We start from the raw sequence: 57,671 nt of genomic DNA, 5'->3' as shown, positions 1-57,671 counted from the left end.
GGATCCGAAGAAAGTGCAAAAATGTTGAAGCGAAAGAGTGACGAATTTGTTAAGTTTTCTTGGGAAGAAAACGATGATGACACCTTTTTTGAGATGAAGATTATTGTAGATGAGATTACTAAAGATGTTTCTTTGTTCATAACCGACTTTGCCGAAGAAGACGAAGTGGATGAAGCTAAAATGCTATGGGAAAACCAAGTATCGGATTTAAAACAAGTACTTGGCTCTAAATAGCAGTATTCTCAACTAAAACGTATATTTGGCCTTGATTTTTCAAGGCTTTTTTTATGGTCAATTTTAATGGTAGACTCCTTTCCAAGGACAAGGATATTTTAAACTACGATAATAGGGGATTAAAGTATGGGGATGCTCTTTTTGAGACGGTTCGTTGTGTTAACGGTACCGTTTTCTTTTGGGAGGACCACTATTTTAGATTGATGTCTTCCATGCGTATCCTAAGGATGGAAATACCCATGGAGTTTACATTGGAATTCTTGGAAGAACAGATTCTAAAAACTGTTGGTGAAAATGGATTGGATACCAATTCGGCCAGAGTGCGGTTAACCGTTTTTAGAAATGGTGGTGGGCTATATAGTCCTAAAACCAAGGAAGTTTCTTATATTATTGAAACAAGTGAATTAAAATCGCCGTTTTATCTTGTTAATGAAGAACATTACGAAGTAGAGCTTTTTAAAGACTATTACGTCAACAAAGACATGTTGTCCAATCTAAAGACGACCAATAAAATTTTAAATGTTGTAGCCAGTGTTTATGCCAAAGAGAACGGATATGAAAACTGCATTCTCATCAATAACAACAAACAGGTCGTCGAGGTTATCAATGGCAATCTTTTTTTGGTCAAGGATAAGGTCATTAAAACACCCCCTCTGGGCGATGGTAGTTTGGATGGTATCATTAGGAAAAAACTACTGGAGATTATAGCGGCAACACAAGATTTTGAGCTGTTGGAAGAATCCATTTCACCGTTTGAGCTTCAAAAAGCAGATGAACTTTTTATAACCAATAGTATTGATGGTATACGACCTATAAGTAAGTATCGGAAAAAAGAATATTCCAATAGTGTCAGTAAAAGTCTAATAGGGAAACTGAATGCAAAGGCCAGGATTGGTTAGCCTAATTTAAAGAAGGGTTTTCAGGGGCATTGGACCACAATAGATAGTCTCCGCCAAGTTCCACCATTTTTTCCTTCCAAAAAGCATTGGAAGACTTTTCTAGGATTCCGCTTTCATATTCATTCCGCACCACGATCCACGATTTTGAAGAAAGTTCTTGGTCCAGCTGACTTGAATCCCAACCAGAATATCCTAAAAAAAATCGTATGTCCTGGGCGGTAATGGTCTTATTATTGATGAGCTCTACGGTTTTTTCAAAATCACCACCCCAGAATATACCATCAGAAATTTCAATACTATCCTGGATAAGATGGGGTACCTTATGTATGAAATAAAGATTGTCCTGTTCTACGGGGCCTCCGTTAAAAACTTTGAAGGGTACCGTAATTTCCGAAATAAGGTCGTTTATGGTATAATCCAAAGGCTTGTTTAGAATAAAACCTACAGACCCCTCATTGTTATGTTCAGCAAGCAAAACTACCGATCTGTTAAAAGAAACATCACCTGTTAATGTTGGTTCGGCAACCAGTAGTTTTCCTTTTTTAGGTTTAAGGCTAACCATAGTAATTTTAGATTCTTATTCTTAAATGTAACATAATATATCATAATTACAAAAAACACTGGAAGATGCAGAAAATAAAAAAGCACTTCTCTATAAAGAAGTGCCTTGATATATTTCAAATTGAAATTGATTAGTTTACTGCACCGCTCAATTCTGCTCCCGCTTTGAACTTTACTACGTTCTTAGCTGCGATTTTGATAGTTGCCCCAGTTTGTGGATTTCTACCTTCTCTTGCATTTCTCTTGGATACTGACCAAGAGCCAAAACCTACTAAAGAAACCCTGTTTCCTTTTTTAAGAGATCCTTCTACGTTTCCTAAGAAAGATTCCAATGCCTTTTTAGCTGCTGCCTTAGTGATGCCAGCATCAGCTGCCATGGCATCGATTAATTCTGTTTTGTTCATAATGGAATTAAATTAATTGTTGTTAAAATAATTTTAATGCTGAACAAATTTATATGGATTTGCTTTTAACGCAAGTAAAACCAAGGGAAATAGGGTTTTTTGTTGATAACTTGAAACGTTTGTTGATAAAGTAGAAAAAAAAATCGACCAATTGCAAGCCTAGTCATAGTAAGGCTTCAGCGAAGACATGCGTTTTTATGTAGATTTAGGCCGTTTAGAATTTCAGAAACGTTCATTTTTCGCTTTCCCGAAAGTTGTATTTCCAGAAGTTGTAAATATCCTTCTTTGGTGGCAACCCTTAGTGTCTTTTTATCCGCAAGAAGCTTTCCTACTTTGAAATCATGCTTTTCTGGCTCCATACGGGTTTTATAAATCTTGATACTTTCCTCTTTTTCTCCATTCAAAAAACAACACCATGCAGAAGGGTAGGGGCTTAAACCTCGAACAAGGTTATGGATGTTTTCCAGAGAAGCTTCCCAATTTATTTTACAATTCTCTTTGTGGAGTTTAGGAGCAGGTTTTAAATCCCCAAAATGTTTCTGCGTCGTACTGGAAACTTTACCTTCGGAAATCTGTTGGCATGTAGCCACAACAAGTTCAGCACCTAATATCATTAGCTTATCATGAAGTGTACCTGCGGTATCCTCTGATCGGATTTCTTCTTCCTTTTGAAGTATAATGTTGCCTGTATCGATTTTTTCATCAATAAAAAAAGTAGTTACACCTGTTTTGGTCTCTCCATTGATTACGGCCCAATTAATGGGAGCAGCTCCTCGATATTGGGGAAGTAAAGAAGCATGAAGGTTAAACGTGCCAAATTTGGGCATCTGCCAAACGGCCTTGGGTAGCATTCTAAAGGCGACAACAACATGAAGGTTTGCCCCCAGATTTTTAAGTTCCCCTAAAAATTCTTCACTTTTTAAATTTGTGGGTTGTAATATCTTTAAGTTTTGTGCTGTTGCGAATTGTTTTACCGCAGATTCCTGAATCTTTCTTCCTCTACCTGCTGGTCTATCTGGTGCGGTAATTACACTCACCACTTTAAAGCCTGCATCCAAAATCTCCTTTAGGCTTCCAACAGCAAAATCTGGTGTTCCCATAAACACAATTCGAAGGGAATTTTTATGTATTGATGACATACTCATTTTTATGATTTAATAGTACCACTTCGTCTTCAAGGAGTATTGTTAGTGTTTTTAAAATTATCTTTTCATCAACTGCTAATACTTCCGCAAGTTTTCTAGAGGTTTTTGGACTCACCTTTAACAATCGGACTATTTCTGATTTGATATCAAAAGAACTATGGCCATTCGTTTCCGTGCAAATATCGCAAGTCCCACATTTTTCTTTTACTATCTCTCCAAAATATTTTAATATAAAGTTGCTGCGGCATAAGCTGTTGTTATTTATGTAGCCCAACATGGCATCCATATTGCTTTGTTTGACCTTGTTAAAGTCTCTGATTTTGTTTGCAAAGGTATTTATGGTCCGTTCATCTTCTCTTGGAATCAGAAAATTGATTTCCAAGTCGCTAGCTGTATTCCTATATTCCGCAATACCGTCGGTTTGCAACTGTTCCAATATTTTCTTTATTGATTTCTCATGTTCTCCTGTTTTTTTTGAAATCAAGTTGATGTTTATGCTGGTGTCATAATCCGTGATTCCACCATATGTGCGCAGAATCGTTTGTATCACAGGAGCAGTCTTACGGTTATTGTTCAGATACTCAAAAATACCCGTTTTGGAAGCAATGAATTTAAGCGTGGTCTTCTCGCTATAGGTATCGGACAGGTCAATGACGGAATTTTGGTCAAGAATGCGCAGGCCATGGTATGCCATGTTTGGGTTAAAATCGTAACGCTTGCAAAACGAATTAAACTTTAAAGGAAATGTTTCCAATGTTGATTCTCCGTATGAAATTTGAAAATAACTGTTCAACCTTGCATAAAGATTTTTAACGAAATCAACGTTAGGTAAGGAAGCAACGAACTGTTTTCTTGCCAATGCTTCATCTTCTCTTGTATTTAACAGAACTGCTGTGGCTGTTCTCCCATCTCTCCCTGCACGGCCCGCTTCTTGAAAATAGCTTTCCAAACTATCCGGAATCTGATAATGCACTACGAGTCGAACATCTGGTTTGTCCACACCCATTCCAAAGGCATTGGTGGCTACCATGATTTCTACATTATCATCAAGCCATAAACCCAACTTTTCTTTTTTCTCTTCCCTGGAAATTCCTCCATGGAAAAAGGAAGCTTTACATCCATTTTTATTTAAGAATTCAGCAAGAAATAAAGACATTTTACGTGACCTAACGTAAACAATGGCACTACCGGGGATAGTATTCACAAGCTTTTTTAGCTGGTATAGCTTGTCTTCCGTTTTTTTAACCTTAAAAATGATGTTGGACCTGGAAAATGAATCTTTAACAATTTTAGGATTTTTCAATTCAAGATTTTCCAAGATATCTTCTATGACTTTTGGCGTTGCAGTTGCCGTAAGTGCGATCATTTGTGAATTTGGCGCAAGTTCTCTCAAGACTGCACATTCCAGATAAGCTGGTCTAAAGTCATTGCCCCATTGCGATATGCAATGCGCTTCGTCTATGGCAATAAGGTTTACGTTCATCTCTTGAATTCTTTGTTGGACGATGGATTGCTGTAAACGCTCTGGCGATAGATACAGGAATTTATAATTGCCGTAAAGACAGTTGTCCAAAAGATTGTTGAGCTCTTCAAAAGTTATGCCTCCGGTAAGTGCAACCGCTTTAATACCTTTTGATTTTAAACGATTTACTTGGTCTTGAATCAAAGCGACCAGTGGCGAAACAACGATACAGATACCTTCGTTGACCAAGGCAGGAACTTGATAACAAATGGATTTTCCCCCTCCAGTAGGTAGTAATGCTAAAACATCTTTTCCAGCGATAACAGCATCGATGATTTTTTTTTGAGAGCCCCTAAAAACATCAAAACCCCAAACTTCTTTTAAAACTACTATGGCTTTTTTCTGCACTAATTGCTTTTAAGAGTTTCTAGGACAAATGCCGTTCGTTGTGAAACAGGTTTTTTTGGTACAATTATGGGCTCATACTCGAACCGAGTGTAGGTTTTCATGAGGGCATCATGAATTTTTTCAGCTTCTTCAAAGGTTTCCAAACGTTCATTATCCGAAATATAGATTTCCTTCCATGGCGGGACAATGAAAATAGCATCGTAACGATGCTTTTTACATACGGCAACAAAATCTTCCCTATAGGCCTGTTCAAAAAAATCCATATAGGCCAGAACATCTGGAACGCCACGGTCAAAAAAACTCAAAGTAACGTTTAGGCGCTGTGATTCTTCATGGTGTTTGGCTCTTCCGTATAATAAGTCCTTGTTAAACTGCATGGCATCATCAACAAACAACAATGGATTGGATATGAATTCATTGGATTCACCGTTCATTTTCGCTTCAGAAGTCATATCTCGTATAATCTCATGGAAGCAGTGAAAACCCTTACTTTCCAAATCATTGATTATTGAGGTTTTTCCGGTTCCGGGCGCTCCCGTAATTACTACTTTTTTTGTGCTCAACCGTTAATATTTATCAACACAAAGTAATGAAATACACAGAAGGAAAAAAAATTGTACGCTAACCCATATATTTGTACAAAACAAACGTATGGAGAAGGAAGAATCCGATGCATTTTATGCTAGGCTTAAAGAACAGTTATTAGAGAATACAAAATGGCCTTCCAATTATCTGTACAAGTTTATCGTGCCAACGGATAAAGAGAAAATTGACCAAATCACCAACATATTTAATATGGCCGGAGCGGTCATAGAATCAAAACAATCCAAAAAAGGTACGTACACGAGTGTTTCGATTACGGTACTTCTAAATAGTCCAGATGAGGTTATTGCCAAGTACAAAGAAGTTTCCGGTGTTGAAGGAGTAATTTCCTTATAAAACCTACAATTGCCATAATTTTAGTATTTTGCACGCGTTAGTGGAAAGACTTCCCATTAATTTAATTTCAATAAACCCTTTTTAATTTGAATCTAGTAGAAAATTTAGAATATAATACGGAGCGGCCCAAGCTTATAATTCCTGAATACGGACGCCATTTCCAGAAAATGGTAGACCATGCTGTTTCCATAGCCGATAAAGAAGAACGAAACAAAGTTGCGCAATCCATTATCAGTGTAATGGGCAATCTACAGCCCCATTTGCGTGATGTTGCGGATTTTCAGCACAAGTTGTGGGATCAACTTTTTATTATGTCCGATTTTAAATTGGATGTTGATTCACCATTCCCTATTACACCACAAGAAGTTTTACAGCAGCGACCTGAACCTTTGGAATATCCGCAAAACCATCCAAAGTATCGGTTTTATGGAAACAACATCAAACGAATGATAGATGTTGCCATTAAATGGGAAAAAGGAGATATGCGCTCTGGATTGGAATATGCCATTGCCAACCACATGAAAAAGTGTTACCTGAATTGGAACAAGGACACAGTTGAAGATTCAGCGATTTTTGCGCACTTAAAAGAATTGAGCGACGGGGAAATAGACCTTGCCCCAAAAGGCGAGAGTTTGACCGATAGTGGACAATTTCTTAAGAATCGCCTCGCTAAATCCAATAGAAGTGGTGGTGGTAGTCATAATAAAAAGGGACAACGTAACAACAGAGGTAAAAAAAGGTATTAAATTCCAAAGGAATACATGGGAACATTTCGGATAGAGGGTGGTCACCAGTTACACGGTGAAATTACACCTCAGGGAGCAAAGAACGAAGCACTACAGATTCTTTGTGCCGTATTACTTTCAAGCGAAGAGATTACGATCAATAATATTCCAGATATCATAGATGTGAATAAATTGATTGCCCTATTGGAAGATTTGGGGGTCAAAATTCAAAAGAAAGGAAAAGGTTCCTATACTTTCAAAGCGGATGATGTCAATTTGGACTATTTACAATCTGACCAGTTTAAACAAGATGGTCGAGGACTTAGAGGTTCCATTATGTTGGTAGGCCCTCTGTTAGCTCGATTTGGGAAAGGCTACATTCCAAAACCGGGTGGCGATAAAATAGGCCGAAGGCGTTTAGATACCCATTTTGAAGGTTTTATAAAACTTGGGGCAAAGTTTAGATACAATAGGGAAGAATACTTTTATGGTGTAGAAGCGGAAAAGCTGAAAGGTACTTATATGCTTTTGGACGAAGCTTCGGTCACGGGAACGGCGAACATACTAATGGCAGCTGTATTGGCAGAGGGAACAACGACAATTTATAACGCCGCCTGTGAACCTTATCTGCAACAACTATGTAAGATGTTGAATAGGATGGGGGCAAAAATCACTGGAATCGGTTCTAACCTCTTGACCATTGAAGGAGTGGAATCATTAGGTGGGACAACCCATACCATGTTACCGGATATGATTGAAATCGGTAGCTGGATCGGGTTGGCGGCAATGACCCGAAGCGAACTGACCATTAAAAACGCAAGTTGGGACGATTTGGGACAAATACCCAATGCGTTTCAAAAACTGGGAATACAAATAGAGCGAAAGGGAGACGATATTTATATCCCCATGCATGAGAAAGGATATGAGGTGCAGAATTATATAGATGGTTCTATACTCACTATTGCAGATGCGCCTTGGCCTGGATTAACACCGGACTTATTGAGTATTTTGCTAGTTGTGGCCATTCAAGCTAAAGGAGAAGTCGTCATTCACCAAAAAATGTTCGAAAGCCGACTCTTTTTTGTAGATAAGTTGATAGACATGGGCGCAAAGATTATTTTATGCGATCCCCACCGTGCTACAGTGATAGGCCATAATTTTAAGTCTACCTTGAAGGCGACCACAATGGTATCGCCAGATATTAGGGCAGGGGTTTCCCTTTTAATAGCAGCACTTTCTGCGAAGGGTGTCTCCACCATTCATAATATTGAGCAGATTGACCGAGGTTATGAGAATATAGATGAACGTTTAAGAGCGATTGGGGCAGATATTACGCGTGTATAAAAACTTCTATTGCGGTCCAGAAGAAAACGCAAGACCATAGTGCCGTTCGCAACCAATTCCAATTTTTAAGACGTTGTAAAAGCTTCTCATCGAATTTTGCTGATGAGATTTTGTTATGCATTGGCACAAACTGCGTAAATGTGGAAATCCATGCAAAAATTATTAAAGCAAAACTCCCAAAGGTGTATATGGACGCAAACGTATAAATCTGCCATAGGCTAACAAACAATTGCCCAAATAGTAAGGGAATCACTACATACGAAATACGTTTAACATAGACTTGATGCCATTTAATCAAGTCCGTTTTCTCATAAAAAATGAAACTAGGATAGATAATGAGCTGTACCATCCAAATGAGTACGAGCAAACCAAAATCGAATAATAGACGTATCAATTCAAATTTCATTATGTAGTTTTAATTGAGAAATCCACCAGGCCCAAAATAGGAGCAAGGGATGTATTATTAATAATCTCGACCATGAAATCCAAGGTGAAACGCACAAACTGTTATCAGCACAGGAACCTGTTTGTATGAAATAAATGTGTGAAGGTATAAATAGCAAAAGAAGTAGTATAATTACATAACCCCCAATTTTTCTTGTTTTGGAAAACAGGACTAAAACTCCAAAGGTTATTTCTGAAAGGCCACTTACAGCATTCAACAACTTGGGAAAAGGAAGATAATCTGGAATAAGGCTGTAATAAAATTCAGGATTTACAAAATGATAGATACCTGCGAGGAAATAGAAAACAACAAATGCATAGAAGAAAATCCTTTTCATTACGTTAGCTTCCACTTGTAATCTGTATGAACTTTTTTCAAAATTAGAAAGAAAGGAATCCACCAGATAAAATCATTGGTTATGAGGGTATAAATGAACTCAAAAGGGACGATGTCTTGGATATAGTTGAACAGAAATCCCAAAGGCCCGAATATTTTACCAAGAAATCCAACAGCTACGATAGGCCAATGTCGCATAAGATCATAGGAAGCCCACCAATAGCCTAATCCGTAAACCCCTATTACCATGCCCATGCCTTGCCACACCATAGGATGATTAAGTGGTTCCATGCCTACGAGCTCAAAGAAATGATTCGGGAATAAAACGACCCAAGCACCCCAAATCACATTATAGATTGCAGCCAATTTTAGCGTAAGTTTCATTTATTTTTCAACTAATGTTCCATCTGGATATTTAGCAAAACGTCCTTTTTCTTTATCATGAACATTGTCAGCATGGGGCCATGGCCATCCACCAAATTGGGTAAGTTGGTATTCTTCCATAGCTTGTTGTATCTCTGCTTGTGTATTCATTACAAAAGGTCCGTATTTGGCAACAGGCTCATCGATTGGCTTTCCCTGTAACATAAGAAAATGAGCCTTCTTTTCCCCAATTTTAATGGTAACATCCTGTGATGCATTCAATAGAATCCCAAAATTAGGGTTGATTTTTCGGTCACCAAAGTAGATTTCGGAACCTTCATAAAAATAGAGTGTCCTGCTTACTTCCGAATTTGCTTTTGGTACTTTAAATTCACTATTGGCGTCTACATGAATGTTCCAAATGGCGACTTCATTTTCTGGATTGGTCGCCCATGAATTAGGTGCAGGTTCATTGGCTTGGGTTCCTCTGTAATTTCCCGCTATCACCTTTATCTGAGCATTACCTTCATCGATTACAGGGATGTCTTCGTGCCATAACATTTTAAAGTGAGGCTCTACAAATTTATCAGCTTTGGGAAGGTTGAGCCAAATCTGAAAAAGCTCTAAAGGATTGTCATTATCCGTGTTAAGTAATGGAAACATTTCAGAGTGTTGAACACCTCTTCCCGCTGTCATCCATTGGGTATCGCCTTCACCAAACCTTCCTGCAGCACCTAGGGAATCCGAATGGTCGCAGTATCCCTTGTTTACAATGGTAATGGTTTCAAAACCACGATGTGGGTGGTATGGAAATCCAGGTATGGTCTGGCCGTGGTACATGCGCCAACCATCCTTTATGGTAAAATCATTGCCCAAGTTTCTACCTTCAAGAAGAATAGGGTCCGGCCCCATGTCTTCATTTCCTTTAGGATAATGATCCAGGTGATACACGCAAAACAGAAAAGGATCCTGCGTTTGCCAAGGAAAGCCCAAAGGAATGGTTTGAAGAATTGCGTTGCTCATAATCAATGTTTTGCTGTATTAATTTCAATCCAATACCCCTCTGGGTCTTGAATATAGATTTGTTTTACGCCATCTGCCCTGTCTGTCACAGAACCTTTGTTGCCGGGCCAATCATAAAAGTCTATATCATTGGTAATGAGATGGCCAATAAATTTTTCCAAATTCCCAACAGCAAGGCATAAGTGTATGCTTTTGTCTTTTTTAAATTCGATAGCGTCTTTTTTTATAAGGTGCAGTTGGGCATTTCCATACATATTGAACCATCTAAACCCTGGTTTTTTCTCTGGATGTGGTATTTCTTTGAATCCAAAGACTCTTTCATAAAAATCTCCCGTTTTCATTAGGTTGGTGACTACCAAAGATTGATGGTCAAAGGTAAAGGCGATATCGAGATCTTTAGCTGCCTTAAACCGTGTGTTCAAATAAATTTGTTTCCATCCACCATCCACATAATCACCAACGGTAAAATTGTAGGTGTCGGTATCTACATATTCCCAGTAATCGGTTACTGTAGTTTCACCATACGTGTAGGAATAGATGATATCTTTGCCCTTTGTGGTGACGCTACCTTCAGTAATTCCGCCAAAAACATCAAACTCCCAAAATCTTATCGTATCTGAATTTGCATCATATTTACGTATACCATGATTTCGATCTCCATAATTGGTCTGCTCTTTGTTGGTAAATCCTTTGGATTTGGCAAGAACCAAAGTACTGTCCAAGCTATATTGAAACTTGATTTCCTGTTTAAACTTTGAACCATCTGTCCAATTGCCTTCGGCCTGCCAATTCTTATTAATAAGGTTATCAAAAAAATCAAGCTTATTTTGTTGACCATGGGATATAGTAAATAATCCTAAAGCCAATAGTAATATAGTATTCTTCATCGTTTGATTAAGAGGATTGACAGTTATTATTTCTTTTATGATTTGTGTCAACCCGTGTGCTCAAAAAAGGTATTTATGATACTTGAATTTGTATATCTATATTTTGTTAATTCCCTCCAATAGGTGGTGGACCATCGATCATAGCTTCGTATTTCTCGTCACCTTTTCGGGTTTTGTATTCTTCTTTTACTTTTTCGACCAATTTCGGATTCTCAAAAAGATCTGTCATGGTCATTGCCATGGCTTTTGAAGCATAGACCATCCCTTTGTGACCAATACTCATGGCACCGCATGCAACCACTGCCCAAGAATGCCAAGGGGTATCTTTGGGTGCTACGGTTACTCCTAAATTGATATTAGGTACGTTCCAACTTACGTCTCCAACATCAGTTGAACCGCCACCAGGATTCTCTTCTGTTTCCCGCAAAGGTTTAATTCCACTATCCATACCAATTTCTGGTTTTCCAGTGGCTTTTTGTATGGCTTTTCCAAAAACTGTTTCTTCTTCGGTATAAGTAATCGGACCTAAAAGTTCCAAGTTTTTTTGCATGATCTCACCTCCGGAACGATTCACCAAAGTTTCATAAATTCCAGAAACCAACGATATCTTATAATCAACATTGGCCATAATTGCAGCACCTTCTGCCATTTTCTTGACCTGTTCATAGGTGGGAAGCATTATTTTTCGTTTTGGATCACGTACGCGTACCCATATTTTGGAATAATCGGGTACAACATTGACAACCTGACCTCCATCTTGAATGTGGTAATGAATACGCGAGGTAGGACGTATATGCTCACGGTAATAATTAATTCCTGTTGTATAGAGCTCCAAAGCATCCGATGCGCTACGTCCGTTCCAAGGGTCTGCTGAAGCGTGTGCCGCCTGACCTGTAAATTCAACTATAAAATCTATTAAAGAAAGTCCGCTCTGTACATCTGCCTCTATTTTAGAGCTTGGGTGCCAGCTAATGTTTACATCCACATCATCCCAAAGCCCTGCTTTTACCATCCAGACTTTTGCAAAATATTTTTCTTCCGCTGGCGTCCCTAAAAATTTAACCGTCCCTTTTAACTTTCCAGCTTCAATTTGTTCTTTAATGGCGATTGCAGCACCCAAACTGGCTGCACCGAACATGTTGTGACCACAGCCATGTCCTGGTGCTCCTTCGATACGCGGGTCTTTTGTAGGTACTGTGTTTTGCGACAATCCAGGTAAGGCATCAAATTCCCCCAAAATGCTGATTACAGGCTTTCCTGAACCATAGGTAGCCGTAAAAGCTGTTGGGATATCTGCGACACCACGCGTTACGGTCAGCCCGTTTTTTTCAGCGTATTTAGCCAATACTTCGGCAGATTTAGATTCATTGAATGCAGTTTCGGCAAATGTCCAAATAGAGTCACTTATTTTAATAAGATTCTCTTTGTGGTTTTCGACGGAGGCAATAACCGCTTTTTTGTTTTTGCTTATCTTCTGTGGATAAAGGCTTACCGAGAGTAAGCTTAAAATCAATAGGGTAATCAGTTTTTTCATTTTGAAGTTTGAAAGGTTAGTATGGATTAGTCTTAAGTTCGCAGCCCAAAAATATCTCAAGGGCAGATATAAATACTTTATTACTAAAATACTGAAAAAGAGTTAACTTACAGCCTCTTTGTATACCTTTAAACAACGTTCCCGTGCCATTTTATGGTCTACCATTTTATCTGGGTACGTAAATTCCTGAAGATCCGTGACCCATCTGTTGATGTATTCTTTTTGTTTATCGAACTTGTCTATTTGTGTCATGGGATTGAATATTCTAAAGTAGGGTGCTGCATCTACACCGCTGCCTGCTGCCCATTGCCAGTTACCAACATTGGAACTCATGTCGTAATCCAATAACTTTTCTGCAAAATAAGCTTCACCCCATCTCCAATCTATTAAAAGGTGCTTACAGAGGAAACTGGCCACCAGCATTCGAACCCTGTTGTGCATATATCCGGTTTGGTTCAATTCCCGCATTCCTGCATCAACCAATGCATAACCAGTTTCCCCATTTTTCCATTTTTCGAATTCATCTTCGTTGTTACGCCATTCGATTCGGTCATACTTTGGTCTAAAAGCGCTATCCTTAGTATGAGGGAAATGCCAGAGAATCTGCATGAAGAATTCACGCCAAATGAGTTCGCTCCAAAACACCTCATTTTGTTCTGCTATCGCTTTTTTGATCATGTTTCGGATGGAGACTGTACCAAAACGCAAGTGCGGTCCTAAGCGAGAAGTTCCGTTTTCCTTAGCGGGAAAGTTTCGGGTGTCCTCATAATTCTGAATCAGCGACGGGGTTACGGTATAATCGGGCACTTTTATGGAAGCAGCCTTAAAACCCATTTCCGAAAGTGAAAGATTGGGCAATTCCGGATTTTGTACTAGATTGCCTAAATGCTCATTTGTATCATGGGGCTTTACATATTCTTCCTTAAAGATGGATTTCCATCTATTTTTATACGGCGTATATACTACATAAGGGTCACCATCGTCCTTTACCACCTCATCCTTTTCAAAGATGACTTGGTCTTTAAAGGTCTTAAACGCTATATCTTTTTCGGAAAGTAGTTGTTTTATCTGTTCATCACGTTCTCTGGCATACGGTTCATAATCATGGTTGGTGTATACTTGTTTTATATTGAAATCTTTACTTAGTTTCCCAAAAACAGCTTCGGGTTTGCCGTGGTACATTGCAATGGAACTGCCATGATTTTCCTGAAGCTCAGTTCGCATTTTTTGCAGCGTTTCATGTAAAAAGGTCACACGCGCATCATCTGTTGGAAGTTTATCCAAAATATCAGAATCAAAAATGAAAATGGGCAATATGGGATAATCGCCTTTCAGCGCTTCTAAAAAACCGACATTATCGTCTAAGCGCAAATCTCTTCTAAACCAAAAAACCGAAACTTCTTTGTTCATTCTAGCTTATGTTCAATGTAGACATTCCACCATCAACACCTACAATTTGTCCCGTCATCCAGGTACTGTCGTCACTGAGTAAGAACAGGGCAATGCTGGCAATATCATTTACAGTCCCCACTCTTTTTAAGGGATGCCGTTGCGACATCATTTCCATTTTTCTATCATTGCTGAGCAGTCGTTTTGCCAAGGGAGTATCAACCAAAGATGGTGCTACAACGTTCACTCTTATTTTTGGCGCATACTCGGCAGCCATAGATTTTGCAAACCCTTCTATGGCCCCCTTCGCAGCAGCAACACTGGTATGAAAGGGCATTCCCGTGCCAACGGCAACAGTACTGAAAAATACCATACTACTGCCTTCGACCATTTTGCCTATGACTTCTTTTACCGTTTTCACCAATCCAAAGAAGTTAAGCTGCATATCTTCCTGGAATGTATCCGTACTCATCATTTTAAAAGGTTTTAGATTGATGCTCCCCGGGCAGTATGCAAATCCGTGTATTTCATCGGGTAATACCGAAGTATCAAGCTTGTCCGTAGTGGCATCAAACGGAATGTGCGTTACATTTAAACTGCCCAACTCCTCACTTGTACGCGAAGCGATAAAGACATTGTGGTCTTTTTGCAATTGTTCAGCCATTGCTAAACCAATGCCATGTGAACCCCCTATTAAAAGAATATTCTTGCTCATAATTTAAAACGATTTAAAATGTATTTCTGTTTGGGAGCCTTCAATAGAACCAAATAATTCTGTTAATTTTTGCTCTCTAAATTTAAAAATTGATGCTAATTGACCTTTTACCAATATAGGGTGTGCTATTTGTCCCAAAATACCAAAAGGAATTTTATAGTCTATGATATCCTCCATCTCCACACCACCTTCAATTTCTGAAATAAAATGCTTGTGATGCCATAGTTCATAAGGACCGAATAACTGGGCATCTACGAAATACTCTCCTTGCTTAACATGAGTGATTTCTGACACCCATTTTGTTTTAAAACCTGGAAATGGAGATACTTTGTATTGGATAATTTGACCAGGAAACATTGGTCTTTCAGCTCCTGAAACTATCTGAAACCCCATCTTTTCCGGTGTAATTACCTTAAGATTTTTTGGGTTGGATAAGAAATCCCATGCATCAGATTTGGATATAGGTAATTGTTGCTTTGCATGTAGTTGGTATAACTTCATAAAACTGTTTTTACAAATATACCTTCAATTTGTTTAACAAAAAACTTTAAAGGTTAAACATAATTGATTTTTGCAATGTAATGATGAATAGAGTTACATGTTTTATTACTATTTTGAGCATCATGTTTAAGATTATCAATAACATAGCTCATAAAAGCATATGGTTTTTATGTTTTTTCTTGGGCTCATCAATTTTTGCGCAGACCGAAGCTATCGAAATTGGTAATTTGGAGGAACGGATAGGAGAGACATCTGGGCTCATTTATTTTGATGATAAATTGATAACCCATAATGACTCTGGAAATACCCCAGAACTTTTTGAAATTGATCCAACTAACGGAGAAATTTTAAGAATCGTTCAAATAACAAATGCGTTGAATACGGATTGGGAAGACCTGGCCCAAGATGAAGACCATATTTATATTGGGGATTTTGGAAATTTTAATGGAAACAGGACAGATTTACGCATCTATAAAATATCTAAAGAAGCGTATTTGGTCTCGGATGCTATCACGGCAGAGGTCATTGAATTTACTTATGAAGACCAATCGGATTTTGCAGCTGGACCCAATAGTGATTGGGATGCGGAAGCGCTTTTTGCTTATAAAGATGAGTTGGTGGTCTTGACAAAGCAGTGGAAAAGTGCGGGAACGGTTGCATATAAGCTTCCCAAACTGTCGGGAAACCATATTGCTCAGCGACTGGATAGTTATCAAGTTGAAGGTCTGATTACCGGTGCAACGTATAATGAATCAAAACAACAGTTGGTATTGGTTGGCTATTCCCGTTTATTATTACCTTTTTTCGTTGAAGTATCGGGTATGAACGATACATCCATCTTTTCAGGTACGATTTCTAAAGCACCTTTGAATACGGGCATAGCACAAGTAGAATCCATTGCACATTCAGAAAACAGATACTTTTTTACATGTGAAAATTATACCAATACCTCATTTCAGATTGTATCTCTGTCCCGCTTATTTTTTTTTGAACTCGAACCAAAAATAGCTCCCCAAAGTATAAAAACTGAAAGTGGATTATTGTTGTTTCAGCCCAATGGGTCCACTTCATTAAGTTATCAATTGACTACAGAAGATACAGGTTTTGAACAAGCCATCTTTGATATGACGGGCAAGCGAATTTTTTACAACTCCAATGTTGCGCTTAAAGATGGGGAAGTGGACACTTCTTCATTGCGACCCTCAGTTTATTTTTTATCGTTTTACTTAAAAAGGGGGATACTTTCAAGACCGTTTGTTATTCGCTGACCGTCGTTTTCTTTTAAGAATCCCTTAACAAATCTGATATGGCTTTATCTTTAGTTTTGCTTCACTAACAATCTAAAACACTTTCAAAATGAAAAAATTACTCATTTTCTTATGCGTTGTTTCGGTTTCCTTTGCTATGCAATCGCAGATTACAACACCTGCACCTAGTCCTGCTTCCAAACTGGAACAAAAGGTAGGTTTGACCGATGTAAAGGTAGATTACTCAAGACCTTCTATGCGTGGTAGAACAATTTTTGGAAATTTGGTTCCTTTTGATAAACTATGGCGTACAGGTGCAAATGCTTACACTACGATTAGCTTTAGTACCGATGTGACTATAGCTGGTCAAGAAGTAGAGGCTGGAACGTATTCCATTTTCACGAAGCCAACAGCTTCCAATTGGGAAGTATTCTTTTACACGGATACGCAAGGTGGTGGAACCCCAAGAGATTGGGATGACAGTAAAGTTGTAGCTAAAGCTACTGTCGAAACTTTTCAAATGCCGGTTAACGTAGAGACATTTACTATTACTATTGACGATTTAACGAACAATGGTGCCAATTTAGGAATCATGTGGGAAAAAACATATCTGGCAGTTCCTTTCGGAGTTCCAGCGGACGTTACAGTCATGAAAGACATTGAAGCTACCATGGCAGGACCAAGCGCCGGAGATTATTATACCGCTGCGGTTTATTATTTAAATGAAGATAAAGATATCGCTAAGGCTAAAGAATGGATGGACAAAGCAATGTCCATGACAAAAGAGCCAAGATTTTGGCAGCTTCGCCAGCAGTCCTTAATTTATGCAAAAGCCGGAGATAAAAAAGCAGCAATAGAAACTGCTAAAAAATCACTTGCTGCTGCTGAAGAAGCAGGAAACGCTGATTATGTAAAAATGAACAAGGATTCTTTAAAAGAGTGGGGAGCAAAATAGCTTTCGCTTTTATAACTAATAAGACCCACGTTTCATCGTGGGTTTTTTATGTTTTTATGGGAGGTTTTCTTAAGAAACTATCAAAGCTCTCAATAATAAAAGCAATACCTATAACCAACACACAACCAAAAGCATTTAACCATAAATAGGACATCCAGTCTAAGTACCATCCTATAATTACTATGATTTGGGTTACTAGAGCAGCAATAAAAACGGCGTTGCCCTTAACAAACTTAAAGAAGAATGCCAGTAAAAAAATACCCAATACATTGCCATAGAAAATAGAACCTATAATATTGACCAGCTGTATAAGGTTATCAAATAAATTGGCAACACAAGCAATAACAATAGCTACAATTCCCCACAGTAAGGTAAATCCCTTCGTTACGAAGACATAGTGGTTTTCGTCAAGATTCTTTTTAGTGTTTCTTTTATAAAGGTCAAGTGCAGTAATTGTTCCAAGAGCATTTAACTCAGAAGCTGTAGAAGACATTGCTGCGGAAAGAATAACTGCTAAAAGCAATCCAATAAGCCCTGTAGGTAGATTATCTAAAATAAAATGAATGAAAACGTAGTCTTTGTCATTGGTCTCAATGGTATCGTCAGCTTTGGCAATGAGGGTTTTCGCCGTATTTCTGCTTGCTCTTTCCTTTTGATTTATTTTTAGAATATCCTGTTTGGCTTGCTGTACTGCATTATATTCTTTCAGTTCCAAAGCAGCGGAAAAGGCATTTTGCGCCATTTTCTTTTCTTTTTCCAGGTTCAGGTGTTCTTGCTGTAATGCTATATATTCATCAACATATTCCGATTCCATTACGGCTTGTGTGGCTGCAGGGTTAAAGTTTAAGGGAGATGGATTGTATTGATAAAAAACAAAGACCATGACGCCGACCAAAAGAATGAAAAATTGCATGGGAATCTTAAAAATTCCATTGAATATTAGCCCTAATTGGCTTTCTCTTATCGATTTTCCCGAAAGGTAACGTTGTACTTGACTCTGATCTGTTCCAAAGTAAGCCAATGCCAAAAAGAATCCACCAGTGATACCGCTCCAAAACGTATATCTGTTATCGGTGTCTAGGCTAAAATCAAGAATTTGCAATTTATTGTTTGCCCCTGCTATTTTAAGGGCCTCACCAAAAGATACACCGGTTGGTAAAGAACCCAGAATAAAAAAGAAGGCAAAGAACATACCCACCATAATGACGAACATCTGCTGTTTTTGGGTTACGTTTACCGCTTTTGTCCCTCCTGATACGGTATAAATGATAACTAAAATTCCAATGATGATATTTAACGTACGTAAATCCCAACCCAATACAGCAGATAAAATAATGGAAGGGGCAAAAATGGTAATTCCAGCTGCCAGTCCACGTTGAATTAGAAAAAGTATAGCAGTCAACGAGCGCGTTTTCAAATCAAACCTGCCCTCCAACATTTCATATGCGGTATAAACCTTTAGCTTTCTATATATGGGAATAAAGATTATACAGATGGCTACCATGGCGAGTGGCAACCCAAAATAAAATTGTACAAATCCCAGACCGTCATGAAAAGCTTGGCCGGGTGTGGACAAAAAAGTAATGGCACTAGCTTGCGTGGCCATAACGGAGAGCCCAATAGTCCACCATTTTGCGTCATTGCCACCACGAACATAATCCTCTACATTTTTGCTGCCACGGGTTTTCACAACCCCATATCCAACAATAAATAGTAATGCACTGCCAAGAACAATCCAGTCTAATATACCCATTAAGGCTTTTTAGTTGTTTAATACCATGATGAAGTAAAAGATTAGGATATAAAACACATTGAGCAAGAGGACTATGGTATACTCCCTCTTCCATTCCGCTTTATTTTCCATACTATCCTTTGACATTAGTTTCGGTTTTAACTTCACTTTTTCCTATAGAAAGCATATTTGCAAAAAGTTTATATGCTCCAGAAACTCCAGCTGGGAGTTCTCTAAAAAAGCTCAATCCTGTATAAATATAGTGACCTTCTCCATACGGTGCTACTAAAAGGCTACCTTCCGTGGGTTTTTCACCTTCGTCGCTCATGGAAAGAATAGGGGTAAATTCTTCACTCCATTCTTTTGGAAAGTATAGGCCTCTTTCTTGAACCCATCCATCAAAATCACGTTCCACAATGGAATTTGGGAAGTTTATAAGCGAATGGTTTTGCGCTATGATTTTAACTGTTGCTGTCTCGTCGGTCACCCTATTTCTGGAAAGCGTTAAATCGAAAGGAGCTATATTTTCAAACTGTTTCCTCCATCTTCCAGCGGTGTTGTATTGTACAATGAGATTTCCGCCGTTTTTTACATAATCAAACAGAACAGGCTGCTTGAATTTTAGGGCATCTACTTTATTGTAGGCTCTTATGCCTACTACTATGGCATCATATTTTTCCAATTGGCCCTTTTTGATGGAACTAGGGTCTATAAGGTGGACTTGGTACCCTATTTGCTCTAAACTTTCAGGAACTTTATCGCCTGCACCCATGATATAGCCAATATGTTCCCCAGTTTTTTGGATGTTCATTCGAACTACCTTTGCTTCGGAAGGGAGGAGAACGGATTGTTTTGGAATATGGTCATAATCTATTTCTACAAGCTCTTTGGTATAGGTTTTATTACCAATGGTGACGAAAGGGGAAACTTTTCCTTCACTATCATTCAATGGCGGAGTGACTTTAAAAGTTACAGATTGTTCCTGTCCTTTTTGCAGTATGGAAAAATCTATTTTATCAGGCACTACATTCCAACCTTTTGGATGTTCTAATCCAATTTTTCCTTGGACATTATTTTTTCTAGCCTTAATACTCACAGTAACATTTTTTGTTTTGGCATCTGAAAAAATCAATACTTTGTCCTTAATACTTGTTGTTACTTCGGGTAAAACTACAAAAGGTTCATAAAGTTCCCCTTTTTCTGGTTTTGAATATCTATGGATAATCGGTTTTTCAAATTCAATTTCGATTCCATCAAAATCCAAGGTGAAGATCGCATTAAAGGCATTTGGTGTTTCGGCCTTGCCAATCATTTTTTGATTTTTTACCGTATACATCCCAAGACTACCTGATTCATTTAACCAATAAGGCCCAGAATTGGTTTTTGTACTGGGGACCATGAATGTCAATTTGAGCTCTTCCTTTTTATTGTTTTCTAGATTTTTATCAGCGGAATGGGTGCTATCCGTTCCTGAAATCTTAATTTCTCTCAACACAATACTAGCGGCACTTCTGTTTACGGCTTCTATGCTCAGTTCAACTTCATTCTCAACAGTTGTTGAGGCCGATAGGGCATTAGCTTCTAAATAAAGACCCGCACAGTCCAAAATAAGTGCTTTGAGTTCCTCGGATTTTAAGGTTTTCCAATGTTTATCATCAACTTTCTGAAGGAGTTGATACGCTTGTAATAATTCGGGGATATGTTTTGATGGATTTGAAAAATTGAAATTTTCCTCAACGGCATACAAAATATCACCAATAGCTTTTCCACCTTTTATTCTGGACCAAGTTGTATTGATGCCCTCAAACAAATTAGCACTTTTGGGCAGGTCACCTTTTAGCAATTCCACATATTCGTCTTGAGAGCCCCTGGTTGTCAAACGTCCAAAACCTTGACATAGGTGTTGGCTACTGGCTATTGATGCTATCTCGTTGTTGGAAAGACCCAGTTCTGGATAATATACGCCAACGTCCAACTTTATCAGGTTGGATTTATCCGCTTTTTCAAAATTTTCCCGACTTCCATAAAACCACCATGATGTATTAAAAAAAGCTCGTTTGGGCTGCCACGTAGAAGTCAATTCCAATTGTTCGGGATATGCGCTAGCATCATTGGCCAAGTTGAACGCTTCCATGCTCAATATCGCTGAAGAAGTATGATGTCCATGTGTAGTGCCCGCAGTTCTATGGTCAAAACGATTTATGACTATATCGGGCTTTAAATTTCTGATGGCCCAAACGACATCACCTAAAACGTTTTCCTTATCCCAAATCTTGAGCGTTTCCTTTGGATGTTTGGAATATCCAAAATCATTGGCTCTGGTAAACCATTGTTCACCGCCATCGACTCTTCTTGCCGCCAATAACTCCTGTGTTCTTAATACCCCCAGTAACTCCCTTAATTCAGAACCTATCAGATTTTGACCGCCATCACCTCGCGTAAGTGAAAGATAGACAGTCCTGGCTTTATCATGATTGGATAAGTATGAAATCAGTCTTGTATTTTCATCATCTGGATGTGCTGCAATGAAAAGCGCCGTACCCAAAAAGTTCAATTTTTGAAGGTTATGGTGAATTTCTGTGGAAGAAGGTTTATTTGGTTTTTGGGCTAATGAATTTGAAACAACAATAATAATAGTAAGGATACCGACCCAAATGTTTCGCATGGTAGTTTTTTAGTGGTTGCACCAAATATAAAAGTTTCAAAATAACACTGTGTGCTATTTAAAACATCTTTAACAAGGCATAACTTACCTTAAAGTCCTAAGCTATCCCTAAGTATTAGGTCCTTGTTGCTATTTTGTCCCCAATAAGCCGTTCTTATGGATTTAAGTTTTGTGCCTTTAGTGGTCATTACTTTGGCCTTAGGTCCATAACCACTTTTAAAGCTTTCTGTCCAACTTTCAATAGTATGTGGAAATGCAGTGGTAAAGTTGATGCTCAATGTTCTGTCCAATTCTGGATAGGCTAAAGAGTAAGTGGAAATACCGCTTTTTGAATCTAATGAAGCTGTTGCTTTATAAGCTTTCAATTCTTTATGTCGAAGTCGAATATATTCGAGGGAAGGAATTACTTCTAAATCCCCTACAGGCAAATCGTTAGGATTGATTCTTATTTTATTCCAAATTTCATTTTCCATTATATTCTTTTCCAGTTTTAGGTTTTGGTCGGCTTCACCTTCAAAATAGGAGTGGGAGGTAAATTCAAATGAATCCCTGTTGTTGATTTGTGAATAGACATGTCCGCACCACTCTTGAATGGATAAGCTAGTTTTTAGTGCATGTTGATTGTCATGAACTGGATAAAAAGTGCTTCCCATCACAGAGTAGGGATAAATACCTGTCAAGTAGTTTTTTGTGGCATTTAATTTAAGAACGGGAATATTAGTGGGATTGCTACGATCTGCCTTGACCTGTATTTTGGGTAAAAAAGGCTCGGTAACATAAACTAGCACAGCGTTTCCATCTCTTAGCTCGCCATATCTTGCTTGCTCAAGGGTATATGAGGTAATTTCGGCATTACCAGCATACCAATACTTTTTAAAATCTTCGGAGAGTTGCTTTTTTGGAGCTTTTACAGCTTCAGTGTTTCCTGTACCTTCATCATTTAAAGCCAGTTCTTTGCTGGAAGCATTTGTTTTGTCCACACATGAAGAAAGTATGAAAAGAAACAATAGCCCAAGTAAAACAGTAAGTTTAGTCTTAAAAATAGTTTTCATAGCTGATAAATTTTAATAAAATTAAGCATCCTGTTCTAGGAAACCATACGTGTTAACGTTTTGTAAACTAATTGAGTAGGCAATCCAACAACGTTATTGTAGGACCCTTTTATTTCAGAAACACCAATAAGCCCTATCCATTCTTGTATGCCGTAAGCACCTGCCTTGTCATAAGGCTTGTAGTTATCAATGTAATAATCTATTTCTTTTGATGTAAGCTCCTTGAATCGGACCAAAGTGGTTTCGGTTACTACTTCTTGAATGGTTTTAAAAGTAAAACATACCGCAGTGATTACCTCGTGCCAATCATTGGACAGGGTTTGTAACATATTAAAAGCGTCTGTTTTATCTTCGGCTTTGGCCAATGATTTTCCCTTGTGCCACACTACGGTGTCCGAGGTCAGCACTATTTCGTTTGCTTCCAGTTCTTTTTGAAAAGGGTTTGCCTTCAATTTGGCCAAATAAGAAGCTATCTCCTCGCCCTGTAACTGGTCTGGATAGATTTCTTCTACCGATTTTGGCCGTACCTCAAAATCAAGCCCCATTTCTTCAAGAAACTTTTTTCTTCTGGGTGACCCAGAGCCTAGAATAAGCTTGTAATCCTTGAGTTTTCCTTTTAGAGGTGAGTCTTCAATCATTTTTAGCGCTAAAATTATCGTTCCAATCACCTCGTACTTTCAACACCTGCTCAATAATATCACGAACACAACCATCACCACCATTTTTATGGGAAACATAATCTGAAATTGCTTTGACCTCAGCTACTGCATTTTGGGGAGAAGTGGCAAGAGCTACCATTTTCATAGGTGGTATATCTGGTAAATCATCACCCATGTACAGCATGTTTTTTGAATTTATGTTATGAGTATCCATATATTCCTCCAAGGGTTCTTGCTTGTAGTGCGCTCCTAAATAAATATTGGTAACCCCCAGACCTTTTAACCGTTCCTTTACACCTTCGTTAGTGCCACCAGAAATAATACATACATTATATCCTTTCTGCAAGGCTGTCTTAAGGGCATATCCATCTTTTACATTCATTTTTCGCAGCATTTCGCCTTGAGTGGTTATCAATATGGAACCATCTGTAAATACACCGTCCACATCGAATACAAAAGTGCTGATGTCCTTTAAAAGTTCTTTATAATTTTTCTTCATGAGTTTCTTTTATCGCTTTGCTTAATAAGGTGTAAAGTTCGGTTTGACTTTCTTTTTTCAATAATTTCAAATGACTGTTCATCGTTTTTTTATCGTTTCTAATAGCTGGCCCCGTTTGTGCCTCTTTTGGTGAAATGGATTGTACCTTATTGGCCGTCTCCTTGATTAAAGGTTGTAATAAAGCAAAAGGCAGTCCCTCATCCAAACAAATAGTCTCACTTATGCCATAAAGATGATTAACAAAGTTATTGGCATATACAGCAGCAAGATGTAGTTTTTTTCGTTGTAGGGAATTTATCTCATAGACGTATTCTGAAATAGCGTTTCCCAATATTTTTAAAGCTTTAATGGCCAATTCCTGTTTTGCTTCAATACAGATGGGTACCGATTTTAAATCAATCTCCCTCCCTTTTGTGAAGGTTTGTAATGGATAAAATACACCATTGTTTTTTGATTCTAAGAAATCCATGGACACTGCACCTGAAGTGTGTGCAACAATACCCAGTCTATCTTTAAGAAATCTTGAAACAGAGGGTATCGCATCATCCTTGACAGCTATAAGGTATACATCGGCATCTTTAATTTGGTCAAAGTTTGTTGTGGTCGCTGTAGTTTTGGAAAAGTACTCCAAATTGGTTTCTTTTCTACCGACCACCTGAACCACCTCTACCAAGCTGGATTGGGTAAATGCCTTGAACAAATGCTGTGCAACATTTCCCGTTCCTAAAATCACTGTTGAAAGCATGGTCAAAACTACGAATTTAGCAACATACTTTTTTGGAATAATTAACAAATCTGTTTAACCTTTTATAGTAGCGGTAAAGACAATAAATGGTAAAAAGATGGTATTTTTGCATGCTTAAAACCCTTCTTGAGCTAGATGATAGAACTACTAAAAAAGACCCTTTTTTCTACACGACTTATGGCTGTTCTTTTTTTGGTCTTTGCAACAGCAATGGCCATTGGAACCTTTGTGGAAAGTCAGTACAGTACCGAAACTGCCAGAATCTACATCTATAACGCTACCTGGTTTGAGGCCATCATGATATTTTTTGTGATAAATTTTATGGGTAACATTTTTCGGTACAAATTATTGACCTTTAAAAAATGGCCAGTTCTCACATTACACTTATCTTGGATTTTGATCATTGTAGGGGCATTTGTTACACGCTACATCAGTTATGAGGGTATGATGCCCATCAGGGAGGGAAACTCTGAAAATAGGTTCTATTCCGATAAAACATATTTAACAGTTTTTGTGGACGGCGATGTAGGAGGGGAAACCCGCAGAAAGGTATTGGAAGATGATATCCTCGTAACGGCAGAAGGAAAACGCTCCAGCCTTCCTTGGAAATCTGATTTTAATGGACAATCCTTCAAAATTTCCTTTGTTGATTTTATGGATGGTGCCAAGAAGGACTTGGTAATGGACGAAAACGGGAAGGAATATCTGAAAATTGTTGAAGCGGGAGACGGCGAACGCCATGAGCACTTTTTGGAAAACGGACAAGTGGCCAGTATCCATAATGTGCTGTTTGCACTTAATAAAGAGACTACGGGTGCAATAAATATCTATACCGATGGTAACGATTACCAGATAAATTCCCCTTTTGAAGGCGATTTTATGCGAATGGCAGACCAATTGAGGGGAACGGTTGCCAGCGATAGTTTACAGACATTTCAACTACGTTCCCTGTACAATATGGCAGGGATGCAATTCGTAATTCCCGAACCTCTCATTAAAGGTAGTTACGGCATTGTAAAAGTTCCCGAAGATGAGATTACTGAAGCTACCCAGGATGCTTTGGTCGTATCGATTACGGCTAACGGACAAACTTTGGAACAAAAACTATTGGGAGGGCAGGGCACATCCAATTTTTCGGACAAAGTACAGGTAGGTGGATTGGATTTTTCATTGAGTTATGGTTCCAAGATATATGAGCTTCCTTTTTCCATCCAACTAAATGATTTCATTGCCGAAAAGTATCCCGGTACGGAAGCGGGCTATGCTTCCTTTATGAGTAAAATTACGGTCGAAGATGAACGCAATTTTGATTACGATATCTTTATGAATCATGTATTGGACCACAAAGGATACCGATTTTTCCAATCCAGTTTTCATCCAGATGAAAAAGGAACCGTTCTTTCGGTCAATCATGACCTTTGGGGCACTTGGATTACATACATTGGGTATTTCCTGCTATATATAGGTTTGATGGGAATCATGCTTTTTGGAAAGACCAGATTTCGCGATTTAGCTAAATCATTACAAAAAGTACAAAAGAAAAAAGCTGCTTTAACGGTGTTTACTTTGTTCATAAGCCTCTTTTCTTTTGCGCAAGAGACTTCCCAAAATCACATCGCCGAACCAACGAGCGCACAAATTGATTCTGTAATCAAATCGACTACGGTATCCAAGGAACATGCTGAAAAATTTGGAGCTTTGGTGGTACAAGACGAAGGAGGGCGTATGAAGCCACTTCATACGTTTACCTCCGAACTTTTGAGAAAGTTAAGCGGTAAGGATAAATTTCGTGGACTTGATTCTGATCAAGTTTTCCTATCCATGATGCTCAACCGAGTTGCTTGGTACCACACCGAATTTATTGTTACCAACTTAGGTTCTAAGCAAAACGATAGTATACGGGAGATACTAAAAGTAAAAAAGGGGGAGAAATATATTAAAGCCACAGATTTATTTGATGCAGCAGGGATGTATCGTTTAAAACCTTATTTAGAGGAGGCTACATCCACCACAAACCCCAACAAATTTCAAAAAGACTTTATCAAGCTACATGAGCGTTTTACGCTATTGGAGATGGCGTTGAGCGGTCAAACCCTAAAAGTATTTCCCCTACTAAATGATGAGAACAATAAATGGATATCTGCGGTGGAGTTTCGGTCCGGGCAGTACCAAGTGCAGGACTCATTGTATGCCAATTTTATGGCCAATGCACTTCCGTACTATTTGAATACGCTTCAAAATTCAATTGCAACTGGAGACTATACCCAGGCAGACAAGCTTCTAGAGGCTTTTAAGCAAAACCAAAAAAACCATGGTTCCGAAGTTTTACCTTCCAATGAAAAAATAAAGGTCGAGATAGTTTATAACAAGCTCGATATTTTTAATAAGCTCTACAAGTACTATATGATGTTAGGGGTTTTTCTCTTTTTTGTACTCATATTCAGAATCTTTAAGGAGCGGGAAATTTGGAAAGCGGCAACCTATTTTTTTAAGGGCATTATCGTTATCCTTTTTATTTGGCATACGGCTGGACTGATACTGCGATGGTACATATCTGGCCATGCGCCTTGGAGTGATGCCTATGAGAGCATTCTTTATGTGAGTTGGGCGACTTTGGGATTGGGCTTGCTTTTTATCAGAAAAAGCGACCTTACTTTAGCGGCAAGTACTTTTGTTGCTTCCATGCTCCTATTTATTGCCCATCAAAGTTGGGTTGACCCAGCTATTGGCAATCTAGTACCCGTCTTGGACAGCTACTGGTTAATGATTCATGTTGCTGTAATTGTTGGCAGTTATGGTCCTTTGACCGTTGGTATGATTCTAGGGGTCACAGCTTTACTTCTCATGATTTTGACGACCAAAAAGAACAAGGAGCGCATGGAAATCAATCTGAAGGAGTTAACCATTATCAACGAATTGGCCCTGACAATTGGATTGGTCATGTTGACCATTGGGAACTTTCTGGGCGGTCAATGGGCCAATGAAAGCTGGGGGCGTTATTGGGGTTGGGACCCTAAAGAAACCTGGGCCCTAATTTCAATTATGATATATGCCTTTGTGCTGCATATGCGTTTTGTTCCGGCTTTGCGTGGACGATGGTTTTATAATTTTATGAGTGTTGCTGCTTATGGCTCGATTATGATGACTTATTTTGGTGTTAACTTTTATTTGGTTGGTTTGCATAGTTACGCCCAGTCAGGTTCGGCCGCTATAACCCCGGACTATGTAAAGTACATCGTATTGGGGATATTAGTACTTGGTGCAATTAGCTATTGGCGATACCGTGTAAACTATGTCCAATCTCCAAAAAGCAAAGAACTAAAAAGTGAGCCTCTTGGCGAAGCAGGCATGTCTTAGATGAAGCGTATAATAACTTAGTCATCTTCGAGTAGCAATTGCATCAATTCTTCGGCAGCTACTTTACCCTTGAGTTTTAAAAAGTCCCTTGGTGTATTATCCCCAAGTTCAAATACAATTGCGGGCATTTGGTGTTCTACAAAAAAATAGGTGCGCGATACCATGGTTGGGTCCAGCTTATCTGAAGGTACCACGTTGGATTTTTTTTGTGGAAGTCTATCACTTATATTTTCAATCCAATCAAAGACAATTTTACCTTTTTGCCCTGTTACCGTAGTATCCAAAGGATAGTAGATATCGTCCCAAGTTGAATGGAAATCGGCCCCAAAAACGAACTTAAATCCTTCCTTGTTCTTTTTTTTCAAAAAGTTCCGCACACTTTTGGTTTCGGGTTGATTAAAATTTTGCCAATCCCTGTTTAGGTCGATTCCTCCCATATTATGCCGCCAATGCCCATTGTCCACACCATCTGGATTCATTAGGGGTACCACAAAAACAGTATGGGTCTTTCTAAACTTCTTTGCTTGGGCCGTTTCGCTGGAAATTGTTTCAATAAAGGACTTCATGGCAAGAAATCCCGTTACTTCTGGCGGATGCTGTCTAGAGATAATCATTACTGCTTTTTTTGTGGGGCTATCTCCTTTGATTTCCATAAGCTTTATTGTTCTATCTTCTGTGGTTCTTCCTATTTCATAGTTGGAAATGTATGGTTTGTGGGAGAGTGAATCTATCCATTGGTTAACACGTTTAGAGGGATAAAGCTCCTGTGCGCTTATCCATATGGGTTCCTTTTTAATTGATAAGGTAAGCTCCACAAACTCTGGTGCCGCTTTTATGCCAAATTCACCCTCGCCCGGATTTATGGCCTTGAACGCCGTGCTGTCCAAGGACTTAAAATGAATTCCGTCTGAGCTTATTTTTGGGTAATAACGACTTCTGGAATCTTGGTAGGAGAGTTTTATGGTGATTTCCCTAGGATGCTCCGTCCAAACTTTAAAGGCATACCACGGACTAACATTTATTGGTGTATTCTCCGCAGTGATCAAAAGAGTATAATGATCATCTCCATCGGCTGCGACTCCGTTTAATCGTGCGCCATCAAAATCATTTGTGAAAAAAGTAGTATCATCATCAAAAGACCATGTGCCTTTCCACTGTTTTTGAACAGGTTTGTTTACAGTGGGCACAACAGGATTTGTTCCCTGTCCTTGATAGCCATTAGAGCTACTTGCAACTGGAACAGCAGCATTTTTACATGAAACGAATAAGAGCAATACAATGCAGAACCGTGAAAAAACAAATTGCATAGAATTCTTTTTAGTTTGGTTTAAAAATGAAGTTTAAAGATTGCATGATACAATTTTTTGTGCTGGCTACACAATTTTTTAAAATAGTATTGATTTTTTTTACATCTTTGTACCATCATGAAGTTATAAGAATTATGTCCGCTATAGATGTCATAGGCAATACGCCAAAAAAGTAATTGGGATACTTTCCTGACGAACTGACATTTTCACCTCTTTTTTATACATAATTCAACATAATGACAAATTTCAATATATCTTTTTTTAAAAAATCACTTAGCTATTTTTGGATTGCCGTTACCGGTAAGGAAACAGAATTTACCTCTGGCAGTATTCGCAAAGCTATTTTTATGCTTTCCATTCCTATGATTTTGGAAATGCTGATGGAATCCATTTTTGCATTGGTCGACATTGCATACGTTTCGCAAGTCAGTGTAAATGCAGTAGCAACAATAGGCCTAACAGAATCTGTAATTACCTTGGTATATGCCCTTGCCATAGGCTTAAGTATGGCTGCCACTGCAATAGTGGCACGTAGAGTAGGAGAGAAGGATCTTCAAGGTGCTAAGATAGCGGCTGTACAAGCTATTGGTCTTGGAATTTTAATTTCTATTGCACTAGGTCTGATAGGTATCTTTTATGCTAAAGAAATTCTAGGGTTGATGGGAGGCGAACCAGATTTGATCGCGGAAGGTTATGGCTACACTCAGTTTTTGATTGGAGGGAACATAACCATCATGCTACTGTTCATGATCAATGCTATCTTTAGGGGAGCGGGTGATGCCTCCATCGCCATGTGGGCCTTAATACTCTCCAATGGATTGAACATTATTCTTGACCCGATCTTTATTTTTGGATGGGGACCTGTTCCTGAATATGGGGTTATGGGTGCAGCAATCGCTACAAACATTGGGCGGGGAACCGCGGTACTTTTTCAATTGGGAATTTTATTTTTTGGATGGAGCAAAATAAAATTAGCTCTCAAAGATTTGGTTTTCAATTTGAAAGTCATGATGAATCTGGTAAAGGTTTCTTTAGGCGGAATTGCCCAGTTTTTGATCGGTACCTCAAGTTGGGTATTCCTAATGCGTATTATGTCCGAGTTTGGCAGTGAAGTACTGGCAGGATATACAATAGCTATACGTGTTATGATGTTCAGCTTAATGCCCTCATGGGGGATGAGCAATGCTGCGGCAACTTTGGTAGGTCAAAACCTTGGCGCTAAACAACCTGAAAGGGCAGAAATATCCGTTTGGAAAACAGGAAAGTACAATGCCTACTTTATGGGATTGGTATCTGTACTTTATCTAGTATTTGCGGAAAATATTATTTCGTGGTTCAATGCAACGCCCAGCGTGGTCGAAAATGGAGCAATATGTCTTCAGATAATAGCAATAGGCTATGTATTTTATGCGTATGGTATGGTACTGACACAAGCATTTAATGGTTCTGGAGATACCCAAACCCCTACAAAGATTAATTTTTTCTCTTTTTGGATGTTTCAATTGCCCTTTGCTTACATTGCGGCCTTGGTTTTGGATTGGGGTGCAATAGGTGTTTTTATTGCAATCACATCAGCAGAAATACTTCTTGCCATCATGGCAATGATATGGTTTAAAAAAGGAAACTGGAAGAAGGTTCAAGTGTAAGGGTTTTGTATATTTAGCCTAAAGTTTTAAACCTATGAAAAAGAGTGTTAAAGGTCCAAATACGACGTGTACCCACACGGGAGAGTTGGAAGATGTACAATTTAAAGGGGCTGTATCCCCTTTGTACATGAGTACTTCCTATGCATTTGAGGATGTTGATGTAAAACGCTATCCAAGATATTTCAATACGCCCAACCAAGAAGCGTTGTGCAAAAAATTGGCAGCTTTGGAACATGCTGAAGCTGCCTTGATTTTTGGAAGTGGAATGGCGGCAATAAGTACTGCTTTGATGGCTTTCTTACAAGCGGGAGACCACATCGTGCTACAACAGACCTTATATGGAGGCACTTACAATTTTGCTGTCACCCAGTTTGAGAAATACGGTATCAGTTATTCGTTCACCAATGGTTGGAAAGTAGATGATCTTGAAAAAGAAATCAAACCGAACACCAAGGTGATTTATATAGAAACCCCTTCTAATCCTTTGTTAACGATTACTGACTTGGATGCTATTGGTAAACTGGCAAAAAAGCATGGCATCCTCTCCATGATAGATAACACGTTTGCGAGTCCCATCAACCAAAACCCAATTGATTTTGGCATCGATGTGGTGCTGCATAGTGCTACGAAATATATGGGAGGGCACTCGGACATCTGTGCAGGGGTAATTGCTTCGACTCAAAAGAATATGGACAAGGTTTTCCAAACAGCTATTTGTTTTGGCGGTAGTCTTAGTGATTACACCGTTTGGCTTTTGGAGCGAAGTATAAAAACAATGGCGATTAGGGTAAATGCCCAAAATACAAATGCCATGAAAATGGCAACGTATTTAAATAAGAGCAAGGATGTTGAAAATGTGTACTACCCTGGACTCCAAACCCATCCTGATCACGAATTGGCAAAATCACAGATGAAAGGGTTTGGCGGAATGCTTTCTTTTGAGTTGAATGCTTCGATTGATACCTCGCTGTTTTTTAAATATTTACAGCTCATAAAACCATCCATGAGCTTGGCAGGAGTTGAAAGTACGGTGCTCTCACCAACCCAAACATCCCATGCCTTAATGACACCGGAAGACAGGGAGAAACAGGGGATTAAAGACACATTGATACGGTTTTCTTTAGGTATTGAGGAGATGGAAGATTTGATCGAAGATATTGAACAAGCCATTGTCAAGGTTAAATCCATAGCAGTACTTGCATAAAATAGATACATGAAGTTAGACATTTTAGTATTTGGTGCTCACCCAGATGATGCAGAGTTAGGTGCTGGAGGTACCATTGCCAAAGAGATTTCAAGAGGGAAAAAAGTTGGAATTATCGATTTGACCCGTGGTGAGTTGGGTACAAGGGGTTCTGCTGAAATTAGGGACAAAGAAGCGCTGGATGCAGCTGGGATTTTAGGGGTTTCCGTTCGTGAGAATATGGAATTCGCCGATGGTTTTTTTACCAATGACAAAGCGCATCAGTTGGAAATCATAAAAATAATCCGAAAATATCGTCCGGAGATTGTACTCTGCAATGCAATCGATGACAGGCATATTGACCATGCCAAAGGAAGTAAATTGGTTAGCGATTCCTGCTTTTTAAGTGGTTTGGTCAAAATAGATACCAAAATGGAAGGTGAGGAACAATGGCAGGATGCATGGCGGCCTAAAGTTGTATATCATTTTATTCAATGGAAGAATTTAGAACCAGATTTTGTAGTTGATGTATCTGGCTTTATCGAAAAAAAAACAGCATCCATCCTAGCTTATGAGTCACAATTTTTTGATCCAAATAGTGACGAACCGGAAACACCCATAAGTAGTAAAAACTTTATCGATAGTGTAAACTACAGGGCAAGGGACTTAGGAAGGTTGATCGGGGTTGAGTATGCAGAAGGCTTTACAGCTGAGCGCTATGTTGCGGTAGATAATCTTGATGATTTAATATAAACACTTTAACTGGCATTCTGGTATCTTTTCTCTGCTTTTGGAATTGTAAAATGAAAAGAAGAACCTTTGCGCAATATACTTTCTACCCAAATTTCACCTTTGTTCTTTTGAATCATTTCTTTGCAAAGTGAAAGGCCAAGACCGGTTCCTTTTTCATTATTGGTACCATATGTGGTAATATTGGTAGTACTTTTAAAGATTTTTTTCTGAATTTCTTTGTTCATGCCTATACCTGTATCACGGATAATGATTTCCCACATGTCCTTTTTTTCCTCTGCTTCAATCGTAATTAGGCCATTTTCGGGAGTAAACTTTATGGCATTGCTCAGAAGATTTCGGACTACGATATCTATTTGGTGATGATCGGCATATATCAAAGGATTCTCAGGCAATTGATTGATTATTTTTATTGATTTTCCAGAGGCTACTTCCGATAGTAATTTAATATTAGCGCTCACCAGCTTATCTAAAGAAAGCCTTTTGGGTTTGGTAGTAACCCCATTCATTTGGGTCTGCCCCCATGACAATAAGTTGTTTAATGTAAAGGATATGTTTTCTACATCGGATTTTAACTTTGGAATAAAAGAGATGAACTCATCTTTGCCAATTTCACCATCTGTAAATAATTTGAGCATCCCCTGTAGCGCACCGATAGGCCCACGTAAATCGTGACCGATTACGGAAAATAATTTAGTCTTTGTCTTATTGTTTTCGTGAAGTTCTACCTCACGTTCACTGACCACCTTGGATTTTTCGTGAAGCTCCCTGTTCAATTTTTTCTGAATATGCTCACTGCGACGTATCAAAAAAGTTATAAAGGTTAAGATGACCAAAACAGCAACAGTCAAATAGATATAACTTTTATGCTTGGCCAGAGCGGTTTCGTTGGCAGTAATTAGGTCATCTTTTTCCTTTTCATATTTTAGTTTAGTCTCTAGCAAGGCAAGACTTTGTTTGCTTTTGTCTTTGGAAAGAGAATCGGAAAGTTGTTTGAAGGTCTCTAAATATACTAAAGCGTTATCCGAGCTATTCTGCTTTTTATATAGCTTGTACAAAGTTTCTGAACAATCTATTTGTCCTTGTAATGATTTGATTTTTTTTGATAATTGAAAACCTTCTTCCGCATATTGTAAGGATAGACTATCTTTCTCAAGACCTAGGTATACCTTGGCCATACCGTTCAATAATTGTATTTTTTCCCTTTCGTCGTCCAATTGCTGTTTGTGGAGCATATTAGCTTGATCATACCAATATAAAGCCCATTGGTATTTTTTCTGTTCTAGATATATGCTTCCCTTAACTTCGTACGCATATGCCAGCCAATCATAGATTTTGTGTTTTTCGAACGTAGTGATACTTTTGTTTACATTGAACATGGCTTGCTCAAAATCTTTGATATCCTTGTACAATGAAGCCATGTTGCTTTGTGTTTCGGCATGGAAAACCTCATTGCCCATTTCTTCATTTATGGCCTGTACGGTATCATAAAAAACCAATGCGTTCTTGTAATCCTTTTGCCGAATGTATAGACTTGCAATATTTTCATTAAGAATTGACAACATATGTTTATTGTCCGTTTGTTTAGCTACATCTATTCCCTCTAAATAAAGGTTGAGTGCTTCCGCGTTGTTTCCTTCATAATCATAATCGTGCCCAAGCCCATTTATAATACTAAGTTCATACTCTTTATTGCCTGTTTTTCGTGCTAGATGAAGTGCCTTTTTAAAGTAGGCCATTGATTTTTCACGATTTCCCTCGTCTGAAAAATAATCCCCTATTGCCTCTAAAGCCTGGATTTTACCATTTGTATAATTTACTTCTTTGCTAAGTTTTAATACTCTTTTGGAAATAACATACAGACTGTCCTTGTTCATAAAACGATAGGTAGAAGCAAGGCTGGAGAGCAAGTTTATGTATGTGGTATCTTGTGCCTTAAACTCCTTTGAGGATTGTAATCGATTTAATTTGTAGACAATACTGTCCCTTTTTATTTTTTGGGATTGGACGGGGAATGCTAAGAATACGACACAACTGATTAACGTTATTTTGTACAATAACTTTTGTAGATTAAAAAAGTAGGTCGATTTGGGCATGTATTTTCAAAATCTCGAATCATAAAAATAGTTTTGAGCGTGCTTTTTAGGAATAAAATGTTGTGAAAGTTCAATAATTGTGTGTTTTGACTATTTTAAAGTGTCATTCACCGAAGTTTTGTACTAAATCATACAGACTGTCAAACCAAATATTATCACTATTGCTACAGAATACTAAAAATAGATAAGCATTTCGGGAGTTAATTTTTTTATTCTTTTTAAGAGGTAAATTTAAATTTCATTTGATTGAATTAATAAAAAGAAGTATTTTTGCCACCGCTTAAATGGTGGTTGTAGCTCAGTTGGTTAGAGCATCGGTTTGTGGTACCGAGGGTCGCGGGTTCGAATCCCGTCTTCCACCCAAAAAAAGCCCTCTAGAATAAGAGGGCTTTTTTGTTTTTACTATATTTTGTTCATTACTTGGATGGCTTATCCACAATAACTTTATCTTCCCTATTTGCAACTTCCCAAGCTGTATGGAAAACAAGTCGTGTTCTATTTTCCAGTAAGTCATAATTTATTTTATCCGGTGTATCTCCGGGACGATGATAATCGGCATGTGTACCATTAAAATAAAAGATGATTGGAATATTATTTTTGGCAAAATTATAATGATCGCTCCTGTAATAAAATCTGTTAGGGTCATTTTCATCATTATACGTATAATCCAATTCAATATTGGTATACTTTTCATTTATAGCTTCAGAAAGGTCATGTAATTCAGTACTCAGTTTATCAGAACCAATTAAGTACACATAGTTTCGGTCTCCTACACGCTTTGGGTCAATCCTTCCTATCATATCAATATTAAGATTTGCAACCGTTTGGGACAATGGAAAAACAGGGTCATAATCCGTATAATATTTTGAGCCCAAAAGACCTTTCTCTTCACCAGTGACATGTAGAAAAACAATAGAGCGTTTTGGACCTTCACCAGCTTCTGCCGCTTTTTTAAAAGCTTCTGCAATTTCAAGAAGTGCAACAGTACCGGAACCGTCATCATCGGCACCATTGTTTATTTGTCCGTTCGCGGTAACACCAATATGATCTAAATGAGAGGATATCACAACATATTCGTCAGGCTTTTCGGAACCCTTTAAGACAGCAACAACGTTTTCCGAATTTATCTGGTCGTTTCCACTGACTATATCGATTTTTACATCTGTTGAAATTGATTTTGGAACATTGTCCCCATCAATATCATTTATAAAAGCAGTAGCGGATTTGTTGTTCAAGAGCACAATAAAATTGGTGTTAGCTTCACCTTTCAGTGCCATTTTTCCACTGTTGTTCTCTTTCATGAATTCATAATAATTTTTGAATCGGGCAAAATTCTGTGCATCGTAGTACAGGATACCAGTTGCCCCTTTTTCAACAGCTAAGTTGGACTTTTTTCCCATCGCTTCGGACATGTTGCTCCATGCAGATTTTTCCTCAGTACCAGATAGAACATAAGTGCCGTTATTGTTCGTTGGCTCACCGGCTTTGATCAATACCAATTTATCCTTTACATCTAATTCACTATAGTCGGAATAATCTCCTTCCTCAATGCCATAGCCAGCATAGACCACATTGGAATAATCACCATCAGCTGCGGTAAAAGTTAGAATGTCTTCACCTAGTTGAAACGTGTTTCCATCAACCAAAACTGTTCCTTTTGGAACTTTGGCAACCTCTAGGGGTACATTTTGCAAATAATCTCCATCTGTTTTAGCCGCAGGTATTTCTAATTCTTCATATGCTGCCTTAAGGTAAGCAACTGCTTTTTTTTGTCCGGGTTTACCAGTTTCACGACCTTCAAACTCATCTGAAGCATACGTATAGAGATACTCTTTTAATTCTTCCTCTGTTATGGTCTGAGCATATACTACAGGATCGATTTCCTTTTTTAAGGAGGAGGGTTCGGAAATTGTTTTCTGCGAAGTGTTACAGGAGCATACAATACCTATAGCTATTAAAGAAACTTTCTTCATAAAATATGTTTTCAAAATCTCCCAAAAATAATCAAAAGATAACTAAAGAAATGCAAATGAAAACATATACTTTTAAGAGAGCTTTTATGTATATTGTTGAATTAATAATCAACTGTTTAGACTCATGAAAATGGACTGGAACGGGGTGATGCCGGCAATCACCACCAAGTTTACCGCAAATGATGAATTGGACATGCAAATGTTTGCGACAAATATTAATGCGCAGATAAAAGCTGGAGTACATGCTATAATACTCGGTGGTTCATTGGGAGAAGCAAGTACGCTAGACGATAACGAGAAAAAGGCATTGATAGCGCATACGGTGGAATTAGTTGACGGTAAAATCCCTGTCATTATGAACATAGCCGAAAAGACAACAAAGAATGCTATTGTTGCTGCGGAAAGGGCGAAGCAATATGGGGCTTCAGGATTAATGATTCTACCGCCAATGCAATACAATGCAACGGATTACGAAACTCTGGCCTACTTTGACGCAATAGCCAAGAGTACTTCCTTGCCCATAATGATCTATAACAATCCAGTGGACTACAAAATTGAGGTAACCCTTGATATGTTCGAGGAACTTGTAAAAAATGACAACATACAAGCCGTTAAAGATTCGACCAGAGATCTTACCAACATCACCAGAATTAAAAACAGGTTCGGAGATCGATTGAAGGTTCTATGTGGAGTTGATACTCTAGCTATGGAAAGCCTTTTGATGGGAGCTGAAGGCTGGGTGGCAGGTTTGGTTTGTGCTTTTCCAAGGGAGACCGTAGCAATTTATGAATTGGTCAAGGCGGGTAGGATAGAAGAAGCTACTAAAATTTATAGATGGTTTATGCCTTTACTTGAGTTGGACATAAATCCACAATTGGTACAGAATATAAAACTAGCGGAAGTTGCCACTGGCATAGGTACCGAATATGTAAGATTGCCAAGGATGCCATTACAAGGCGAAGAACGGAGCCGCGTTCTATCGATAATTGAGAAAGGAGTGAAGACCAGACCTGAAATACCATAATAACAAATGGCAGTTCATACATTCAAATGTATCGATGCGCACACTTGTGGAAACCCTGTGCGTTTAGTTGTTGATGGAGGCCCCAAGCTCGTAGGAAAGACGATGGAGGAAAAACGACAACACTTTCTACAAGAATTTGATTGGATACGCACGGGATTAATGTTCGAACCACGGGGACATGATATGATGAGTGGTAGTATCCTATATGAGCCACATGATCCTAAAAATGATATTGCGATTCTTTTTATAGAAACGAGCGGTTGCTTACCAATGTGCGGACATGGTACCATAGGAACCATTACCATTGCATTGGAAGAAGGATTGATTCAGCCAAAAACAGAAGGAAAAGTAAGATTGGAAACGCCTGCAGGATTGGTGGAAATAGACTACTATAAATCCAATGACAAAGTAGCTTGGGTAAAATTGACCAATGTTACAAGTTATCTTGCTGAGATAGGACTAAGGATAAACTCTTCCATACTTGGAGAACTTTTTTTTGATGTTGCTTTTGGGGGTAATTTCTATGCGATTATTGACCGACAGAAAAATTTTTCAGGAATGCATGATTTTAAGGCGAGTGAGTTGATTCAGTTTTCACAAGAAATCAGAAAGAAAATCAACACTACATATCTAAATCGCTTTATCCATCCTGAAAATCCGAATATCAACAAGGTCTCCCATATTTTATGGACCGGTGATTCAATCGATAAAAATGCGTCGGGGAGAAATGCTGTTTTTTATGGTGATAAAGCGATAGATCGGTCTCCTTGTGGCACTGGCACGTCTGCACGTATGGCACAGCTATATGCAAAGGGACTTTTAAAAATTGGGGAAGAATACATACACGAGAGCTTTATTGGTTCTAAATTTGTTGGAAAAGTGGAACAGGAAACTGTGATTATGAATCAAAAAGCAATCATACCTAGCATAAAGGGATGGGCAAAAATCTATGGAAGAAATACCATAACCATAGACACGAATGACGACCCATATGCACTGGGATTTCAAGTATTATAATATGGGGGCAAATAAGAATGTTGTTGTAGTAGGTGGAGGAATAGTAGGACTTTCCACGGCTTATTTCCTTCAAAGAGAAGGACATCAGGTGACTGTTTTGGATAAGGGCGATATTACTTCTGGAGCATCTTTTGTAAATGCTGGATACATTACTCCTAGTCATATTGTCCCTTTGGCGTCTCCCGGAATGATTTCAAAAGGAATCAAGTACATGTTCAATTCTTCTAGTCCTTTTTATATGAAACCAAGATTTGATTTGGATTTTATGAAATGGGCTTGGTACTTTAAAAAATCATCCTCAAACGAAAAGGTGGAGCGTGCTATGCCCATTATCAGGGATATCAATCTGTTGAGCAGGGAACTCTACGAAGGTATAAAGTCTTCTGGTGATTTAGGGGATTTTCATTTAGAGCGCAGAGGTCTATTGATGCTCTACCAAACAGAAAAGGCCAGAGACCATGAAATGGAAGTAGCACAGAAAGCTGGAGATCTTGGATTGGAAGTTAATTACTTGGACAATGGCGGCTTACAAAAAATAGAGCCCAAGATTGAATTGAATGCGATGGGCGCTATCCACTATGAATGTGATGGACATACGACCCCTTCACAGTTTATGGAGCGAATGGTCAATTTTTTACCAAAGGTGGGCGTTAAGTTGCGGAAAAATGAAGAAGTATTGGATATGATTTTTAGTCGGGATACAATTACAAAGGTAAAAACCAGCAAGAATGAGTACCAAGCGGATGAAGTGGTTTTTGCTGCGGGTTCATGGACCTCTGTACTTTCCAAAAAGATGAACATTGAATTACCTTTACAAGCGGGCAAGGGATATCGAATAAATGTAGAGAGCCCGACCAATATCACAATGCCCGCTATTTTAATGGAAGCAAAGATGGCAGTTACCCCCATGCAAGGATTTACACGTTTTGCCGGAACAATGGAGTTTTCGGGTATAAATAAAATTATACGAAAAGAACGGGTAGAAGCTATTGCCAGAGGTGCTGCACGCTATTACAAGGGCCTTAAAATATCTGAAGAAGATAAAAGCAATGCCAAATGTGGGTTAAGGCCCGTAACACCAGATGGATTACCCTACATAGGTACTTCTACAAAATACAAGAATTTAACTTTTGCCACAGGTCACGCAATGATGGGATGGAGTTTGGGCCCTGCCACTGGTAAATTGGTCTCCGAGATGATTTCTGGAAAGAAACTATCTATGGATATTGTTCCTTTTGCCCCTCAGCGAAAATTTTAAAGCCGTATTTTCTTTAGGTTATTTTTAAGGGCCATGCATACTTTTAATTTTTTAATTGCCTCATTAAGAAGTAATTTTGCAATATGGTAAAAAACTACATTCCACTTTTATTTTTTAATCTTTTTTTTCATGCCTGTGTCTGGTCGCAGGATATACAAATATTTAAGGTTCAGGATTTTGACCTTAAAGGGAATGTGAAGTCGTGTTTAGTGATTACCGATTATGGAAAAGAATCTTTTGAGTTCAATAGAGACGGTCTTCTTGTAAAGACTGTAACACAATACAATGATACGGACCAGGATATCACCTATTATAAGTATAACAACAACGAGCTTTTGGAAAAGCGTATGGAGAGTTATAAAAACAATATCCTTGACGCTTCCACCTCGATGGCCAATTTTTATTCCGTTGACAGCTTGCCCAAAAAAAAAGTCCTTGAAAAAATCATCTCCTATGATAAGGAGTTTCTAGAGCAACAGGAATATGTTTATGATGCCAAAGGGAAGTTGATAAAAATTACGACTTCAAATGAAGATGGGGTTGACGAAACCACGGTAGAATATACTCCATACAAAAATGAGTTGACCACAAGTTTTTTCATTAATTCAGTGCTTGAAAAATCAATTAGAACTTCAGAAAGAAAAGGTAAAACAGGCGTTCAAAATGTGGTTTTAACCAAGGAATATATTGATGGAGAACCCAACGCTGCCGTAGAAGAGGTTTTCAATGCTGATAAAAAACTGATTTCCAAGGAGTTTTTTAGGTACAGTACTATTGAAAAGAAATTTCTTCAGGAGAAAAAGTTGTTCTACACCTATGGAGAAGATGGCATGTTGGATAAGGTCACTTCAAAAACAGCGACTTCCCAATCTGTAAAAGAGTATATTTTTCAGTATGACAGTAATAAGGAAAAAAATTGGATCAAACAGATTGTAACACCGGACAATACCTATACCACACGTAGAATTACGTATTTTTCCACTGATGAAAAAGACGGCTAAAGCTTCTTATTTTAGTTGAAGCAAATCCCAAAGGTTTCCATAGAGATCCTCAAAAACTACAACAGTTCCATAAGATTCTTCCCTGGGTTCCTCCTTAAATAGGATACCATTTTTTTGCATTTGTCTATAATCTTTCCAGAAGTCTGCAGTGTTTAAGAATAGAAAAACCCTACCGCCAGTTTGATTTCCGATTGCTGCCTTTTGTTCGTTATTAGCAGCTTTTCCCAACAAAATATTGCATTGCGAACCTTTGGGAGCAACCAGAACCCATCGTTTCCCTTCACCTAAATCCACATCATCCACAAGTTCAAACCCCAACTTTTTGGTATAGAATGCTATTGCTTCATCATAATCTTTAACCACTAAAGTAACGTTCGCTATTTGTCTGTTGATTTCTTCCATAGGTTCAGATCAGGTTTTGGATTACTTCCGCTTTCATTTCGTGACCACCTTCAAAGTTGATGAATTCAACATTATCTTGAAACAGTTTGGTGATTTTAATATTCTCTTGCCTTAATCGTTCTCTGTTTAAATAATTATCCTTTTTCCCATATACGATTTTGACACTTGTGATGTCCCAATCCAAATATTCAAAATCTTGTTCGGCCAATTCATTAGGAATGCCACCGGCATAGAGAATCAAAGTGGTGCAATGTATTTTTCTTTTGGTCATCCAGCGTGTTGCTATCGATACTCCCTGTGAAAATCCAAAAACGAAAAGATTGGTTTCTGGAGGGATTTGTTCTGCATCGAAAACTGCGTCAATGTAGTTCAATACATTTTCCGTTTCCGTTAAGGTGTTTTCTTTCGTGAGCCAACTTGCGCCAACATACTTATATTCATTTTTTAAGTAGTATTTTGAAGGGGCCTGTGGAGCTATAATATAATTCTGATCGACATCTAAACTTTCAAAATGCTTAATAAAATAACGACTCAAATAGCCAATCCCGTGAAATACGAGCCATACATTCTTTGTTCTATGGGTTAACGTATTTAAGGTTACATATGTATTTTTGGCGTTATATGATACTGTCTTTTCCATCATTAAATTTAGGTGTTGAAAAACTTGAGTACAATTGATCAAGCTTTGCGTAATTTTACAAAAAAATGAAGTATGAACGAGCATAAAGAGAAAATTCTAGCAGTTTGTAATGGTATATGCAAGGGAACCTTAATGGAGACTTTGGATATTACCTATGTTGATGTGGGAGAGAATTTTTTGATAGCCCGAATGCCGGTCACTCCAAAAGTGCACCAGCCAGATGGTGTATTGCATGGAGGGGCGTCGGTTGCACTGGCAGAAAGCGTTGGTAGCGCTGCATCTTATATTTTCTTGGACGGACAGGAATTCTATGTAAGGGGTATTGAGATTGCCGCAAACCATGTGAAAGGAATACGCGAAGGATTTGTATACGCAAAAGCTTCTATAATCCATAAAGGTAGAACCACCCAACTTTGGGAAATAAAAATTACAAACGAGGAAGGAGATTTAATTTCCAATTGTAAACTCACTACCATTGCCTTACCAAAAGAATAGCGACTTTCACCAACTCTTGAAGAAGGCAAATCTTTGTTTGAAAATAGGATTGCCATTTTCAATCTATAGGAAACCTAGCGAGAATGAGGTCAAGGGTATTTTTCAATCCACGCCCAATCTAAATTTTACTTTGAATTTTGAAGAGAGTGGATTTGTCTTTGCTCCTTTTGATTTAAATGACAATGCTGTACTGATCAAACCAGATGAGATCAAAACTGTCCTTTTTGCAGCAGAGGAGCAAAACTTAGATGCTAACATGAGCTTAGAAGAATCAGGAAAAGACTTTCATTTGAATTTGATGGAAAAAGGCATCAAAGAAATTAGAAAGGGGTTTTTGAAGAAAGTGGTGCTATCCCGGAGAGTTGCTATAGCCCTATCAAAATCTCCTGATAAAATCTTTACAAATCTTTTGAATAGTTATCAAGATGCATTTTGTTATTGGTTTTTTCACCCTAAAATTGGAATATGGTGCGGAGCAACACCAGAAACCTTGATGCGTATCCATAACGAAACCCTACATACCATGTCGCTCGCAGGAACCTTGCCTATGTGGCAAACTTCTTTGCCAGAGTGGGGTAGCAAGGAAATCAAAGAGCAGGAAATGGTTACCGATTATATTGAGGATAAGCTTGTTGGCACAGTAGAAGAACTAAAAGTTGGGAAAGCCAAGTCTGTAAAAGCTGGAAAGTTATGGCATTTGAAGTCCGAAATCACTGGAAAAATAAAATCAAAGACAAAAGTAAGGGACATTGTAGCCGCATTACATCCAACACCAGCAATTTGTGGTATTCCAACTGATGAAGCAAAGGCTTTTATTAAGGGGAATGAAAATTACGAACGTACTTTTTACACTGGATTTCTAGGGGAACTTAATCTAAACGAAGTACGGCAAACATCGTTATTTGTTAACTTAAGATGTATGGAATTGAAAGAAGGAAAAGCTTTCATTTTTGTAGGTGGTGGAATAACAGCCGCATCGGAGCCAGAAAGTGAATGGTCTGAGACACAGAACAAAAGCAAAACAATGTTGCGAACAATTCAATAGATGCACACTAATTTTAGGCGAATATCATTTTGGAACGTATTTTTGTAACCCATGATGTATTCGAATATTCCTTCGGCGCAGACGCTTGTTCTTTATTTTAAATCGAGAGGAATAAAAAATATTGTGATTTCTCCGGGATCCAGAAATGCTCCACTAACACTTGGTTTTACCAAAAATCCATTTTTTAATTGTTTTAGTATTGTTGATGAACGGTGTGCAGGTTTCTTTGCTCTGGGGATGGCACAACAGCTACGAGAACCTGTAGCAGCTATATGTACCTCGGGTAGTGCCCTACTAAATTATTACCCCGCGGTAGCAGAAGCATTCTATAGCGATATACCCCTTATTGTTGTTTCTGCGGATAGACCCTCGTACAAAATTGATGTTGGTGACGGGCAAACGATAAGGCAAGAAAATGTTCTTGAAAGACATATTGGATACACCGCCAATTTAAAACAGGATACTGCCCATTCTCCAGACAAAGTTGCCAATTTCACCAAAACGCTAAATATAGAATCACAGGCAACCGTTCAGGCTTATAACGAGTCAGAGATAAGTAACGCGTTGGAAATAGCAATTCTAAAGCATGCTCCAGTACACATCAATATACCTTTTGAAGAGCCTTTGTATGATTGTGTAGAAACGACAGGTATTGAGGTTCCCGAGTTTGCAAAAATCAGAGAAACCGAACCTGGTATTAAAAATTGGGATACGTTTATAGAAATTTGGAACACCAGTAAGCGTAAAATGATTTTGGTAGGGGTAAACCATCCAAATGCTATTGATAAAGAAGTTTTGGAGTCACTTGCAGATGACGATACAATGTTGGTGTTTACAGAGACAACTTCGAATATTCATCACCCAAATTTTTTCCCGAGTATAGACAGCATTATAGCTCCAATAGAGAAATCGGAAAAAAGCGAAGAACTTTTTGAGGCGCTTCAACCCGAACTGTTAATCACTTTTGGGGGACTTATCGTTTCAAAAAAAATAAAATCCTTTTTAAGAAAGTATCAACCAAAAGCACATTGGCATATCGATACCAAAAAAGCGTACGACACTTTTTTCTGTTTATCGGAACATATAAAGTTGGATGCCAATTATTTTCTACGGAGGATGCTAAACTCAAACGTTAATATTGAAAGTGACTACTACCAAAATTGGAATAAAGTAAAAGAAAAGTACGATGCTAGACGTGAAGCTTATTTAAATAAAATTGAGTTTTCAGATTTTACTGTTTTTGACCAGTTGCAGAAAACCATTCCGCACGGATACCAAGTTCATTTGGCAAATAGTTCTACGATAAGGTATACACAATTATTTCCGATGGATGCGTCTCTAAAAGTATTTTGCAATCGTGGTACAAGTGGTATAGATGGAAGTACTTCTACAGCAATGGGAGCATCGATTCATGCTAAAGAACCTACACTTTTAATAACAGGTGACCTGAGTTTTTTCTATGATAGCAATGCGTTATGGAGCAGTTATATTCGACCAGATTTTAGAATTATACTCATTAATAACTCTGGTGGCGGAATCTTTAGGATTTTACCGGGCAAAGAAGAAACAAAAGAGTTTGCTACTTTTTTTGAAACAGAACATGGGCTTACTGCAAAATATTTAGCCAAGATGTATGATCTGGAATATTCAAAAGCTGAAAACGAGAAGCAACTTAAAAATTGCTTAGCTGACTTTTATCGTAAATCCGAACATGCCAAAATATTGGAAATAAATACACCGCGATTACAAAATGATAAAATTTTGCTTAGTTATTTTGATTTTATATCTTAGAAGCTAAGAAATCTTGTAATCTTAATAAAGAACACTAACAATCATGAGTAAAAGAGACGAATTAATTGAAAAGTACGCAGCAGATGTAAAGGAAAAGTTTGGTGAAACTCCAGATATGGATCTTTTGACCAAAGTTGCCATAGGTCTTGGCCCAGCTATTTATAACCTAGATGCTTCAAAAGTTTCTGGGTCGGATGACAAAGAATTGGAGACCGTGAAAAACAATTTCCTTATCAAGAAGCTAGGTCTTTCGGATAGCCCAGATTTGATGGCTGCTATCAACAGTGTTATTGACAAATATGGAAGAAGTGACAGAAACAAGCACCGTGCTGTTATCTATTATATGTTGGCAAAACATTTTGGAAAAGAATCCATTTACAATTAATAGAATCAAACGTTTTATAAAGCTGCCAAAGGCAGCTTTTTTTATACCCAAATTTCAGTATACCTTTGTACTATGATAGAATTGGGGAATTACAATACCTTAAAAGTACTAAGAAGTACAAGTGTAGGATTATTTTTAGGAGACGATGAAGGCACAGAGGTTCTTCTGCCCAATAAATATGTACCAGAAGATTTTCAAATTGACAGTGATTTAGAGGTATTTTGCTATTTGGACAATAATGAACGGCCCATAGCCACAACACTCAAGCCCTATATAGTTAGAAATAGTTTTGCTTTTTTGGAAGTTGTAGAAGTAGGCAATTATGGTGCGTTTATGGATTGGGGATTGGAAAAACACTTGCTTGTACCTTTTAGGGAACAAGGTGTTGAAATGGAAGAGGGTAAAAAATATGTTGTCCATTGCTACCTAGATGAAGAAACCTTTAGATTGACAGGTTCAAGTCGGATTAAGCGGTTTTTATCCAATGACGGTTTTAATATTCCAGTAAACAGTGAGGTAGATTTATTGGTCTATCGGAAAACGCCATTGGGGTGGGAAGTCATCATTGAGGGAAAGTATAAAGGGCTAGTGTTTGAGAGTGATATATTTAAACCAATTTCTATTGGAAAAAACCTTAAAGGATATATCAAAGCAGTTAGACCAGATGCTAAAATAGATGTTTCATTACAACCAATTGGTGCTAAAATGCTAGAGCCTACGGCCAACATGATTTTTGAAAAATTAAAAGATAATAATGGATTTTTGGCCTTGAACGATAAATCTGCTCCAGAGGATATCAAGAAAATACTTCACTTAAGTAAAAAGGCATTCAAAAAAGCAATCGGGACTTTATATAGGGAACGTAAAATTACAATAGAAGCTAATGGAATTCGGATGCTGTAATTCCTACAAAATGGGAAACTGTTGGATTGTTAAATTAAAGTTAGTAATTTAAGAGCTGTAAGTTTTTTTCTTAGGACAAAAACTATACTTTTGCGTTAGTGTATATTAACCATTTGAAAGCTATGCTTTTAGCTAGTTTTCATAAACTTTAACCCAACTAATATGCCATTTATTGAAGAAAGCGATTTACTGGATTTGCATAAGGACGTTGATAAAGCACAGATTATCAACGAAAGACTTTTAGACCAAATAAAATTTAAAAACAAGGATTTACAAAAAGTAAAGCTTCAGCGCAATGTTCTTTTAGGAATTACAGGTCTTTTTGTTATCGGTTTATTGGCCATCACTTCATTTACGGCTGGACTAAGTAGTAAAAACTCGTTTGAAAATCAGAGTAATTTATTGGTTTCAATAGATAGTTTAGATGCCATAAAAACACGTATAGATAATCTTAAAGTTCAAAATGAAGAATTAAGCTTGGTAAAGGAGTTTTACCTTGCTAAAGCATTCTTGGATAAAGAGACCATATATTCAGTTCAAGTAAAGTCGTTTGTAGAAAACAATATGACGCTTGCCTCAGAAGCTTTGACCAACACGCTATTCGTTAAAACCAACCCTTTTTATGCCTATTCGCTAGGCAACTTTGAAACTTTGGATGAAGCACAATCATTTAGAAAGCAATTGGTGGATATGGGTTTTAAAGATGCTTTTGTTGCTTCTTACCAAGATGGGAAAAGAGTACAAATAGAAGACCCCTACTAATTTGGATAAATTCAAGGCTTGGGTACAGGCCGCTAGATTGCGAACACTCCCGCTATCGCTGTCAGGCATTATCGTTGGTTCAGCTCTAGCGCATAAGCAAGGTTTTTTCGAAATTTCCATTTTTATTTTAGCATTATTTACCACTATTGGATTCCAGGTCACTTCTAATTTCGCCAATGATTACGGTGATGGCATTAAAGGAACGGATAATGAAGATAGAATAGGGCCTTCTAGAGCTATTCAAAGTGGGGCCCTTACCCCATCAGTTCTTAAAAAAGGGATAATTGTGGCTACCGTTTTGAGTTTGTTGTTAGCAATAGTACTTATTTATTTAGCTTTTGGTTATGAGAACCTACAGTATATTATATTGTTTATGGTTCTTGGAGTTTTTAGTATTTGGGCCGCCATAAAATACACCATGGGATCTAATCCATATGGGTATAAAGGGCTGGGAGATGTATTTGTATTTCTATTCTTTGGCCTTGTAGGTGTTTTGGGAAGCATGTTCCTTTACACAAAGTCTTTGAATTGGGTCACTGTATTACCGGCGGTAGCTATTGGACTGTTATGTGTTGGTGTTTTAAACTTGAACAATTTAAGGGATGTTGTCTCGGATAAAAAGCACAATAAGAATACACTTGTGGTAAAAATGGGATTTGAAAACGGAAAGGTTTACCACCTTTCCTTAATTCTAATTGCTTTTACAAGTATGGTGGTTTACACATGGCTGGAAAGTATCGATATTCTTAGATCATTTTATTTATTGGCCTTTGTACCTATCTTTCTCCATCTTTATAAAGTATTGAAGACTAAAGAGCCAATTCGGCTTGATGGAGAGCTTAAGAAGCTGGCTTTGAGCACGTTTTTGCTGTCGATATTGTTTTATTTGACAGTTAATATTTTTTTGTAAATTTGATATACACTCACTAAACCTAGACTAACTTGGAACATTCCATCAAAATATTAATCGTAGAGGACAATGTAATAATTGCAGATGATATGCAATCCATGCTTGAAGAAATTGGCTATGAGATTGTTGACAATGTAATTGTATACGAACAGGCAGTAGAAGTTTTAAAGAACAATCATGTTGATTTGGTTCTTATTGATATTATCCTAGCCTCTGACAAAACAGGAATAGACCTAGGGAAGCACATAAGAGAAGCGTATAATATTCCTTTCATATTTGTTACCTCCAATTCAGATAGGGCAACTGTAGAAAATGCAAAAACGGTTAAACCTGATGGCTATCTGGTAAAACCTTTTGAGCAGCAAGATTTATATACATCAATTGAAATTGCGCTCTCCAATTTCAATTATTCCAAAAAAGAGAATAGCACAGAAATAGCTGGTTCAGAAGGTGATGCTTTTACATCGAACTCCGTTTTAAAAGACTCGATTTTTGTAAAAAAACAGCATCTTTACTATAGAATACAATTTGGTGATATCCAATTTATAAAAGCGGACAATGTTTATTTGGAAGTAAATACTGTCGATAAGAAATTTCTGGTACGTTCACCACTCAAGGACTACCTAGAAAAATTGCCAAAGAACAAATTCTACCGTGCGCACAAATCCTACATAGTTAATGTAGATCATATTGATGCCATCAATTCTAAGGATATCATGATCAACAATAACCTTATTCCAATATCCAAGGACTTTAAGGAGTTTATCATTTCTTCAATGAACAGTTGATTTTATTTTTGATTTCCTCTAGTTTAAACACTCCTGTTTATTAATTGATATCTAGGTTTTGGTCGATTACCACAACTTTCAATCCGTTCACAACAATATTTTTTCACTGTGCAGCTATGACTATACTTTAGCAGTGTAATTAATCAAAAGAAAGTAAATTTTTTCATTTTCATATAGTGTTCTCGTAAAAGGGTCTTGTTGTAAAAGCAAGGCCTTTTTTAGTGATTCAGAACTAGCTAAATCACTTCATTGTCCATGAAATGCACAAAACATCGATAAAGTGCATTTTTACATACATCCAACTTACTTTCACAACATAAATGGGCACTTTCACAACAATACTGAATAAGTCTATAGCTTTGGATTTAATTTTGCGGTAAATCTAGCGTTCTTTATATAGGTTAAGTTTAAGGAAAGATAAAGTAATAATAACCCTAAAAAGGTTGTTTTTTCATTAAGCTAAAATGAAGTGTAATGTAAGGAAACGGTAGTTTTAAAGAACAAGCATATATAAATCATAGTGTTTCAAGTCTTACTACAAGTACCTCGGGATTAAATTAATGGGACATCACTTAAAGCAGTTTTTTTCAGTATTGTTATTGGCTTTTGTAATGCAGGTTGCGGCACAACCTGTAGATACACAAGAACGCAGTGTATTAAAAGAATTTCAAGATGCTTCCGGCCCTGCTAATCGTTTCGATATTTTCTTCAGCTCAGTTAATAGATATAACGTAAATTCCACTTATGACTGGTTGGATACTATTAAAGTTTATCTTTCCAATGCTCAAAAGGTCAATGACTCCCTGGCCATTCAACTTTACAAGGTAATGCAGACCCAAGCTTACAACGATCTGGGCGAATATGATAAAAGTACGGCCTTAGCGAAAGAACTATATGCGGCAAAAGATTCGTTGGATGCCAATTCAAAAAGAATAGTACTGAATGTTTTGGACGACAACTATGCCAATTTACAGCTCTATGACAAACAAATAGAAATACGTAAAGAAAAGCGTGAGCTAGGGCTGACGGATAATGTTGCATTTTATGATATTTACAGTAATCTAGGACTGCACAGAAAGGCTAGAAACCAGTATATAATGGAAGTAAAGCCAACAATAGCTGACAACGATTCTTATGGTTTGGCCAAGTACCACAGCAAAGTGGGCAATTATTTAAGGTTGGATAACTCTGCACCAACTGCATTGAGCGAACTCAAAAAAGCAAAAGCCTATCTAGATGTTTTTATCAATGACATTTCAAAGCAAAAGACCGAGGAACAACTTTTTGAAAGCGATTTACTAAAAGCGGAGATAGAAGGTAATATTGGAAAATGCCATGTGCTTTTGAGCCAGTATGAAGAGGCAATTCCCCTTTTAAAAAATAGTATCGAGGCTTTAAGTACGTCAGCTAAGAACAACTATAAGAGTGAAGTTATTGAAAACACTTTGCATTTGGCCGATGCCAATCTGCAACTAGAGAAATATTTTGCCGCTAAAAGTAGTTTGGATATCAATTTTGAGAACATTAGCACACTTCAAACTATAAAGCGAAACAGTCTATTGGCCGAGTACTACGATAAAGTAGAAAATTTTAAGAATGCAGCAACGTATTACAAGCGTAACGAACGTATCAAGGATTCCCTTAATTTAAAACAATCATCCCTCATAAAACAACAATTGGTTACCATAGTCGCCAATGAAGATTTGGAAAACTCCCAACGTCTTATCGATGAGCAGAAAAAAATAAACGAGTTGGCACGGAGTGAAATGAAGTTAAAAGACGAGCAGATTAATTTTGTCTTTATTTCTTTGATTTTCACTTTGCTCGGTTTTGCCGGTTTGGTCTATGCGTATTTGAAGAGTATTAAAAACCAACGCTTAATCGCAGAACAAAAGCACATTATTGAAAACTCCCTTGTAGAAAAGGATTCCTTGCTCAAGGAAATCCATCATAGAGTGAAGAACAACCTTCAAATGGTTTCCAGTCTTTTGAGCTTACAAACCAAAAATACACGAAGCAAGGCAGCAATTGTTGCTTTAGAAGAGGGAAAAAGTAGGGTGAAAGCCATGGCACTTATCCACCAGAAGTTGTATCAAAATGATGACCTATCAGTAATCGAAATGCAGGGCTATATTGAAAGTCTTATCAATAGTGTACAGTCCGTATATAAAAAAGGAGGACATAACATCAGCATTACCATCGATGCTGAAGGAACCGAACTAGATATAGACAGGGCAATTCCATTTGGCCTTATTTTAAACGAACTTGTTTCCAACTCATTCAAGTATGCTTTTCCCGAGAACGATGAGCACGGAAAAATATATATCCATTTGCGTAAGAATGGTGACCAAGGTTATTTTGAATATACCGATAACGGTGTAGGACTTCCAGAAGATGCCGATGAACGTGCTCACTCTTCAATGGGAATTCGATTGATGAACCGACTTGTAAATCAGCTACAATCAAAGATGAACATCGATAAAGAAAATGATGGGGTTCGCTTTTGGTTCAACTTTAGTTAGTCTTCTGTGTTTTTTTAATAGTAGTTTTTGTGTACATGTATCCAAAGCATCTTGTTTCTTGGTATAACCTAAAATATACCTAAATTTGAAGCAATTGCATGAAAGCTAGTTACACCAAGTACACACTCGATTTTAAAGCCCCCAGTGGCACCTCTAGAGGCATAATGACCAAGAAAGAGACTTGGTTTTTGGTATTACAAGACGATAAAGAATATGGAATAGGGGAATGTGGACTATTGAAGGGTCTAAGTATTGATGACGTTCCAGATTACGAATCAAAACTTTCTTGGGTATGCAATAATATTCACCTAGGAGAAAAAAAGTTGCTCGAAGAACTGATTGCATTTCCATCCATCCAGTTTGGTGTGGAACAGGCTTTTTTATCATTGAAATCCAATCATCCATTTGAATTATTTCCATCAGAATTTACTACAAAACAGTCACCAATTTTAATAAATGGGCTAATATGGATGGGCAGCGAAGCTTTTATGCTATCCCAGTTGGAGCAAAAACTAAAAGAAGGCTTCAAATGCATTAAAATGAAGATTGGCGCCATTGATTTTGAAACTGAACTTAAAATCCTGAAATCGATTCGGACAAATTTCACGGTTGATGAAATCGAGTTACGTGTAGATGCTAACGGTGCTTTTTCATTCTCCAGTGCTTTGGAAAAATTGGAAAAGCTTTCAGAATATCAAATCCATTCCATTGAGCAACCTATAAAACCCAATAACTGGGAGGTTATGGCTGGGCTCTGTGAAAAAACACCACTGCCAATAGCCTTGGATGAAGAATTAATTGGTACACAAACTGTAACGGAAAAAGAAAAGTTACTACAAACCATACGCCCACAATATATTATTTTAAAGCCAAGCTTGATAGGAGGCTACGCAGCAAGTCTGGAATGGATAAGCTTAGCAGAAAAAAACAACATTGGTTGGTGGGTGACCAGTGCGTTGGAAAGCAATATTGGGCTAAATGCCATAGCACAATGGACCCATACATTAAAAACAACAATGCCCCAAGGTTTGGGAACGGGCAGCTTATATACCAATAATATTGAGTCGCCATTAGAAGTGTCAGACGGTAAACTTTTTTATAGATCAGCTAAAAACTGGAGAACCAACATAATAAAAGAAATATGTACATAGAACAAGGATATAAAGGAGATATAGGAATTTGGAAGTATTTTGTTATTCCATTGGGATTCATCGGCTTTATGATACTAAATTATATTGCTACGGTAAATTCTCCGGTTAGTGTTGAAGACACTATGAAACAACTTATTGACCAATTGGGCTCCAACATCGTACTTATAGCTCTTTTAGCGCCTTTAGCTGCTGGGCTGTTTGTAGTTTTGGGATGGACATGGTTGGTACACCGACAATCCATTACTTCTTTGACTACATCCAGGAAAAAAGTGGATTGGAAGCGAGTATTCTTTGCTTTTGCATTATGGGGCGGAGCAACTGCTTTATTGACTGGACTTGATATTTACCTTTCCCCAGATGATTATATACTCAATTTTGATTTGAACAAGTTTTTGGTCTTAGCGGTGATTGCTATTATTCTGATTCCATTACAAACCAGTTTTGAAGAATATTTGTTTCGGGGTCATATGATGCAAGGTTTGGGAATTTTGGCTAAAAATAGGTGGGTGCCATTAGTGGTTACATCAGTTTTGTTCGGAGTGATGCATATAGCAAACCCTGAAGTCGAAAAATTGGGATACGGAATCATGGTCTACTACATAGGAACGGGATTCTTTCTGGGAATATTGACCTTAATGGACGAAGGACTGGAGTTGGCACTTGGCTTTCATGCTGCCAATAATTTGATAACCGCACTTTTAGTTACTGCAGAATGGACCGCTTTTCAGACCAATTCAGTCTATAAAGATATTTCTGAACCCGTGCTTGGGTGGGACGTTTTAATTCCTGTCTTTGTGATTTTTCCCATACTATTGTTCTTGTTTTCCAAAAAGTATGGATGGAACAATTGGAAGGAGAGGTTATTTGGACCAGTGATGACCAAAGAAGAATTTGTAGCCCTTAATGAAGGTGAATCCAACGTGGCATAGCATACATCCAGATTTTAAGTTAAACGGGGTTTCGTGTTCCCGTGCAGAATTATCGGAAATTGGATATAGTCTGATCAAAGAAGGTCAGACTTTTGAGAATTCGATAGGTGATTTTTTATTGGATTGGATAAGTGATACACCAACAGTCGATGTCTTCACCTCGGGTTCAACTGGGAAACCAAAGAAAATTACGCTCAAAAAAGAGCACATGGTCAATTCTGCCAGTGCTACGGCAGAATATCTTGGTTTAACAGCTGGTGACAGGTCATTGCTTTGCTTGTCCTGTTCTAGTATAGCAGGTAAAATGATGCTGGTCAGGGCTATGGTCTTGGGTTTGGAACTTGATTATGTGGAACCATCATCAGCGCCATTGGCATTTACCCATAAACCATATGATTTTGTGGCACTGGTTCCCTTGCAAGCTGAAAAATCGATATCACAGCTTTCGCAAATCGATACCATTATAATTGGTGGCGCGCCCATATCCACTTCCCTTCGGAAAGCTTTGGAGCAATCGGCCAGTGCTGTTTTTGAGACTTACGGTATGACCGAAACGATTACCCATATTGCAATGAAAAAAATTGGTAATGATCAAGTTGGGTCGAGCACTGTTAAGACTTATTTTAAAACATTGCCCAATATATCAGTTTCACAAGATGCCAGAAATTGCTTGGTGATAAATGCCCCCAAAATTTCTGATAGTAAAATCGTGACCAATGATATTGTGGAGTTAATGGACGATTCAAACTTTAAATGGTTGGGTAGATATGATTCGGTAATCAATTCTGGGGGAATCAAATTAATTCCGGAACAAATTGAAGCTAAACTGGAACATATGGTAAACTGTCGCTTCTTTGTAATGGGCATTCCAGATGAAATGTTGGGACAAAAATTGATTTTAATTCTAGAAGGTGAGGACAATGATATATCAAGGTTACATCAAAAAATAAAAACCTTGAAGGAGTTGGATAAATTCGAAATTCCAAAAGAAATACATACCGTACCATCTTTTATTGAAACAAAAAGCGGTAAAGTAGACCGAATTAAAACCACCGAAACGTTATTTGGGTAGGCTCATTCAAAAGGTGCATTCACCTTAAAATATCCCTTCCACACGAATTATGGATTTTTTCAACAAGTAATTGATGTTAGGTTAGCATTGAATCTAAAAACCATGTCAATTATGAAAAAAATATTCTTCTTTTTTATTGTAGCATCAACGCTGCAACTATCAGCTCAATCAAAAAACATTACAGGAACGGTAACCGATGCTGCCAACCAACCACTACCGGGCGTAAATGTCATGGTGGAAGGAACCTCTAAAGGAACCCAGACCGATTTTGATGGACATTATAGTATTGCCGCAAACCAAGGACAAATGTTGGTCTTCAGCTACATCGGATTCAAAACATTTAAGGCCAAAATTGGCACAGGAAATATAGTTGATGTTAGCATGGAAGAAGACTCCCAAGCACTTGAGGAAGTGGTTATTGTAGCATATGGTTCAAATGTATCTTTCCCTAAAAGTCCTCCATCGCCAGCACAAATAAAACGACAAAAACGAAAAGAATACCACAGTTCCATTGCACAAACCTTGCAGGGCAGGGTAGCTGGAGTCCAAATCACTAATAAAAGTGCTGTTCCAAGTACTGCACCGAATATAAAAATTAGAGGTACTAGCTCCATCAAAGCAGGAAAAGAACCACTATATATTGTAGATGGAGTCCCCATTCAAAAAATGAACAATAGTGTCGTTGCTAAAATTGACCCAAAAGATGTAGACAAAATAAATATCTATAAGGGAGCCAAAGCCAGACAAATGTTTGGATCTTCAGCCAATGATGGTTGCATTGTAATAACTACCAAAAAAGGCAATTACCAGATAGAAAATGATGAAAACTATGCACACATAGCTGAAAATAAATTTGAACATGTTGCACTAAGCCCTCTGTCAACATTTTCTATTGATGTAGATAAGGCTTCATACAGCAATGTTAGGCGAATGATCAACAATGGGCAACAAATTCCAATTGATGCTGTAAAGATTGAAGAGATGGTGAATTATTTTAATTATGATTACCCACAACCTACGGAACATCCATTTTCAATAAATACCGAAGTGGTGCAGACTCCCTGGAACAAAGACACCAAACTGGTCAGGATAGGATTACAGGGCAAATCCTATACCGATGAAGAATTACCACCATCCAACCTTACTTTCTTAATAGATGTATCCGGTTCCATGGGAAGCGCCAACAAATTACCGCTCCTAAAATCCGCTTTTAAATTATTGGTCAATCAATTGCGTGAAAAGGATAAAGTGTCCATAGTTGTTTATGCTGGTGCTGCAGGACAGGTCTTATCGCCAACAAGGGGCAGTAACAAAGAAAAAATTATGAATGCCATTGAAAATTTGGAATCAGGAGGCTCAACAGCTGGGGGTGCAGGTATAGAACTTGCCTATAAATTGGCACAGAAAAACTTTATAAAGGACGGAAACAATCGGGTGATTCTAGCTACTGATGGCGATTTTAATGTAGGGCCTTCAAGCGACAAGGCTATGGTCAAATTGATTGAGGAAAAGCGTGAAACCGGAGTGTTTTTATCTGTTTTGGGGTTTGGTATGGGGAATTACAAAGATTCTAAAATGGAAAAATTAGCGGATAAGGGTAATGGTAACCATGCCTATATTGATACAATGCAGGAAGCACAAAAGGTTTTTGGGCAAGAATTTGGTGGAACCCTGTACACGATAGCCAAGGATGTCAAAATTCAAGTAGAATTCAATCCACAAGCAGTTAAGGCTTACCGACTCATAGGATATGAAAATAGAATGTTGGCAGATGAGGATTTTATCGATGATACAAAAGATGCAGGTGAATTGGGCAGTGGTCATACCGTAACGGCACTCTATGAAGTTATTCCTAAAGGAGTAGAAAGCCCCTATCTTAAAAAGGTTCACGATTTAAAATATTCAAATCTAAAGGTCAAAGAAGAATCAAATGACTTATTGACCGTCAAATTTAGGTACAAGAAGCCTGATGGAAACGTAAGCACGGAAATCAACCAAGTATTGAAAGACCATGTAACCGCTATTTCACCAGATTTTAGTTTTGCAGCTTCGGTGGCGTTGTTCGGACTTCACTTAAGAAAATCCCAGTACACCAATAATACATCTTTGGATGATGTCATTAATCTTGCCGAGAATGGAATCGTCAATGATAACCAGGGGTACAAAACAGAATTTATAAGGCTTGTTAAATCATATAATGAAAGTATGTAAAAAGATAGCGTCTAAAAAGTGTGTTCATTTGTTATATTGAGCTTGTCGAATAGTTTAATTTATCGATTATTTACAATCGGTTTCGACAGGCTCAACCTGACAAAGATGACAAGTAGCTTTTTTAAAGAGCTTGTTTTTGTCTATGTGAAATGATGTATTTTTAGGGTAAAGATTTTGACCATGAA

Annotated in this window: 53 protein-coding genes and 1 tRNA gene (2 of these 54 only partly in view); 30 read left to right on the top strand and 24 right to left on the bottom strand. The window is 37.9% G+C overall.

Going from position 1 to position 57,671, the window contains the following annotated elements:
* Nucleotides 1-234, top strand: the 3' portion of a protein-coding gene (locus LV716_RS17725) for an START-like domain-containing protein (RefSeq protein ID WP_163419110.1). It extends 150 nt beyond the left edge of the window; only the last 234 of its 384 coding nucleotides appear in the window; its start codon lies beyond the left edge, outside the window; it ends in the stop codon at nucleotides 232-234.
* Between the two features lie 53 nt (nucleotides 235-287).
* The gene (locus tag LV716_RS17720) at nucleotides 288-1,133 is read left to right on the top strand and encodes an aminotransferase class IV (protein WP_163419109.1); all 846 of its coding nucleotides are present in this window, start codon (nucleotides 288-290) and stop codon (nucleotides 1,131-1,133) included.
* 1 nt (nucleotide 1,134) lies between these two features.
* Here LV716_RS17720 and LV716_RS17715 read toward each other — a convergent pair whose 3' ends face one another.
* The 5 genes from LV716_RS17715 to LV716_RS17695 form a co-directional block, all read right to left on the bottom strand.
* A complete protein-coding gene (locus LV716_RS17715; protein ID WP_163419108.1) occupies nucleotides 1,135-1,695 on the bottom strand; it encodes a YqgE/AlgH family protein in 561 nt (186 codons plus the stop codon).
* A gap of 130 nt (nucleotides 1,696-1,825) precedes the next feature.
* Entirely contained in the window at nucleotides 1,826-2,098 is a 273-nt protein-coding gene (locus LV716_RS17710; RefSeq protein WP_163419107.1) for an HU family DNA-binding protein, read from the bottom strand.
* A 176-nt stretch (nucleotides 2,099-2,274) separates the two neighbouring features.
* Nucleotides 2,275-3,237 (bottom strand): methionyl-tRNA formyltransferase, encoded by a 963-nt coding sequence (fmt, locus tag LV716_RS17705; RefSeq protein ID WP_163419106.1) that lies wholly within the window; start codon nucleotides 3,235-3,237, stop codon nucleotides 2,275-2,277.
* Nucleotides 3,221-5,113 carry an ATP-dependent DNA helicase RecQ gene (locus tag LV716_RS17700; protein WP_163419105.1) on the bottom strand — a complete coding sequence of 631 codons (1,893 nt, stop codon included), beginning with the start codon at nucleotides 5,111-5,113 and terminating at the stop codon, nucleotides 3,221-3,223. Before LV716_RS17700 ends, fmt begins: the two co-directional genes overlap by 17 nt.
* Nucleotides 5,113-5,676, bottom strand: coding sequence for an AAA family ATPase (locus LV716_RS17695; RefSeq protein WP_163419104.1), 564 nt, complete (start codon nucleotides 5,674-5,676; stop codon nucleotides 5,113-5,115). Before LV716_RS17695 ends, LV716_RS17700 begins: the two co-directional genes overlap by 1 nt.
* A gap of 88 nt (nucleotides 5,677-5,764) precedes the next feature.
* Between LV716_RS17695 and LV716_RS17690 the strand changes: the two genes are divergently transcribed.
* The 3 genes from LV716_RS17690 to murA all read left to right on the top strand — a co-directional run bounded on the left by LV716_RS17690 (nucleotide 5,765) and on the right by murA (nucleotide 8,121).
* Nucleotides 5,765-6,052: a DUF493 family protein gene (locus tag LV716_RS17690; RefSeq protein WP_163419103.1), complete on the top strand. Its 288-nt coding sequence runs from the start codon at nucleotides 5,765-5,767 to the stop codon at nucleotides 6,050-6,052.
* Between the two features lie 86 nt (nucleotides 6,053-6,138).
* Nucleotides 6,139-6,798 (top strand): DUF4290 domain-containing protein, encoded by a 660-nt coding sequence (locus LV716_RS17685; protein WP_163419102.1) that lies wholly within the window; start codon nucleotides 6,139-6,141, stop codon nucleotides 6,796-6,798.
* Between the two features lie 15 nt (nucleotides 6,799-6,813).
* Nucleotides 6,814-8,121, top strand: a complete 1,308-nt coding sequence (murA, locus tag LV716_RS17680) for a UDP-N-acetylglucosamine 1-carboxyvinyltransferase (protein WP_163419101.1) — start codon at nucleotides 6,814-6,816, stop codon at nucleotides 8,119-8,121.
* On the opposite strand, the gene LV716_RS17675 is transcribed toward murA, so the two are convergent.
* The 8 genes from LV716_RS17675 to LV716_RS17640 all read right to left on the bottom strand — a co-directional run bounded on the left by LV716_RS17675 (nucleotide 8,108) and on the right by LV716_RS17640 (nucleotide 15,314).
* The gene (locus LV716_RS17675; RefSeq protein WP_163419100.1) at nucleotides 8,108-8,527 is read right to left on the bottom strand and encodes a hypothetical protein; all 420 of its coding nucleotides are present in this window, start codon (nucleotides 8,525-8,527) and stop codon (nucleotides 8,108-8,110) included. The genes murA and LV716_RS17675 overlap by 14 nt on opposite strands.
* 375 nt (nucleotides 8,528-8,902) lie before the next feature.
* Nucleotides 8,903-9,286 carry an alkyl hydroperoxide reductase gene (locus tag LV716_RS17670; protein WP_163419099.1) on the bottom strand — a complete coding sequence of 128 codons (384 nt, stop codon included), beginning with the start codon at nucleotides 9,284-9,286 and terminating at the stop codon, nucleotides 8,903-8,905.
* Nucleotides 9,287-10,288, bottom strand: a complete 1,002-nt coding sequence (locus LV716_RS17665; protein ID WP_163419098.1) for a pirin family protein — start codon at nucleotides 10,286-10,288, stop codon at nucleotides 9,287-9,289.
* 2 nt (nucleotides 10,289-10,290) lie between these two features.
* Nucleotides 10,291-11,175 (bottom strand): VOC family protein, encoded by an 885-nt coding sequence (locus LV716_RS17660; protein WP_163419097.1) that lies wholly within the window; start codon nucleotides 11,173-11,175, stop codon nucleotides 10,291-10,293.
* 106 nt (nucleotides 11,176-11,281) lie between these two features.
* Nucleotides 11,282-12,709 (bottom strand): amidohydrolase, encoded by a 1,428-nt coding sequence (locus LV716_RS17655; protein ID WP_163419096.1) that lies wholly within the window; start codon nucleotides 12,707-12,709, stop codon nucleotides 11,282-11,284.
* 102 nt (nucleotides 12,710-12,811) lie between these two features.
* Nucleotides 12,812-14,119, bottom strand: coding sequence for a deoxyribodipyrimidine photo-lyase (locus tag LV716_RS17650; protein WP_163419095.1), 1,308 nt, complete (start codon nucleotides 14,117-14,119; stop codon nucleotides 12,812-12,814).
* 1 nt (nucleotide 14,120) lies between these two features.
* A complete protein-coding gene (locus LV716_RS17645) occupies nucleotides 14,121-14,813 on the bottom strand; it encodes an SDR family NAD(P)-dependent oxidoreductase (RefSeq protein WP_163419094.1) in 693 nt (230 codons plus the stop codon).
* 3 nt (nucleotides 14,814-14,816) lie between these two features.
* Nucleotides 14,817-15,314, bottom strand: a complete 498-nt coding sequence (locus LV716_RS17640; RefSeq protein ID WP_163419093.1) for an SRPBCC family protein — start codon at nucleotides 15,312-15,314, stop codon at nucleotides 14,817-14,819.
* A 122-nt stretch (nucleotides 15,315-15,436) separates the two neighbouring features.
* On the opposite strand from LV716_RS17640, the gene LV716_RS17635 reads away from it, so the two are divergent.
* Together LV716_RS17635 and LV716_RS17630 are read left to right on the top strand one after the other, a co-directional pair.
* A complete protein-coding gene (locus LV716_RS17635) occupies nucleotides 15,437-16,582 on the top strand; it encodes a hypothetical protein (RefSeq protein WP_163419092.1) in 1,146 nt (381 codons plus the stop codon).
* An 88-nt stretch (nucleotides 16,583-16,670) separates the two neighbouring features.
* Complete coding sequence (locus LV716_RS17630; RefSeq protein ID WP_163419091.1) at nucleotides 16,671-17,516, top strand: DUF2911 domain-containing protein; 846 nt, start codon at nucleotides 16,671-16,673, stop codon at nucleotides 17,514-17,516.
* 46 nt (nucleotides 17,517-17,562) lie between these two features.
* On the opposite strand, the gene LV716_RS17625 is transcribed toward LV716_RS17630, so the two are convergent.
* The 6 genes from LV716_RS17625 to LV716_RS17600 form a co-directional block, all read right to left on the bottom strand.
* Nucleotides 17,563-19,269, bottom strand: coding sequence for a sodium:solute symporter (locus LV716_RS17625; RefSeq protein ID WP_163419090.1), 1,707 nt, complete (start codon nucleotides 19,267-19,269; stop codon nucleotides 17,563-17,565).
* A gap of 112 nt (nucleotides 19,270-19,381) precedes the next feature.
* Complete coding sequence (locus LV716_RS17620) at nucleotides 19,382-21,913, bottom strand: PIG-L family deacetylase (protein ID WP_163419089.1); 2,532 nt, start codon at nucleotides 21,911-21,913, stop codon at nucleotides 19,382-19,384.
* A gap of 89 nt (nucleotides 21,914-22,002) precedes the next feature.
* A complete protein-coding gene (locus LV716_RS17615; RefSeq protein WP_163419088.1) occupies nucleotides 22,003-22,965 on the bottom strand; it encodes a septum formation inhibitor Maf in 963 nt (320 codons plus the stop codon).
* A gap of 35 nt (nucleotides 22,966-23,000) precedes the next feature.
* Nucleotides 23,001-23,603, bottom strand: coding sequence for a Maf family nucleotide pyrophosphatase (locus LV716_RS17610; RefSeq protein ID WP_163419087.1), 603 nt, complete (start codon nucleotides 23,601-23,603; stop codon nucleotides 23,001-23,003).
* Complete coding sequence (locus tag LV716_RS17605) at nucleotides 23,596-24,123, bottom strand: HAD family hydrolase (RefSeq protein WP_163419086.1); 528 nt, start codon at nucleotides 24,121-24,123, stop codon at nucleotides 23,596-23,598. Before LV716_RS17605 ends, LV716_RS17610 begins: the two co-directional genes overlap by 8 nt.
* A complete protein-coding gene (locus tag LV716_RS17600) occupies nucleotides 24,107-24,868 on the bottom strand; it encodes a Rossmann-like and DUF2520 domain-containing protein (RefSeq protein ID WP_163419085.1) in 762 nt (253 codons plus the stop codon). The genes LV716_RS17605 and LV716_RS17600 overlap by 17 nt, the downstream gene beginning before the upstream one ends.
* A gap of 135 nt (nucleotides 24,869-25,003) precedes the next feature.
* On the opposite strand from LV716_RS17600, the gene ccsA reads away from it, so the two are divergent.
* Entirely contained in the window at nucleotides 25,004-28,225 is a 3,222-nt protein-coding gene (gene ccsA / locus LV716_RS17595; protein WP_163419084.1) for a cytochrome c biogenesis protein, read from the top strand.
* Between the two features lie 17 nt (nucleotides 28,226-28,242).
* Here the strand turns inward: ccsA and LV716_RS17590 are convergent, their stop codons facing one another.
* On the bottom strand, nucleotides 28,243-29,532 hold the full coding sequence (locus LV716_RS17590; RefSeq protein ID WP_163419083.1) for a M14 family metallopeptidase: 1,290 nt from the start codon (nucleotides 29,530-29,532) through the stop codon (nucleotides 28,243-28,245).
* A gap of 236 nt (nucleotides 29,533-29,768) precedes the next feature.
* On the opposite strand from LV716_RS17590, the gene LV716_RS17585 reads away from it, so the two are divergent.
* Genes LV716_RS17585 through bshB1 form a run of 3 tightly spaced genes read left to right on the top strand, consistent with a single transcriptional unit; the run spans nucleotide 29,769 to nucleotide 33,114 of the window.
* Complete coding sequence (locus tag LV716_RS17585) at nucleotides 29,769-31,178, top strand: MATE family efflux transporter (protein WP_163419082.1); 1,410 nt, start codon at nucleotides 29,769-29,771, stop codon at nucleotides 31,176-31,178.
* 34 nt (nucleotides 31,179-31,212) lie between these two features.
* Nucleotides 31,213-32,382, top strand: a complete 1,170-nt coding sequence (locus tag LV716_RS17580) for a PLP-dependent aspartate aminotransferase family protein (protein ID WP_163419081.1) — start codon at nucleotides 31,213-31,215, stop codon at nucleotides 32,380-32,382.
* 9 nt (nucleotides 32,383-32,391) lie between these two features.
* Entirely contained in the window at nucleotides 32,392-33,114 is a 723-nt protein-coding gene (gene bshB1, locus LV716_RS17575) for a bacillithiol biosynthesis deacetylase BshB1 (RefSeq protein ID WP_163419080.1), read from the top strand.
* Between the two features lie 5 nt (nucleotides 33,115-33,119).
* Here bshB1 and LV716_RS17570 read toward each other — a convergent pair whose 3' ends face one another.
* Nucleotides 33,120-35,207 carry a tetratricopeptide repeat-containing sensor histidine kinase gene (locus LV716_RS17570; protein WP_163419079.1) on the bottom strand — a complete coding sequence of 696 codons (2,088 nt, stop codon included), beginning with the start codon at nucleotides 35,205-35,207 and terminating at the stop codon, nucleotides 33,120-33,122.
* 286 nt (nucleotides 35,208-35,493) lie between these two features.
* On the opposite strand from LV716_RS17570, the gene LV716_RS17565 reads away from it, so the two are divergent.
* A tRNA-His gene (locus tag LV716_RS17565) sits at nucleotides 35,494-35,569 on the top strand.
* 54 nt (nucleotides 35,570-35,623) lie between these two features.
* Here LV716_RS17565 and LV716_RS17560 read toward each other — a convergent pair.
* Nucleotides 35,624-37,180 carry a M28 family peptidase gene (locus tag LV716_RS17560; RefSeq protein WP_163419078.1) on the bottom strand — a complete coding sequence of 519 codons (1,557 nt, stop codon included), beginning with the start codon at nucleotides 37,178-37,180 and terminating at the stop codon, nucleotides 35,624-35,626.
* A gap of 124 nt (nucleotides 37,181-37,304) precedes the next feature.
* Between LV716_RS17560 and LV716_RS17555 the strand changes: the two genes are divergently transcribed.
* The 4 genes from LV716_RS17555 (at nucleotide 37,305) to LV716_RS17540 (ending at nucleotide 41,480) form a co-directional block, all read left to right on the top strand.
* Nucleotides 37,305-38,204, top strand: coding sequence for a dihydrodipicolinate synthase family protein (locus tag LV716_RS17555; protein ID WP_163419077.1), 900 nt, complete (start codon nucleotides 37,305-37,307; stop codon nucleotides 38,202-38,204).
* Nucleotides 38,205-38,210: 6 nt separating this feature from the next.
* Nucleotides 38,211-39,221: a 4-hydroxyproline epimerase gene (locus LV716_RS17550; protein ID WP_163419076.1), complete on the top strand. Its 1,011-nt coding sequence runs from the start codon at nucleotides 38,211-38,213 to the stop codon at nucleotides 39,219-39,221.
* Between the two features lies 1 nt (nucleotide 39,222).
* Nucleotides 39,223-40,479 carry an FAD-binding oxidoreductase gene (locus LV716_RS17545; RefSeq protein ID WP_163419075.1) on the top strand — a complete coding sequence of 419 codons (1,257 nt, stop codon included), beginning with the start codon at nucleotides 39,223-39,225 and terminating at the stop codon, nucleotides 40,477-40,479.
* A gap of 83 nt (nucleotides 40,480-40,562) precedes the next feature.
* A complete protein-coding gene (locus LV716_RS17540; RefSeq protein WP_163419074.1) occupies nucleotides 40,563-41,480 on the top strand; it encodes a hypothetical protein in 918 nt (305 codons plus the stop codon).
* A gap of 6 nt (nucleotides 41,481-41,486) precedes the next feature.
* Here the strand turns inward: LV716_RS17540 and LV716_RS17535 are convergent, their stop codons facing one another.
* On the bottom strand, nucleotides 41,487-41,882 hold the full coding sequence (locus tag LV716_RS17535; RefSeq protein ID WP_163419073.1) for a VOC family protein: 396 nt from the start codon (nucleotides 41,880-41,882) through the stop codon (nucleotides 41,487-41,489).
* Nucleotides 41,883-41,886: 4 nt separating this feature from the next.
* Entirely contained in the window at nucleotides 41,887-42,525 is a 639-nt protein-coding gene (locus LV716_RS17530) for an alpha/beta hydrolase (RefSeq protein WP_233759177.1), read from the bottom strand.
* 69 nt (nucleotides 42,526-42,594) lie between these two features.
* Here LV716_RS17530 and LV716_RS17525 point away from each other — a divergent pair, with 69 nt between their 5' ends.
* The 14 genes from LV716_RS17525 to LV716_RS17460 all read left to right on the top strand — a co-directional run.
* Nucleotides 42,595-43,017 carry a PaaI family thioesterase gene (locus LV716_RS17525; RefSeq protein ID WP_163419072.1) on the top strand — a complete coding sequence of 141 codons (423 nt, stop codon included), beginning with the start codon at nucleotides 42,595-42,597 and terminating at the stop codon, nucleotides 43,015-43,017.
* Nucleotides 43,018-43,033: 16 nt separating this feature from the next.
* The gene (locus LV716_RS17520; protein ID WP_163419071.1) at nucleotides 43,034-44,062 is read left to right on the top strand and encodes a chorismate-binding protein; all 1,029 of its coding nucleotides are present in this window, start codon (nucleotides 43,034-43,036) and stop codon (nucleotides 44,060-44,062) included.
* Nucleotides 44,063-44,113: 51 nt separating this feature from the next.
* The gene (gene menD / locus LV716_RS17515; RefSeq protein ID WP_163419070.1) at nucleotides 44,114-45,853 is read left to right on the top strand and encodes a 2-succinyl-5-enolpyruvyl-6-hydroxy-3-cyclohexene-1-carboxylic-acid synthase; all 1,740 of its coding nucleotides are present in this window, start codon (nucleotides 44,114-44,116) and stop codon (nucleotides 45,851-45,853) included.
* A gap of 43 nt (nucleotides 45,854-45,896) precedes the next feature.
* Nucleotides 45,897-46,238, top strand: a complete 342-nt coding sequence (locus tag LV716_RS17510) for a DUF2853 family protein (protein ID WP_163419069.1) — start codon at nucleotides 45,897-45,899, stop codon at nucleotides 46,236-46,238.
* A 72-nt stretch (nucleotides 46,239-46,310) separates the two neighbouring features.
* The gene (locus LV716_RS17505) at nucleotides 46,311-47,141 is read left to right on the top strand and encodes a S1 RNA-binding domain-containing protein (RefSeq protein WP_163419068.1); all 831 of its coding nucleotides are present in this window, start codon (nucleotides 46,311-46,313) and stop codon (nucleotides 47,139-47,141) included.
* Between the two features lie 162 nt (nucleotides 47,142-47,303).
* Nucleotides 47,304-47,903, top strand: a complete 600-nt coding sequence (locus tag LV716_RS17500; RefSeq protein ID WP_163419067.1) for an SPOR domain-containing protein — start codon at nucleotides 47,304-47,306, stop codon at nucleotides 47,901-47,903.
* A gap of 1 nt (nucleotide 47,904) precedes the next feature.
* The gene (gene menA, locus LV716_RS17495; protein ID WP_163419066.1) at nucleotides 47,905-48,813 is read left to right on the top strand and encodes a 1,4-dihydroxy-2-naphthoate octaprenyltransferase; all 909 of its coding nucleotides are present in this window, start codon (nucleotides 47,905-47,907) and stop codon (nucleotides 48,811-48,813) included.
* Between the two features lie 32 nt (nucleotides 48,814-48,845).
* Nucleotides 48,846-49,601 (top strand): LytTR family DNA-binding domain-containing protein, encoded by a 756-nt coding sequence (locus LV716_RS17490; protein ID WP_163419065.1) that lies wholly within the window; start codon nucleotides 48,846-48,848, stop codon nucleotides 49,599-49,601.
* Between the two features lie 560 nt (nucleotides 49,602-50,161).
* The gene (locus LV716_RS17485; RefSeq protein ID WP_163419064.1) at nucleotides 50,162-52,123 is read left to right on the top strand and encodes a sensor histidine kinase; all 1,962 of its coding nucleotides are present in this window, start codon (nucleotides 50,162-50,164) and stop codon (nucleotides 52,121-52,123) included.
* Between the two features lie 98 nt (nucleotides 52,124-52,221).
* Nucleotides 52,222-53,274, top strand: coding sequence for an o-succinylbenzoate synthase (locus tag LV716_RS17480; RefSeq protein WP_163419063.1), 1,053 nt, complete (start codon nucleotides 52,222-52,224; stop codon nucleotides 53,272-53,274).
* Nucleotides 53,265-54,203, top strand: a complete 939-nt coding sequence (locus tag LV716_RS17475) for a CPBP family intramembrane glutamic endopeptidase (RefSeq protein ID WP_163419062.1) — start codon at nucleotides 53,265-53,267, stop codon at nucleotides 54,201-54,203. Before LV716_RS17480 ends, LV716_RS17475 begins: the two co-directional genes overlap by 10 nt.
* Entirely contained in the window at nucleotides 54,178-55,275 is a 1,098-nt protein-coding gene (locus LV716_RS17470; protein ID WP_163419061.1) for an AMP-binding protein, read from the top strand. The genes LV716_RS17475 and LV716_RS17470 overlap by 26 nt, the downstream gene beginning before the upstream one ends.
* A 111-nt stretch (nucleotides 55,276-55,386) precedes the next feature.
* On the top strand, nucleotides 55,387-57,486 hold the full coding sequence (locus tag LV716_RS17465) for a VWA domain-containing protein (protein WP_163419060.1): 2,100 nt from the start codon (nucleotides 55,387-55,389) through the stop codon (nucleotides 57,484-57,486).
* A 180-nt stretch (nucleotides 57,487-57,666) separates the two neighbouring features.
* Nucleotides 57,667-57,671, top strand: partial view of a M24 family metallopeptidase gene (locus LV716_RS17460; RefSeq protein WP_163419059.1) — the 5' portion only. The gene runs 1,342 nt beyond the window's last position; the window shows 5 of its 1,347 coding nt (coding positions 1-5); it begins with the start codon at nucleotides 57,667-57,669; the stop codon falls past the right edge of the window.

Source organism: Flagellimonas sp. HMM57 (assembly GCF_021390175.1).
Taxonomy (GTDB): Bacteria; Bacteroidota; Bacteroidia; order Flavobacteriales; family Flavobacteriaceae; genus Flagellimonas.
The sequence above is the reverse complement of the archived record's forward strand: the minus strand, read 5'-3'. Positions and strand labels throughout refer to the sequence as shown.

Coding starts and splice junctions, on each gene's coding strand:
- LV716_RS17720 (WP_163419109.1), top strand. CDS start 288: ATGGTCAATTTTAATGGTAGACTCCTTTCCAAGGACAAGGATATTTTA.
- LV716_RS17715 (WP_163419108.1), bottom strand. CDS start 1,695: ATGGTTAGCCTTAAACCTAAAAAAGGAAAACTACTGGTTGCCGAACCA.
- LV716_RS17710 (WP_163419107.1), bottom strand. CDS start 2,098: ATGAACAAAACAGAATTAATCGATGCCATGGCAGCTGATGCTGGCATC.
- fmt (WP_163419106.1), bottom strand. CDS start 3,237: ATGTCATCAATACATAAAAATTCCCTTCGAATTGTGTTTATGGGAACA.
- LV716_RS17690 (WP_163419103.1), top strand. CDS start 5,765: ATGGAGAAGGAAGAATCCGATGCATTTTATGCTAGGCTTAAAGAACAG.
- murA (WP_163419101.1), top strand. CDS start 6,814: ATGGGAACATTTCGGATAGAGGGTGGTCACCAGTTACACGGTGAAATT.
- LV716_RS17675 (WP_163419100.1), bottom strand. CDS start 8,527: ATGAAATTTGAATTGATACGTCTATTATTCGATTTTGGTTTGCTCGTA.
- LV716_RS17670 (WP_163419099.1), bottom strand. CDS start 9,286: ATGAAACTTACGCTAAAATTGGCTGCAATCTATAATGTGATTTGGGGT.
- LV716_RS17665 (WP_163419098.1), bottom strand. CDS start 10,288: ATGAGCAACGCAATTCTTCAAACCATTCCTTTGGGCTTTCCTTGGCAA.
- LV716_RS17660 (WP_163419097.1), bottom strand. CDS start 11,175: ATGAAGAATACTATATTACTATTGGCTTTAGGATTATTTACTATATCC.
- LV716_RS17655 (WP_163419096.1), bottom strand. CDS start 12,709: ATGAAAAAACTGATTACCCTATTGATTTTAAGCTTACTCTCGGTAAGC.
- LV716_RS17650 (WP_163419095.1), bottom strand. CDS start 14,119: ATGAACAAAGAAGTTTCGGTTTTTTGGTTTAGAAGAGATTTGCGCTTA.
- LV716_RS17645 (WP_163419094.1), bottom strand. CDS start 14,813: ATGAGCAAGAATATTCTTTTAATAGGGGGTTCACATGGCATTGGTTTA.
- LV716_RS17640 (WP_163419093.1), bottom strand. CDS start 15,314: ATGAAGTTATACCAACTACATGCAAAGCAACAATTACCTATATCCAAA.
- LV716_RS17635 (WP_163419092.1), top strand. CDS start 15,437: ATGTTTAAGATTATCAATAACATAGCTCATAAAAGCATATGGTTTTTA.
- LV716_RS17630 (WP_163419091.1), top strand. CDS start 16,671: ATGAAAAAATTACTCATTTTCTTATGCGTTGTTTCGGTTTCCTTTGCT.
- LV716_RS17625 (WP_163419090.1), bottom strand. CDS start 19,269: ATGGGTATATTAGACTGGATTGTTCTTGGCAGTGCATTACTATTTATT.
- LV716_RS17620 (WP_163419089.1), bottom strand. CDS start 21,913: ATGCGAAACATTTGGGTCGGTATCCTTACTATTATTATTGTTGTTTCA.
- LV716_RS17615 (WP_163419088.1), bottom strand. CDS start 22,965: ATGAAAACTATTTTTAAGACTAAACTTACTGTTTTACTTGGGCTATTG.
- LV716_RS17610 (WP_163419087.1), bottom strand. CDS start 23,603: ATGATTGAAGACTCACCTCTAAAAGGAAAACTCAAGGATTACAAGCTT.
- LV716_RS17605 (WP_163419086.1), bottom strand. CDS start 24,123: ATGAAGAAAAATTATAAAGAACTTTTAAAGGACATCAGCACTTTTGTA.
- LV716_RS17600 (WP_163419085.1), bottom strand. CDS start 24,868: ATGCTTTCAACAGTGATTTTAGGAACGGGAAATGTTGCACAGCATTTG.
- ccsA (WP_163419084.1), top strand. CDS start 25,004: ATGATAGAACTACTAAAAAAGACCCTTTTTTCTACACGACTTATGGCT.
- LV716_RS17590 (WP_163419083.1), bottom strand. CDS start 29,532: ATGCAATTTGTTTTTTCACGGTTCTGCATTGTATTGCTCTTATTCGTT.
- LV716_RS17585 (WP_163419082.1), top strand. CDS start 29,769: ATGACAAATTTCAATATATCTTTTTTTAAAAAATCACTTAGCTATTTT.
- LV716_RS17580 (WP_163419081.1), top strand. CDS start 31,213: ATGAAAAAGAGTGTTAAAGGTCCAAATACGACGTGTACCCACACGGGA.
- bshB1 (WP_163419080.1), top strand. CDS start 32,392: ATGAAGTTAGACATTTTAGTATTTGGTGCTCACCCAGATGATGCAGAG.
- LV716_RS17570 (WP_163419079.1), bottom strand. CDS start 35,207: ATGCCCAAATCGACCTACTTTTTTAATCTACAAAAGTTATTGTACAAA.
- LV716_RS17560 (WP_163419078.1), bottom strand. CDS start 37,180: ATGAAGAAAGTTTCTTTAATAGCTATAGGTATTGTATGCTCCTGTAAC.
- LV716_RS17555 (WP_163419077.1), top strand. CDS start 37,305: ATGAAAATGGACTGGAACGGGGTGATGCCGGCAATCACCACCAAGTTT.
- LV716_RS17550 (WP_163419076.1), top strand. CDS start 38,211: ATGGCAGTTCATACATTCAAATGTATCGATGCGCACACTTGTGGAAAC.
- LV716_RS17545 (WP_163419075.1), top strand. CDS start 39,223: ATGGGGGCAAATAAGAATGTTGTTGTAGTAGGTGGAGGAATAGTAGGA.
- LV716_RS17540 (WP_163419074.1), top strand. CDS start 40,563: ATGGTAAAAAACTACATTCCACTTTTATTTTTTAATCTTTTTTTTCAT.
- LV716_RS17535 (WP_163419073.1), bottom strand. CDS start 41,882: ATGGAAGAAATCAACAGACAAATAGCGAACGTTACTTTAGTGGTTAAA.
- LV716_RS17530 (WP_233759177.1), bottom strand. CDS start 42,525: ATGATGGAAAAGACAGTATCATATAACGCCAAAAATACATATGTAACC.
- LV716_RS17525 (WP_163419072.1), top strand. CDS start 42,595: ATGAACGAGCATAAAGAGAAAATTCTAGCAGTTTGTAATGGTATATGC.
- menD (WP_163419070.1), top strand. CDS start 44,114: ATGATGTATTCGAATATTCCTTCGGCGCAGACGCTTGTTCTTTATTTT.
- LV716_RS17510 (WP_163419069.1), top strand. CDS start 45,897: ATGAGTAAAAGAGACGAATTAATTGAAAAGTACGCAGCAGATGTAAAG.
- LV716_RS17505 (WP_163419068.1), top strand. CDS start 46,311: ATGATAGAATTGGGGAATTACAATACCTTAAAAGTACTAAGAAGTACA.
- LV716_RS17500 (WP_163419067.1), top strand. CDS start 47,304: ATGCCATTTATTGAAGAAAGCGATTTACTGGATTTGCATAAGGACGTT.
- LV716_RS17485 (WP_163419064.1), top strand. CDS start 50,162: ATGGGACATCACTTAAAGCAGTTTTTTTCAGTATTGTTATTGGCTTTT.
- LV716_RS17480 (WP_163419063.1), top strand. CDS start 52,222: ATGAAAGCTAGTTACACCAAGTACACACTCGATTTTAAAGCCCCCAGT.
- LV716_RS17475 (WP_163419062.1), top strand. CDS start 53,265: ATGTACATAGAACAAGGATATAAAGGAGATATAGGAATTTGGAAGTAT.
- LV716_RS17470 (WP_163419061.1), top strand. CDS start 54,178: ATGAAGGTGAATCCAACGTGGCATAGCATACATCCAGATTTTAAGTTA.
- LV716_RS17465 (WP_163419060.1), top strand. CDS start 55,387: ATGAAAAAAATATTCTTCTTTTTTATTGTAGCATCAACGCTGCAACTA.